This is a genomic window from Micromonospora okii (genome assembly GCF_020884795.1).
In the GTDB taxonomy this organism is placed as follows: Bacteria; Actinomycetota; Actinomycetes; order Mycobacteriales; family Micromonosporaceae; genus Micromonospora; species Micromonospora okii.
In genome coordinates this window covers 56158-111594 of record NZ_BBZF01000023.1, presented here as the reverse complement: position 1 = coordinate 111594, position 55437 = coordinate 56158, and the positions used below count along the sequence as shown (strand labels likewise).

Here is a 55437-nt window from a genome sequence, read left to right as displayed (position 1 = left end):
CGACAGGTGGGCGTACAGGGCGCTGCGCGCCCCCTTGGGCGGCCGGTCCCACACCCGGGCCGCCAACTCCTCCAACGGGACCGGCCTGCCGGCGTCGACCAGCAGGGCCGCCAATACGGCCCGCTGCTGCGCTGGACCGAGTTCCATGTGGCGGTCCTCCACGCTTGCCGTCATCGGTCCCAGCATTCTGATGTAGATGCTGCATTCCCCCCGCGCTGGCATGCGTTTCGACTGCTGCGGCCCGGCCTCGACCATTGTGGCCCGCCACACTTCCCACGGCAAGGGAATCTCGTAATGATCATTCCGAATGGGCTGTCACCTCTCGTCCGCCGCTGGAACAACGGCGACACGACTGTTTCAAGTCCACAATGTGGTCGGGAACGACGTGGGGTCAGGCCACGTCCGGGCGGACCGAGGCGAATCAGCCAACCGGCTTGAACCTGCTCACTGTCCCAGTCCTCGACGGCGGCTCTATGGTGCGGGGTCACGGAGGTCCTCATGCGATGATGTGTCGCGGGGTGGTGAGCCGGATGGTGCTGCTGGCTTCGCAGTGTTGGAGCTGCCGACACTATGTGTCGGGGTTGTTCGGTGCCGTTGGCCGTCCGCACTGTGCGGCGTTTCCGGAGGGCATCCCGCACGAGGTCATCCGCGGCTCGGTCGACCACCGCGAGCCGTACCCGGGCGACAACGGCATCCGGTGGGAGTCCAACGGCCGGCCGTGGCTGGACTTGCCGCCCGAACTACGCGACCTCCTCGGCCTGTAGCGGACAGATGTCGGGTCGCACCTGCCGCAGTCTCGCCCAGCGGCCAACAGCGAGATCACGTTATGCGGTGGGGCGGACGGGACTCGAACCCGTGACCGAGGGATTATGAGTCCCCTGCTCTAACCCGCTGAGCTACCGCCCCGCTACCGCGCCGGATCGTAACCCGTCCGGTCGATCACCGGCCAGCGCGAAACAGCGCCCCCGCTGGGCGGCAACCGGCCGCCCAGCACGATAGGCTACGCGAGGATAACAGCACGCAGCCGCCCCCGAAGCCCCTCAGCTTCCGGCCCCGCCCGGGGCGGGCCCCGGGGGAAAGGACGGCGTCAGCCAGCGCGGAGGCCAGGCGCGAGAAGCGCCCGCCGACGGGGCCGACGGGCGCGGGGTGGAGCCTGGCTCCCCCGTTTGGACTCGAACCAAAAACCTGCCGGTTAACAGCCGGCTGCTCTGCCAATTGAGCTACGGGGGACCGCTTGCGTCACCTGGCTTCGGATCTCTCCGGCGCCCGGCGACGGCACAAGAGTACAGGACTCCCCGGGGGTTTGGTCCAGCGGGTTGCCACCGCTTCCCCGTTCGATCCTGGGCACCGCGCGAAACGCCGTTAAGCGGACAATTCGCCATCCGGGCACAACCAGGCATGAGCGCAGAGCAGGATGGGTAGTTAGCTGCCGACAGAAGACGCAGGCGCGAAACGACTCGTCGCCCACGGGGTCCGCCCCGGGGAGGCGACGGCGCGTCAGGTACGAGAGGAGCCGCCATGCGCGGAAAGATCATGTTTCTTGGCGGGCTGGCTGCGGGATTCGTCCTGGGCGCCCGTGCGGGCCGGGAGAAGTACGAGGAGCTGGTCGTCCGGGGCCGCAAGGTGCTCGACCACCCGACCGTCCAGGAGGCGGCCGGGGTCGCGCAGACCCAGGCCAACCGCCTCTACAGCGAGGGCAAGGACAAGCTCAGCCAGTCGAAGCTGGGCGAGAAGCTCGGCACCAACGGCAGCGACAGCGGCAAGCGCGACCTGACCGACGCCGACAAGCCGTTCGCCGGCACGCCGGCCTCGGTCGGGGCGAAGACGGGCGGCACCGGCTCCACGGCGTCGACCGGCGCCACCCCGAGCACTGCCGCCCGCCCCAAGCCGTCCGGCACGGGGACCAACGGCAGCAGCACCGTCTGACGGACCATCCGCGCGGTCCCATTCGACCGCTCGGACAACGGGCCGGCCGCCTTCGGGCAGCCGGCCCGTTTCCCTTTTCCCGACCGCGACCGTCGGTCCCCCCGACCGGGCCGCATCCCGTTCTGCCCCCTACCTCTCCCGGTCGCTGGTCACGCCATCCGGGCGGTGCGGACGAAACGGTGACACGGACGAAACGGCGACACCGGACGACACGGCGACACGGCGACACGAGCAGCCCGGACGACACCGGCGACGCGGACCGCACAACGGCCCCGCCCCGCCTCGGGGGCCGAGACGGGGCGGGGGCAGGGCAGGCTGTCGGGAGGGCCGGTCGGCTCAGCGGCGCGCGGCGGCGTTGCGCTTCTTCTTCAGCTTGCGGTCGTCGCGCAGCTCGACGTACGGCTCGACGTCGGCCGGGTGCCCGGCGGAGATCGCCCGGCTGCGCTCCAGTTCGGCGTCGAACTCCGCGCCGAGCAGGATCGCGATGTTGGTCAGCCAGAGCCAGACCAGGAAGATGATCACGCCGGCCAGCGCCCCGTACGTCTTGTTGTACGAGCCGAAGTTGCTGACGTAGAAGGCGAACAGGCCGGAGATCAGCAGCCAGATCACCACGGCCAGCACTCCACCGGGGCTGACCCAGCGGAACCCGCCGTGGCGGGCGTTCGGCGAGGCCCAGTAGAGGATCGCGAACATCAGGCTGACCAGCACCAGCAGCACCGGCCACTTGGCGATGTTCCACACCGTGACGGCGGTCGAGCCGATCCCGATGGCGCTGCCCGCCTCCTCGGCGAGCTGCCCGGTGAACACGACGATCACCGCGCTGGCCAGCAGCAGCACGCCGACGAGGGCGGTCACCCCGACCCGGATCGGCAGGGTCTTCCAGATCGGCCGGCCCTCGGGCACGTCGTAGATGCTGTTGGAGGCCCGCATGAACGCGGCGATGTACCCGGAGGCGGACCAGAAGGCCGCGAGCAGACCGATGACGGCGGCCACGCTGGCCAGCCCGCCGGCGTTGGTGGCCTGGTCGATCGCGGCCGAGATGATCTGCCGGATGTTCCCCTCCGGCACCGCCTGGTTGACGGTGTCCCGGACCCCCTCGGTGGCGCTCGGGCCGAGCAGGCCGAGCAGCGAGATGAGCACGAGCACGCCGGGGAAGATCGACAGCACGCCGTAGTAGGTCAGGGCCGCCGCCCAGTCGGTCAGGCTGTCGTCCTGGAACTCCCGGACGGTGCGCTTCAGCGCCGCCTTCCAGCCCGTGCTCGACAGCTCGGTGGGGCTGTCCGGCCCCTCGTCCGGACCTACCGGGCGGTTGCGCGCCGGGCCGTGCCGCTCGCGCGCGGCGTCACCGGGCTCGCGGTCGCGACCGGCCGCCGCGCGGTCCGCGGCGCTGCGGCCGGCCGCCGAACCGTCGGCGGCGCGGCGGTCGACGGCGCCGCGATGGGCCGCGTCGGAGACGCCGTCTCGTGGTCGGGCCGCGGTCGCGGTGCGGGCGTCGTCACGGTCGCGCCCGGACCGGGCGGAAGTCTCGTCGGAGGCCACTGCCCCTCCCTCATGGTCGTGGTGTCCGCCAGGGACATGCCCAGGGAGGGTGGCGGCTAACCAGCAGCCGGTGCCGTCAGAGGTCGGCGGGGGCGGTGGCCGCGCGGGCGGCGGCGACCAGGCGGTCGGTCTCGGCGACCACCGGCGCGTCGTCGACCGGGGTGCCGGGGTCGTAGCGGACCGTCCAGGCGAGACCGTTCACGCCGGGCACCCGGCGGGCGGCGATCCGGGCGGCGCCGCCGGGCACCGGTTGGTGCTGGGTGTACGCGACCGAGCGGGTCACCCGCGCCCGCACCTGGTGCGGCAGCTCCCTCGGCTGGAGCAGCAGGTACGTCTCGGCGGGGCAGTCGGCCACCACCTCGTACCCGTCGCGCTCGGCGACCCGGTCGGCCGGGGTGACGGTCAGCTCCCGGCCCGACCAGACCGCCTTGAGCAGGTCGTGCCAGCCCAGCCGGTGGCCCCGCCCCGGCAGCCAGAGGCCGAGGTTGGTGGCGACCAGCACCCCGTCGCCCTCGCCGTTGCCGGCGGCGGCCCAGGCGAGCACGCGCTCGTCGTCGGCCAGCGGCGGGCGGGCCGCCGGGGGGAGCTTCGGCTTGCGGTCGAAGAGTCCCATCACAGCCCTCCCGCGGCCTGCTCGCGCAGCGCCCGTGCGTGCTGCTCCAGCGACAGCAGCTCCCCGAACAGCGCGAAGTACTCGTCCTTGTTGCTGACCGGGTTGATCCGCTGGACCTTCGACTTGAGGTCCCGGATCCGGCCGGTCACCGAGCCCCACTGCAACTGGGCCAGCAGCACCGAGACGTACCTCGGGTCGGGCTCGCCGTCGATGCGCAGCGGCTCCACGGCCAGCTCGCCGACCAGGGCCCGGGCGGCGAGGTCGTCGCACGCCTCGCGGACCGCCTCGACCCAGAGCACGCCCTGGGTGGCCGCGGCGGCCCCGCCGGCCGCCGCCATCGCCTCCCGCACCGCCGCGTGCACGGGGTGGCGGTACTCCGTCGCCTCGACGGCGTCGAACATCGGGCCGGCCAGCACCGGCTCCTGGAGGGCGAGCTTCAGCGCCTCCCGCTCCACCAGCGACTGCGGGCTGTCGGCGGCGGGGGCGGGCCGGGCGGCGCGGGCCGGCGCGCCGCCCGCCTGACCGGCGGGCTGGGCGTTGGCGGCGGCCAGCACGGCCCGCTGCACCGGCTCGATCTCCATGCCGAGGTCGCCGGCGAGCTTGCGGACGTACTCGGGACGCTTCTCCCGGTCCTTGATCTTCGCGACGAGGGGGGCGGCGCGGCGCATGGCCTCCACCCGGCCGTCGACGGTGTCGAGGTCGTACCGGCCGATCGCGTGGCGCAGCGCGAAGTCGACCAGCGGCTCGCGGCGGGCGACCAGGTCGCGGACCGCGAGATCGCCCTTCGCCAGGCGCAGGTCGCACGGGTCCATGTCGTCGGGGCCGACCGCGATGAAGGTACGCCCGACGAAGCGCTGGTCGTCCTCGAAGGCCCGCAGCGCGGCCTTCTGGCCGGCGGCGTCCCCGTCGAAGGTGAAGATGATCTCCCCGGCCCGTTCGTCGCTGTCGAACAGCACCCGGCGCAGCACCGAGATGTGGTCCGCGCCGAAGGCCGTGCCGCAGGTCGCCACCGCCGTCGGCACGCCCGCGAGGTGGCAGGCCATGACGTCGGTGTAGCCCTCGACGACGACCACCTTGCCCTGCTTGGCGATCTCCCGCTTGGCCTGGTCGATGCCGTAGAGGACGTGCGACTTCTTGTAGATCGGCGTCTCGGGGGTGTTCAGGTACTTCGGGCCGTCGTCGTCGTCGAAGAGCTTGCGGGCCCCGAAGCCGATCGGGTCGCCGGTGATGTCCCGGATCGGCCACATCAGCCGGCGACGGAACCGGTCGATGAGCGTGCCCGAGCGCGACGGCCGGGACAGCCCGGCGGTGACCAGCTCATCGTGGCTGAAGCCCTGCTGGCGCAGGTGCTTGGTGAGCAGGTCCCAGGCGTCCGGGGCGAAGCCGCAGCCGTACCGCTGCGCGGCGGTGCGGTCGAAGCCGCGCTGGGCGAGGAACTCCCGGGCCGGGCGGGCGCCGGCCGTGGTGAGCTGGGCCTGGTAGAACTCGACGGCGGCGGCGTGGGCGGCGACCAGGCGCTGCCGCTGCCCCTGCTGCGGGCGGGCGCGGGGGGCGGAGTGGTCGCCCTCGACGTACCGGAGCTGGAGGCCGGCGCGGGCGGCGAGCCGCTCGACGGACTCGACGAAGCTGAGGTGGTCGGCGTCCATCAGGAACTTGATCGCGTCGCCGCCGGCCCCGCAGCCGAAGCAGTACCAGACGTTGCGGGCGGGCGAGACGTTGAACGAGGGGCTCTTCTCGTCGTGGAACGGGCACAGCCCCTTGAGGTTGCCGCCGCCGGCCGACCGGAGGGTCACCGTCTCCGAGATGACCTCCGCGATCGAGGTGCGCTCCCGGACCAGCGCGATGTCCTCGTCCCGGATCCGCCCAGCCATGCGCCACCCCCCTCGGCCCTACATCCTGCCCTGCGGGCGACGACGATCCGGCGTCGGGGGGATGCCGGGCGGCGGCGATGCCACCTCGGGGGATGCCGGGCGGCGCGCGCGGCGGGTCAGCGGGGCCGGCGGCGCAGGTAGCGGGTGACCGGCGGGGCCTCCTCCTCGTACGACCGGGCGGCGCGCACGGCTGCGGCCAGCCCGTACCGGCGGCCCCCGCCGGCCTGGGGGCGGACGGCGGGGTCGCGGGACAGGTCGCGGAGCAGCGCCACGGCGAGACCCAGCAGCACCACCAGGAACGGCAGCGCGACCAGGATGGTGGCCTGTTGCAGCGCGTCGAGCCCACCGGCGAGCAGCAGCGCGGCGGCGACGGCGCCGACGAGCACGCCCCAGAGCACCACCAGCAGCCGGTGCGGTCGCAGCGCGCCCCGGGAGGTCAGCGAGCCGAGCACCAGCGACGCCGAGTCGGCGCTGGTGACGAAGTAGAGCGCGATCAGCACCATGGCGAGCACGCTGGTCACCGCCGCCAGGGGCAGCGCGTCCAGCAGCCCGAACAGCGCCTGCTCGGTGCCGGCGGTCACGTCGGCGACCAGGTCGCGGGTGCCGGTGGCCTGGGTGCGCAGCGCGGTGCCCCCCATGATGGCGAACCAGACCGCGCTGGCGCCGCTGGGCACGAGCAGGACGCCGGTGAGGAACTGCCGTACCGTACGCCCCCGGGAGATGCGCGCGATGAAGGTGCCGACGAACGGGGCCCAGGAGATCCACCACGCCCAGTAGAAGATCGTCCAGGCGCCCAGCCACGCCGGGTCGGTGAAGGCCCCGGTCCGGGTCGACATGACCACCAGGTTGCTCAGGTAGTCGCCGACGGCGGCGGGCAGCACCTCCAGCGTGTAGACCGTGGGGCCGAGCACGAAGACGAAGAGCATCAGCAGCACGGCGAGGCCCACGTTGATGGTGGAGAGCCACTTGACCCCCCGGTGCAGCCCGGAGAAGGCGGAGGCGACGAAGGCCAGGGTCAGCGCGCCGATCACGACCAGCTCCAGCGCCCGGGTGTCCGCGACCCCCGCCACCAGGTCGAGGCCGGCGGCGACCTGGAGCGCGCCGAGGCCGAGGCTGGTGGCGGTGCCGAACACCGTGGCGAAGACGGCCAGCAGGTCCACCGCCCGCCCGGCCGCCCCGTCGGCCCGCGCGCCTAACAGCGGGTGGAAGGCCGCCGAGATGCGGTTGTCCCGGCCCCGGCGGAACGTCGAGTACGCCAGCGCGAGCGCGGCGATCGCGTAGATCCCCCACGGGTGCAGGGTCCAGTGGAACAGCGTGTACCGCATGGCCGCCGAGCCGGCCGCGCCGGTCTGTGGCTCCAGCCCGCTGCCCGGGGGCGGGCTGGCGTAGTGCTGGATCGGTTCGGCCACCGCGAAGAAGACCAGGCCGATGCCCATGCCGGCGCTGAACATCATGGCGGTCCAGGCCAGGGTGCTGAACTCCGGCGTCTCGTCGTCGGCCCCGAGCCGGATCCGGCCGAACCGCGACAGCGCGAGCACCACGGCGAGCACCAGGAAGGCGTCCGCGCCGACCACGAAGAACCAGCCGAAGGTGTCGATCGTCCAGGCCAGGCCGGACTCGCCGAAGCGGGCCAGCGAGCCCCGGGCCAGCACCCCCCAGGCCACGACGGCGAGCACCCCGGCGACGCTCGCGCCGAGCAGCACCGGGTCGGGGCCGCGGCTCGCCCCGGGCACGTCCTGCTCCTGACCTGTCATGGGCACCTCCGCTGCCCATCCTGATCCGAGCCGGTGTCGGCCGGCGCGCGAATGGTCGATTCCGCGCCGACCGATGCGGTACGCGGCCCCCCGGGCTGCCTAACCCCCGGGCTGCCCGACCCCCGGCCGGCGCCGTCCCCGGGCTCGCGGCCCTCGGCCGGCGCGACCGCGCTCCGGGGTCGTCAGGCGACGGCGGGCGCCTCGTCCTGCTCGACCTGCCGGTTCCAGTCGGGCTTCGTGGAGCGCCAGCCCTCGTCGTCCATCCCCCGCCGCCAGTAGCCGGAGATCGACAGCCGCTCCCGGGGCACCCGGTGCTCGACGCGCAGCAGCCGACGCAGCTCACGGACGAAGGTCGCCTCGCCGTGCACGAAGGCGTGCACGTCGCCGGGCGGGAAGTCCAGCGCCCGCACCGCCGCCACCAGCGCCTCGCCGACCGGCCGGTCGCCCCGGTGCAGCCAGCTCAGCTCGACCGCGCCGGGACTGGTCAGCGGCTGCTCGTCGGCGGCGTCGGCCACCTCGACGAAGACCTTCGCCAACGCGCCGGCGGGCAGCCGCTCCAGGGCGGCGGCGATCGCGGGCAGCGCGCTCTCGTCGCCCACCAGCAGGTGCCAGTCGGCGTCGGGGCTCGGCGCGTACGCACCGCCGGGGCCGACGAAGCGCACCGGGTCGCCGGGGCGCAGCCGGGCCGCCCACGGGCCGCCGAGGCCCACCTCGCCGTGGTACACGATGTCGATGGTCAGCTCGCCGGCCGCCGGGTCCCAGGACCGCAGCGTGTACGCGCGCAGCCGGGGCCACTGCTCGGCGGGCAGGTCGCGCTTGATCGCCGCGAGGTCGACCGGCTCCGGGTAGGTCACCCCGGGCGGGGCGAGGACGAGCTTCACGTAGTGGTCGGTGTGCTCGCCCACCGGCAGGCCGACCAGCTCCTCGCCGCCGAGCACCAGCCGGATCAGGTGCGGGGTGGGCCGCTCGGTCCGCAGGACCCGGGCGGTGGTGACCTTCTTCGGGCGATCCGTCATGCGGCTTAGGCTAGCCTAACCCTGGGCGGCCCGGCGCTCGCCCAGCCCGCCCGCCTCGGCCGCCAGCATCTGGAAGGCCCTCGGCGCCGCGGCGGGCAGCTCCTGACAGTCCGGGTCGAGGCCGGCCTCCCCACCCCGGAGCCGCTCCAGCCGGTGCCGCCGGCCCGCGAGCCGCTCCAGGACGGTCCGGACGCTCCACTCCGGGCGGCTGGCCAGCCGCCCGCCCGCCATCCGCAACGCGCTCGGGAGGAGACCACAGGCGGCGGCGAGGTGGGCGGCGGCCTCCGGCTCCGCAGCTATCCGCGCCGGGCCCGCCGTCGCGGCGAGCAGGCTCAGCGCCTCGATCATCGAGGGCGGCTCCAGGTCGACCACCACCGCTCCGGCGAGGTCGGTCAGCCGTCGGCGACTGGTCACGAGCACCGCGCTGCCTCCCGTGCCCGGCACCAGCGGGCGCACCTGCGCGGTGTCGCCGGCGTTGTCGAGCAGCACCAGCACCCGCCGGTCGGCCAGCACGCTGCGGAGCAGGGCAGCGCACTCCGCCTCGCCCCGGGGCACCTGCCGGCCGTCGACCCCGAGCGCCCGCAGGAAGCCCGCCAACGCGTCGCGGGGCGGCACCGGGAGCGGGCCGAAACCCTGGAGGTCGACGTACAGCTGCCCGTCGGGGAACGAGGGCCGCAGCAGCTGGGCGGTGCGCAACGCCAGACTGCTCTTGCCCACCCCCGCGACGCCGAAGACGGCGCAGACCGTCACCGGCTCCGGCGCGGGCCGCGCCGGGTCGCGGCCGAGGAGTTGACGCAGCCGGTGGATCTGGTCGGCCCGCCCGGTGAAGTCGGCCGGGGGCGCCGGGGCCTGCCAGGGCCTCGCGTAGCCCTCCGGCGGCCGGGCGTCGACCGAGGTCACGGCCGCCGTCGGCCGCAGGACCGCCCGGTGGGCCCCGGCCAGCTCCGCGCCGGGATCGATCCCGAGCTCCTCGGCGAGCCGGCGGCGGATCCTCTCGTACGTCGTCAGCGCGGCTGCCTGCTGGCCCGCGCCGGCCAGGGCGACGACCAACCGGGCCTGCAGCGGTTCGTGCAACGGATGCCTGCCGGCCAGCTCCCGCAGTCGCGGCAGCGCCCGGTCGGGACGGCCCAGCCCTCCGGCCAGCCGGGCGTGCAGAATCGTGGCGGCGATCCGTTCTTCCTCGATCGCGGTCAGCGAGGGATCGCCCCGCAGCTCCGCCACGTCCGCCAACGGCGCGCCCGGCCACTGGCACAGCGCCTCTTCGAGGAGCGCGAACGCGGCCGCCGGCTCCTTGCCCGACGCCCGCGCCCGGCTGATCAGCTCCCGGCCGGTCAGCAGGTCGAGCTGCTCGGTCGCGAGGTTGAGCCGGTAGCCGCCGGCGACCAGGGTCAGGACCTCCGGACGGCGGCCCCGGCCCTGTCTGGTCTCCAGCACCCTGCGCAGCCGGCTGACGTAGGTCTGCACCAGGTTGACCGCGCTGTGCGGAGCCTCGTCGCCCCAGAGCACGTCCACCAGCTCGTCGCGGCTCACGCCCGTGTTCGGGGTGAGGGCGAGGCGGCCGAGCACCACCCGGTGCCGACCGACGCCGAGCGGGACGGCGTCGGCGCCACGGAACACCGCGAGGGGACCGAAGATCGCGAGCCGCAGTGGCCCGGGCGGGCCGGTCGGCCGGTCGGCGACCACAGGCCGGGCCTGCCGCACCGACTCGTGCAGGAGCGCGGCGTCCGCCGGCGGCAGCGCCAGCGCCGCGGCTAGGGCGCGCACCGAGCGCGGCAGGGGCCTGCGGCTGCGCCCCTGTTCCAGGTCACGGATCGCAGCGGCGCTGAGGCCGGCACCGGTGGCCAGCTCCTGCTGGGTCAGGCCCGCCCTTTCCCGGAGTTTTCGCAGTCGTGGGCCGAAGGCCCCTGACCCAGCCGTCGATTGATCGACCATCGTCATCACCCCCGTGATATGACGAGCGGAGTTTAGTACGGGCGCGATACGGGTGGGTGCCCTCCAGTGTGGAAACAGCGGCGTCCCGCAGGCTCCCTGATGTCCGACACGACAACCGAAGGAGTCTGGATGTACTCGTCCCCAAGATCGCGTCGCCTGCTGTCACGCCTCACGGCGACACTAGCCGCGGTGGCGCTCGGAGCCGCCGGTCTCGCGACCGTGGCGTCCGCCCCCGCCGCCGCCGCCGGCCCCCGACCGGCCTTCCAGCTCCCGTTCCCCTGCGGGGAGTCGTGGCGCCTCTCCACCTACGCCGGGCACGACGACTACGACGTCGACATGATCGCCACCAGCGGCACCACGGCGGGCCGCTCCATCCTCGCGTCGTACGCCGGCACGGTGACCTACGCCGGCTGGGACAACGGCGGTGGTTGGTACGTCAAGCTCAACCACGGTGGCGGGTGGGAGAGCCTCTACCTGCACATGCAGTCGGCGCCGGTGGTGTCGACGGGGCAGAGCGTGAAGCGGGGCCAGTTGCTCGGCAGGGTCGGCAGCACCGGCAACTCCAGCGGCCCGCACCTGCACCACGAGCAGCGGCGCGACGGCGCCAAGGTGGAGACCTGGTTCAACGGCGTGCCTTCCGGCATCACCACCGACGGCTACCCGTCCGGTGAGCCGCAGTCCCCTCCGGTGACGGTGGTGAGCGCCAACTGCGGGGACGCCGACGACCAGCGGCGCGGTAGCGTCACCGGTGACGCCTACGCGGACCTGCTCGTCACCAAGGCCGACGGCACGCTCTGGCTCTACGGCAACAACTTCGTCCGCGACGACGGCATGCCCTACAACGGCGGCAGCCGCCAGGTCGGCCACGGCTGGGGCGCCTTCACTCACGTCGTCCCCGCCGACGTGACCGGCGACGGCTTCACCGACCTGCTCGTCACCAAGGCCGACGGCACCCTCTGGCTCTACGGCAACAACATCGTCCGCGACGACGGCATGCCCTACAACGGCGGCAGCCGCCAGGTCGGCCACGGCTGGGGCGCGTACACCCGGATCCTCGCCGCCGACGTGACCGGCGACGGCTTCACCGACCTGCTCGCCCTCGACGCGGCCGGCAAGCTGTGGCTCTACGCCAACAACTTCGTCCGCGACGACGGCATGCCCTACAACGGGGGCCGACGCGAGGTCGGCCACGGCTGGGGCGCCTTCGAGAGCATCCTGCCCGCCGACGTGACCGGCGACGGCTTCACCGACCTGCTCGTCACCAAGGCCGACGGCACCCTCTGGCTCTACGGCAACAACTTCGTCCGCGACGACGGCATGCCCTACAACGGCGGCAGCCGCCAGGTCGGCCACGGCTGGGGCGCCTTCACTCACGTCGTCCCCGCCGACGTGACCGGCGACGGCTTCACCGACCTGCTCGTCACCAAGGCCGACGGCACCCTCTGGCTCTACGGCAACAACATCGTCCGCGACGACGGCATGCCCTACAACGGCGGCAGCCGCCAGGTCGGCCACGGCTGGGGCGCCTTCGAGAGCATCCTCGCCTGACACCCCGGCGCCGGCTGCTCGCGCAGCCGGCGCCGGCCCGTCGGCCCGGTCAGTCGGCGAGCAGCCGCTCGTGCCAGGCGACGGCGGCCGGGTCGGTGAGCGAGGCGACCTGGTCGATCACCACGCGCAGCCGGGCGGCGTCGTCGGGCGCGGCCCGCCACAGCGGGGCGAAGACCGGGTCCAGCGCGTCCGGCGCCCGGTGGGCCAGGGCGGAGACCAGCTCGGCGAGGATCTGCCGCTGCCGCTCGTACCGGCACCGGGAGCCGGGGCGGCGCATCACGTAGCGCAGCGCGATGCCCTTGAGCAGCGCGCACTCCGCCCGGATGCGGCGCGGCACCACCAGGTCGGCCGCGTACCGGCGCAGCGGGCCGGGGCCGCAGCTCTCCCGGGTGGCGGCCACCACGGTCGAGACGAACCGGCCGGTCAGCACGCTGGTGGTGGCCTTCAGCACGGCCTGGGCGCGGTGGCTGCCGTCGTACCCGGCGAGGGGGGCGAGCACCGGGTCGGCCAGCAGCTCCACCAGCACCTCGCCGAGGTCGGCCGGGGACTCCCCCGAGTAGGTGGCGGCCACGTCGGCGCAGAGCGCCGCCCGCTCGTCGGGGTCGGCCAGCAGCGGGCCGAGGGCAACGTACCCGCCGTGGATGCCGTCCTCGACGTCGTGCACCGAGTAGGCCACGTCGTCGGCCCAGTCCATCACCTGGGCCTCCAGGCAGCGCCGCCCGCCGGGCGGGGCGCCGTCGCGCAGCCAGTCGAAGACGGGCCGGTCGTCGGCGTACACGCCGAACTTGCCCCCCTCGGGCCGGCGCGGCCACGGGTACTTGGTGGCGGCGTCGAGCGAGGCCCGGGTGAGGTTGAGCCCGGCGGAGCCGCCGTCGGGGCCGATCACCTTGGCCTCCAGCCGGGTGAGCACCCGCAGCGTCTGCGCGTTGCCCTCGAAGCCGCCGCAGGCCGCGGCGAGCTGGTCCAGCGCGGCCTCGCCGTTGTGCCCGAACGGCGGGTGGCCGAGGTCGTGGGCCAGCCCGGCCGTGTCCACCACGTCGGGGTCGCAGCCCAGCCGCGCGCCCATCTCCCGGGCGATCTGCGCCACCTCCAGCGAGTGGGTCAGCCGGGTGCGCAGGAAGTCGTCGGTGCCGGCGGTGTGGACCTGGGTCTTCGCGGCGAGCCGGCGGAACGCCGCCGAGTGCAGCACCCGGGCCCGGTCCCGCTCGTACGCCGACCGCCCGGCTCCGGTGTCCTTGGCCGGCTCGTCGACCCGGCGCGCCGCGGCGGCCGAGTCGGCGTGGTCGCCCCGCCCGGCGTCGTCGGCCGGATCGGCGCGGTCGGTCGGGTAGGGACGGCCGTCCCGCCCGGCGTGGTCGGCCGGGTCGGCGCGGTGGCGGCCACCGGCGGCCCGCTGCTGGTCGCTCACCGCACCGGCCTATCCGCGCTGCCGCAGCACGCAGAACTCGTTGCCCTCCGGGTCGGCCAGCACCGCCCACCCGACGTCACCCTGGCCGACGTCGACGTGCCGGGCGCCCATGTCGACGAGCCGCTCGACCTCGGCCTCCTGGTCGGCCGGGCGCAGGTCGAGGTGCAGCCGGTTCTTGACCTGCTTGTCGTCGCCGACCGGCACGAAGACGATGCCCGGGAGCCGGTCGGGGGCCTGCCGGATCTCCACCTCGTCGGCCTGCTCGGTGACCACCTGGTAGCCCAGCGCCTCGGCCCACCATCGGGCGAGCCGCGCCGGGTCCCGCGCGTCGACGGTGAGACTTTCCCAGACGCTGGCCATGCGGTCCACCCTCCACCGGCGATACGACAGTTCCGCGCGAGCCTCAGGTTACGCCCGGCGGGGCGCGGCGGCGCGCCGGCAACGCCCCGCGCGGCGGTCGCGCAACAGCCGATCAGGCGAGAGTTGTCGACCGATCGCCGACGGTCACGGGGGTCGCGCGGCCCCGATGGCGACGGGTAGCGTTTCCGGAGCAGAAAGTTACCGAAGATCCGCAGACCTGGATCCGATCCGGGGACCGACTCGCTCGACGGGAAGTGACGCTCGTGGACGCCCACACGGTGCTGGGAACGGAATTGCGGGGGCTGCGCCAGCGCCGGCCCGAGGTCTCGGGCGGCGTGCTCGCCGGCACGGACGGCCTGCTCATCTCCAGCGACCTGCCGACGACCGACGCCACCCACCTGGCGGCCCTGGCGGCGGCCAGCTTCGGCCTCGGTCACCGGGTGGCCGACACGGTGCGCCACGGCGAGTTCCAGGAGTCGCTGGTGCGCACCAGCCGGGGCTGCGTGGTGACCTACCCGGCCGGCCGGCACGCCCTGCTGACCCTGGTCACCGCTGCCGGCGCCGACCTGGAGACCCTGCACCGGGAGGCCCGGGAGGTGGCCGACCGGACGGGCTCGGCCTTCGACCGGCAGCGCACGGTCGCCGCCCCCGGGCTGCTACCCGACCCGCACGCGCCGCTGGCCATGCGGACGCCGATGGCGACCCTGCCGGGGCGGGCCCCCAACGCGCCGCGCGCCACGAGCTGGCGGCGTCCGCCGATCTAGAGCCCGCCGGCCCCGGTGGGGATGCGTGCGGCTCACCCACCGGGGCCGGCGCCCCGCGCCGATCAGCGGCTGTCGGAGCCGGTGGTCTCCACGGCGGCGCGGCCCGCCTCCAGCCGGGCCACCGGCACGCGGAACGGCGAGCAGGAGACGTAGTCCAGCCCCACCTCGTGGAAGAAGTGGACGGACTCGGGGTCGCCGCCGTGCTCGCCGCAGACGCCGAGCTTCAGCCCGGGGCGGGCCGCCCGCCCCTCCTCGGTGGCGATCCGCACCAGCCGGCCCACGCCGTCGCGGTCGATCGACTCGAACGGCGAGATGCCGAAGATGCCCAGCTCCAGGTAGCGCCAGAAGAACGCGCCCTCGACGTCGTCGCGGGAGAAGCCCCAGCCCATCTGGGTCAGGTCGTTGGTGCCGAAGGAGAAGAACTGCGCCGCCTCGGCGATCTGCCCGGCGGTCAGCGCCGCCCGGGGCACCTCGATCATCGTGCCGATCAGCACCTCGACGCCGCTGTCCCCGACCACCTCGGCGATGATCTTCTCGGCCTCAGCGCGTACGGTCTCCAGCTCCTGGACGGCGCCGACCAGCGGGACCATGATCTCCGGTCGGGCCACCGCGCCGTCGCGGGTGACCCGGACGGCGGCCTCCGCGATCGCCCGGACCTGCATGGCGAACAGGCCCGGGATGACCAGGCCGAGCCGCACGCCGCGCAGGCCGAGCATCGGGTTCTCCTCGTGCATCCGCCGCACGGCGGCGAGCAGCGCCTCCTCCTTGGCCACGTCCTCGCCGCGCTCCTGGGCCACGGCGACGTTGACCGCGAGCTGCTCCAGCGGGGGCAGGAACTCGTGCAGCGGCGGGTCGATCAGCCGCACGGTCACCGGCAGCCCGTCCATCTCGCGGAAGATCTCCACGAAGTCGTCACGCTGCAGGGGCAGCAGCGCGGCCAGCGCGTCCTGCCGGTCGGTGTCGGTGCGGGCGAGGATCAGCCGCTCCACCAGCTCCCGCCGGTCGCCGAGGAACATGTGCTCGGTGCGGCACAGGCCAATGCCCTGCGCGCCGAAGCGCCGGGCCCGGGCGGCGTCCGCGCCGGTGTCGGCGTTCGCCCGGACGGCCAGCCGCCGCGCGGCGTCGGCGTGCGACATGATCCGGTGTACGGCCCGGACCAGCGCGTCGTCGGTGCGCTCCGGGTCGAGGCTGCCCTCGAAGTACTGCACCACCTCGGACGGGGTGACCGGCACCTCGCCCAGGTAGACCTTGCCGGTGGTGCCGTCGATGGAGACGACGTCGCCCTCGACCACGGTCTGCCCGGCGACGGTGAACCGCCGCTGAGGCACGTCCACCTCGATCTCGTCGGCCCCGGAGACGCAGGTCTTGCCCATCCCCCGGGCCACCACGGCGGCGTGGCTGGTCTTGCCGCCGCGCGAGGTGAGGATGCCCCGGGCGGCGATCATGCCGTTGAGGTCGTCCGGGTTGGTCTCCCGGCGCACCAGGATGACCGCCTCCCCCTCGGCGGCCAGCTCGACGGCGCGGGCGGAGGTGAAGACCACCTTGCCGGAGGCCGCGCCCGGCGACGCCCCGATACCCCGGGCCACCGGCTGGAACTCGTGGTCGAGCTGGAAGCGGGGGAACATGAGCTGGGCGAGCTGCGCGCCGTTGACCCGGTGCAGCGCCTCGTCCAGGTCGATCAGGCCCTCGTCGACGAGCTGCGCGGCGATGACGAACGCCGCCGCGGCGGTGCGCTTGCCGACCCGGGTCTGGAGCATCCAGAGCTTGCCGCGCTCGATGGTGAACTCGATGTCGCAGAGGTCCCGGTAGTGCTCCTCCAGCCGGGCCATGATGCCGAGCAGCTCGTCGTAGGACTTCTTGTCCAGCCGCTCCAGCTCCTGCAACGGCACGGTGTTGCGGATGCCGGCGACCACGTCCTCGCCCTGGGCGTTGGCCAGGTAGTCGCCGTAGATGCCCTGCGCGCCGCTGCCCGGGTCGCGGGTGAAGGCGACGCCGGTGCCGGAGTCCGGGCCGAGGTTGCCGAAGACCATCGAGACCACGTTGACGGCGGTGCCCAGCTCGGCCGGGATCCGCTCCTGGCGGCGGTAGAGCACCGCGCGCTCGGCGTTCCACGACTCGAACACGGCGCGGATCGCCAGGTCGAGCTGCTCGCGCGGGTCCTGCGGGAACTCCCGCCCGGTGTGCTTGGCGAAGATCCTCTTGTACGTGTCGACCAGCCCGCGCAGGTCGCCCGCGTCGAGGTCGAGGTCGTCGCGGGTGCCCTTGGCGCGCTTGGCCTCGTCGAGGGCGTGCTCGAACTCCTCGCCCGGCACCTCGCACACGGTCTTGCCGAACATCTGGATGAGTCGCCGGTAGGAGTCCCAGGCGAACCTGTCGCCACCGCCGGGGGCGGCCGGATCGGCGCCGCTCGCCTGCGCGCTCAGCCCTTCGACGCTGCGGTCGTTGAGGCCGACGTTGAGGACGGTCTCCATCATGCCCGGCATGGAGAACTTCGCCCCGGAGCGGACGGAGACCAGCAGCGGGTCGGCGGGGTCGCCGAGGCGCTTGCCCATCGTGCGTTCCAGCGCCGCCAGGTGCGCGGCGATCTGGTCGGCGAGCCCGGCGGGCTCCCGGCCGGTGGACAGGTACGCCTGGCACGCCTCCGTGGTGATCGTGAAGCCGGGGGGAACCGGCAGCCCGAGGTTCGTCATCTCGGCGAGGTTGGCCCCCTTGCCGCCGAGCAGGTCCTTGAGGTCCTTGTTGCCCTCGGCGAAGTCGTAGACGTACTTGCGATCCGTACCCTGCGCTGCCACCAGAGCCTCCCACGCGCGTCGGCATTGACACTTAACGAAGGTTCAGTTCTTCATTACCCCGGCGCTGACCTCCGGTAATCCCGGTTCAGCTTTGGTCGGTGGGCGAAGGTTAAGCGACCGCCGCGCCGACCGGGACCGTTCGGTGACAATTGGCACAGCAGTCACGACTGTCCGCGTTCGTACGGGTATCTGGGACCGCTTCCACGCGCAGGATCACGCACCCTTCTCCTCCTCGCACCCTTGACGGCGTCGCTGGTCTCGTCGAACCTTCCCCTTGCCAGATCCCCCGCGAATACACCCGGGAGCCGCCGCCGTGCCGCCCACCCCCTCCCCCCTGCCCGAGACCGGCGGCGAGCCGCCCGTCCCGACCGCCCGCCCCGCCGCCGAGGCGGCCGTCGCCGAGCGGGCCACCGCCGAAGCGACCGCCGCCGGGCCGGCCGCCCCCGGGCCGGCCAGCGCCGACGGCCGGCTCGCGCCGCCGTCCCCGGCCCGGCTGGGCGACGTGGTCCCCGCCCCGGAGCACGTCGCGCCCGACCCGGCGGCCGACTTCACGCTGCCCGCCGACGCGGCCGTGCGGGTCAGCCCCGACCCGGCCGCCCGGGACGTCGCCGAGCAGCTCGCCGCCCTGCTCCGGCCCGCCACCGGCTACCCGCTCCCGGTCGCCGACGCCCCGCTGCCGGGCGACGGCCTGGTCCTGCTGCTGGGCGGGCCCACCCGCACCGACGCCGACCCCGCGCCCGCCGCCGCGCTCGGCGCGGAGGGCTACCGGCTCGACGTGACCCCCGACGCGGTACGGATCACCGCCGCCACCCCGGCCGGCCTCCTGCACGGCGTGCAGACCCTCCGCCAGCTCCTGCCCCCGGCCGTCGAGAGCACCACCCCGGTCGACGGGCGCTGGGCGGTGCCCGGCGGGACGGTCGTCGACCGGCCCCGCTTCCCCTACCGGGGCGCGATGCTCGACGTGGCGCGGCACTTCTTCGGCGTCGCCGACGTGCTGCGGGTGATCGACCACCTCTCCCGGTACAAGCTCAACCACCTGCACCTGCACCTCACCGACGACCAGGGCTGGCGCATCGCCGTCGACTCCCGGCCCCGGCTGGCCACCGTGGGCGGGGCGACGCAGGTCGGCGGCGGCCCCGGCGGCTGGTACACGGCGTCCGACTACCGGCGCATCGTCTCCTACGCCGCCCGCCGGCACATCACGGTCGTGCCGGAGATCGACCTGCCCGGGCACACCAACGCGGTGCTGACCGCCCACCCGGAGCTCGCGCCGGGCGGGGTCGCGCCGCCGCCGTACACCGGCATCGAGGTCGGCTTCAGCTACCTCGACCCCGCCGACGAGCGCGTGTACGCCCTCGCGGCCGACGTGCTCGGCGAGGTGGCCGCGCTCACCCCCGGGCCGTGGCTGCACATCGGCGGCGACGAGGCGCTCAACCTGCCGGCCGACGCGTACGCCCGGTTCGTGGAGCGGGTACAGGAGATCGTCGCCGGCACCGGCAAGACGGTGGTCGGCTGGCACCAGATCGCCCCGGCCGCGCACCTCGACGGGCGCGTGCTGCAGTGGTGGGGCGCCCCGGCCGAAGACCCGGCGGTGGTCGCCGAGGCCGTCCGGCGCGGGGCCCGGCTGATCCTCTCCCCCGCCGACCGCGCCTACCTGGACATGCGGTACACCCCGGAGACCCCGATCGGGCACGACTGGGCGGGGATGATCGAGGTGGCGCGGGCGTACGACTGGGACCCGGGGGCGCACCTGGCCGGCGTGCCCGCCGACGCGGTGCTCGGCGTGGAGGCCCCGCTCTGGACCGAGTGGGTGACCTCGCTGGCCGAGGTCGAGTTCATGCTCTTCCCCCGGCTGCCCGCCCTCGCCGAGCTGGCCTGGTCACCCCGGCGTACCCACGACTGGGCCGACTTCCGCGAACGGCTCGCCGGGCACGGCCCCCGCTGGAGCGCCGCCGGCATCGGCTTCCACCCCTCCCCGGAGGTGCCCTGGCCGGCCGCGCGGGCCGGCGGCGAACGGCGGCCCGCGCGCCCGGTGCCCACCCAGCCCGACCCGGTCCGTTAGTGCCGTGCGCGGTCGCGCAGCACCGACGCGGTGTGCTCGTCGGCCGGGTAGAACGACTCGATGGACAACTCGGCCAGGGTGACGTCCAGGGGCGTGCCGAACGTCGCGATGGTGCCGAGGAAGACCAGCTCGCCGGACTCGTGGCGCAGCCGCAGCGGCACCACGATCTCGCCCGGGCCGGGCAGCTCGACCTCCGGTTCCGGGCTGTCGCACGGGTAGCCGCGCAGCTCCGCCTCCAGGGCGGCCAGCTCGGCGTCGCCGGTCAGCTCGACCTGCCGGCCGAGCGGCTCGGCGGCGACTCGGTGGTCGTCGGCTTCGACGTGGCGGTCTGCGACCCGGACGGCCGGGTGCGCGCCGTGCACGGTTTCCTGGACAAGGTGCCCACGGCGGCCTGACCCGGCCAGCGCACCCGGGCGGCAATGCTCGCCCCGCCCGGTGGCCCCGGCGACGTCCCGCCCGGCCGGTGCCCACCGGGCGGACGAGGCCGTTTCGTGAGCCTTGGGCGCGGCGTGGCGTGTGCGGCGGCCCGGGGCCGTTGTCCGGTATGCCCCTCGGGATCCCGTGGCCGGGGCCACCCCGGTGGCGGAATCGTGGGCCGGGCCGGGGCGTTGTACAGGGTCCACGGGTGAGCACCGCCCGCCCACGGGTGAGCACCATGCCCCAGGTCGGCGGCCGGCAGGCCCCCGGAATGGGCCCGGCCCCCGGATGGTTACACCCCCCCGGACGCCCGAGCAGGTCCCCCGCGATCGCCGGGGTCGTTCCCCTCGACATCCCCCTCGCGCGTGGCGTGCAAGCGCCGTGTGTCGTGTGTCCCCCGACCAGAGGAGTTCGTCACCATGCGTACCGATCTGATCCGCAAGAGCACCCTGACCGTCGCCGGCATCGCCGCCACCGCCGGCGGCATCGCCGGCCCCGCCATCGCCGCCCACGCCGCCCCCGCCGACAAGCCCCACACCGCCGCGGTCACCACCGACCGCAAGGGCCACGGCGAGCGCGAACTGAACGTGCGCTACGAGGCCCAGCCCAACTTCTACTACTGCGGCCCCGCCGCCGCCCGCAACGCCCTGAGCGTCGTCGGCAAGAACATCGACGTCGACGCCATGGCCAAGCAGATGGGCACCACCGAGGCCGGCACCAACAGCATCAACGACATCACCCCCGTCCTGCACAAGGAGACCGGCAAGAACTACCGCTCCGTCGAGATCAGCAACCCCGACGCCGACACCAAGCAGACCGACACCCTGCGCGCCGACATCGTCCGCACCGTCGACGACGGCCGCGCCGTGGTCGCCAACATCGCCGGCACCGCCACCGACACCGACGGCAACACCCACTCCTTCGAAGGCGGCCACTACATCAGCGTCGTCGGCTACCAAGACAACGGCAACACCGTCACCATCGCCGACTCCGCCGACCCCAACACCGCCTCCTACCGCATCACCGTCGACAACCTCGCCGACTGGATCGCCACCCGCGGCTACAGCACCTCCTGACCCACACGAACACCAAAGGGCCCGACCCCCACAAGGGGTCGGGCCCTTTTTCTTCGCGTCAGCCGCCGGAGTCGTCCAGTTCCGCGCCCTCGGGGACGGTGTCGTCGTCCCGGCTGGCCAGCCAGCCGTCGGGCAGGAAGACCTTGCCGGGCGAGTTGGTCCGGCCGCGCGGCTGGCCCAACGTCGCCACCGGGAACGGCTCGGTCGGGTCGAGCTTGCCGAGCAGGTCGTCGAGCTGGGCCAGGCTCTCGATCATGGCGAGGGAGCGGCGCAGCTCGCTGCCGACCGGGAAGCCCTTGAGGTACCAGGCGACGTGCTTGCGGAAGTCGGTGCAGCCGTCCCGCTCGCCCCGGGCCGGGTTCCGGGCCCCCGCCACGAACTGGTCGACCAGCAGCTCGGCGTGCCGGCGCATGGTCGACGCCACCTCGCCGAGGGTGGGCAGCCGCCGCTCCGTCCGGCCGTCGAACGCGGCCTCCAGGTCGGCGAAGAGCCACGGCCGGCCGAGGCACCCCCGCCCGACCACCACGCCGTCGACGCCCGTGTGCGCGACCATCCGCAGCGCGTCGTCGGCCTCCCAGATGTCGCCGTTGCCGAGCACCGGCACGTCGAGGGCCTGCTTGAGGGTGGCGATGGCGTCCCAGTCGGCGGTGCCCGAGTAGCGCTGCGCGGCCGTGCGCCCGTGCAGGGCGACCGCCGCCACCCCGGCGTCCTGGGCGGCGAGCCCCGCCTCGACGTACGTCAGGTGGTCGTCGTCGATGCCCTTGCGCATCTTCACCGTGACCGGCACCCCGGCGGGCGACGCGGCGGCCACGGCGGCCCTCACCAGCCGGGCGAAGAGCCGCCGCCGCCAGGGCAGGGCCGACCCGCCGCCCTTGCGGGTGACCTTCGGGACGGGGCAGCCGAAGTTCAGGTCGATGTGGTCGGCGAGGTCCTTCTCCACCACGATCCGCACGGCGGCGGCGGTGATCTCCGGGTCGGTGCCGTAGAGCTGGAGGCTGCGCGGCTTCTCGTCGTCGCCGAAGGCGATCATCCTCAGGGTCTTCGGGTTCCGCTCGACCAGCGCGACCGTGGTGATCATCTCGCAGACGTAGATGCCGCCGCCCTGCTCCCGGCAGAGCCGGCGGAACCCGACGTTGGTAATCCCGGCCATCGGCGCCAGCACCACCGGCGGCCACACCTCGTGCCGCCCGATGCGCAGCCCGCGCCCGCTCCCCGCCCCGACCCCACTCCCACTCACGCGCCCAAGTGTAAGGAAGGGCCCCTTCCTAACGCCTTTTGCATAGCAGGGGCCCCCTGTTAACACGGCACATATCACATCGGCGCGCTACGCGGGCGTCGTCTACAGGGCCCCTCGTCGTCCACAGGCCCCGGCGGCGGGCAGGCGCGGCGTCGTCGGCGCGCCCATGCTGCGAGCCATGACCGACCACCCACCCGAGCTGGACCGCACGGCGCAGCGCCAGCAGCAGATCGTCACCCGCAGCCAACTGCTGGCTGCCGGCTTCGACGACATGCACCTGTACCGACAGACCCGGCGGGGTCGCTGGCAGCGCGTCCTGCCGGCGACGTACGCGCTGTTCACCGGCACGCTGACCGACGAGCAGCGGCGCATCTCCGCCGCCCTCTACGCCGGCCCGCAGGCGCAGCTCACCGGCATCGCCGCCCTGATCTGGTACGGCTTCCGGTACAGCCCGCGCAGCGACGACGTACACCTGATCGTGCCGCACCACGCGCGACGCTCGTCGTCCGGTCACGCGGTCGTCGCCCGCGCCCTCGCGCTCGACGCGAAGGCCCGGCACACGGAGCTGTACGCGGTCTGCTCGCCTGCGCGGGCCGTGGTCGACGCGGCCCGCGACCTGCGCCACCTGCGCCCGGTCCGCGCGATCGTCGCCGAGGCCGTGCAGCGCGGCTTCGCCGACCTGCCCGCGCTCGACGAGGAGATCCGCCGGGCGCGGCGCAGCCGCACGGCGCTGGTCCGCAAGGCGTTCTCGGAGGTCGTCGACGGCACCCGGTCGGCGCCGGAGGCCGAGCTGCGGGAGTGCCTGGCCGGCAGCCGGCTGCTGCCGGAGATCCTGTGGAACCCACGCCTGCTGGCCGGCGACGGCGGAACGCTGCCCACCCCCGACGCCTACCTGGTCGACGCCGCGGTGGCGCTGGAGGTCGACTCGCAGGAATACCACTTCAGCCCCGGCGACTGGGCCCGGACGCTGGACCGGCACAACGAGCTGAGCCGGCACGGGGTGCTGATCCTGCACTTCACGCCGGCCCAGATCCGGCGGGACCCCGGCCGCATCCGCCGCGTCGTGGAGGACGCCTGCGAGTCGCGGCGCGGCGTCGGGGCCACCACCCGGGTACGCCCCGCCCCGCGCGCCGAACTCACCCCGCACCCCGAGCCCGCGCCGCACGCCGAGCCCACCCCGGGCCCCGAACCAGCCCGGCGCGCCGAGCCAGGCCCGAGCCCCGCACCAGCCCGGCGCGCCGAGCCCGCCGCGTGAGCCCGGGCCTCGGCGTGAGAAGGGGCACCTTCTCTACCGTATGCGTTAAGAAGGTGCCCTTCCTTACACCGTCAGCAGCCGGGGAGGCGCTCGATGAGGTAGCGCTCCACCTGGTCCAGGGAGATGCGCTCCTGGGCCATCGTGTCCCGGTTCCGCACCGTCACCGCGTTGTCGTCGAGGGTGTCGAAGTCGACCGTCACGCAGAACGGGGTGCCGATCTCGTCCTGGCGGCGGTACCGGCGGCCGATGGCCTGCGAGTCGTCGAACTCCACCACCCAGCGCTTGCGCAGGTCGGCGGCGAGCCCCTTGGCCTTCGGCGAGAGCGCCTCGTTGCGCGACAGCGGCAGCACGGCCACCTTCACCGGGGCCAGGCGCGGGTCGAAGCGCATGACCGTGCGCTTGTCCACCCCGCCCTTGGTGTTCGGCGCCTCGTCCTCGTCGTACGCCTCGAGCAGGAACGCCAGCACCGCGCGGGTGAGGCCGGCGGCCGGCTCGATCACGTACGGCATCCAGCGCTCGCCCTTGCCCTGGTCGAAGTACGACAGGTCGACGCCGGAGTGCTTGCTGTGCGTGGAAAGGTCGAAGTCGGTGCGGTTGGCGATGCCCTCCAGCTCGGCGAACTCGCTGCCGCCGAACTGGAAGCGGTACTCGATGTCGACGGTGCGCTTCGAGTAGTGGGAGAGCTTCTCCCTGGGGTGCTCGAAGAAGCGCAGGTTCCCCTCGGAGAGGCCGAGGTCGAGGTACCAGTTCCAGCGCTCGGAGAGCCAGTACTCGTGCCACTTCTCGTCGGTGCCCGGCTCGACGAAGAACTCCATCTCCATCTGCTCGAACTCGCGGGTGCGGAAGATGAAGTTGCCCGGGGTGATCTCGTTGCGGAACGACTTGCCGGTCTGCGCGATGCCGAACGGGGGCTTCTTGCGGGCGACCGTCTCGACGTTCTTGTAGTTGACGAAGATGCCCTGGGCCGTCTCCGGGCGCAGGTAGTGCATCCCCTCGTCGCTCTCGACCGGGCCGAGGTAGGTCTTCATCAGGCCGTTGAACATCTTCGGCTCGGTGAAGGTGCCCTTGTTGCCGCAGTTGGGGCAGTTCAGCTCGGTCAGCGAGGCCGGCGGCCTGCCGTGCTTGGCCTCGTACGCCTCCTCCAGGTGGTCGGCCCGGAACCGCTTGTGGCAGGACTGGCACTCGGTCAGCGGGTCGACGAAGGCGTCCAGGTGGCCGGAGGCCGCCCAGACGTCGCGGGCCAGGATCACGGCGGAGTCGAGGCCGACCACGTCGTCGCGCTGCTGGACCATGGTCTTCCACCACTGCCGGCGGACGTTCTCCTTCAGCTCCACGCCGAGCGGGCCGTAGTCCCACGCCGACCGGGTGCCCCCGTAGATCTCGCTGGAGGGGAAGACGAAGCCTCGGCGCTTGGCGAGGCTGACGACGGCGTCGATACGGTCGGCTGGCATGTTTCCTCCTACGCCGGCTGGCGGTCGGCGGGGGCAGATATGGATGTAACGGTCGGTGCGGGGTTCACGGTACGACCGCGGGGGCCCCGAGCCCAGCAGAATACCGGGGCGGGCGGGGGCCGCCCCGCCGAGCCTCGGCAGGCCGGGCCCGGGCCGGGGCGGGCCCGCCGGTCAGCTCACCCCGCAGACCTCCATCGCGCCGGTCTGCTCGTCGGGCTCCAGGGTGACCTCCTGGTCGGCCCGGCCGCCGCCGGTGAAGGTGACCGAGACCGGCACGGTGAGGTCGACGGGGTCGACCTCACCCACCCGGTACGAGTCGATACGCGGCTCGGCGGAGACCCGTCGGGCGAACTCCGCCCGGGACTCGCGCCGCTGGGCGTCGTCGCAGAGCGCGTCGTACGACTGCTCGTACTTCCGCTCGACCAGGCCCCGGTAGTAGTCGTCGGTCACCGAGCGGCCCTGCTCCTGGATCGCCTCCATGTTGCTGATCGCCAGGCCGACGACGGCGACCCCGCCCCCGCCGCAGCAGAGCAGCAGGGCCAGCGCGCCGACCCCGAGGCCGAGCCAGGTGCGGGCGCTGCGCCCCTCGGTGGGGGGTGCGGCGAACGGCGGGACCACCCCGGGGCCCGCCGGGGGCGCGGGCACCCCCGGCTCCGGGGGCGTCGGCGGCCCGCCGGGGGCCGGAGGGCCGGACGGCCCGGGCGCCACGGGGTACGGGGGTGGACCGGCCGGTCCGGGTGCGGTCATAGGTGCAGGGTAGTGCCCGCCGGCTCAGCGCAGCGGATCAGCGGCCCGATCGCTGGCGTTGACCGTGACGGGGCCGCCCGGGGCGGCGTCGGCCAGCGTCTCGTACGCGGAGGGCTCGTCGAGCGACTCGGCCAGCAGCGGCGTGGCGTGCACCTTGACGTCGAACCCGCCGAGCGCCCGCCGGTACGTCCCGACCGACTCCCACTCGGTGAGCAGGCACCAGTGGCGCGGGTCGTCCAGTGCCCTGAGCAGTTCCCCGCGCAGGTAGCCGGGGCGGGCGGCGAGCGCGGCGAGGGCGGCGTGCGCGCGTTCGGTGAAGGTGGGGGCGACGTCCTCGTCGACCACGAACCGATTGGTGACCAGCACCGGGTCCTCCTCGTAGAGTCTGAGGGATGCAGCGTACGCAGCGCCCCCTGCCGGCCCGGTTGGCGCGGGCGAACCCGACGACGGTCTTCCTGGTCGCGCTGGCGCTGGTGCTGGTGGGGCTGTTCGCCCCGGGCCCGGTCGGTGGCGTGCTGCTGCTGGCGCTGGCCGCCGCCCTGGTCGCGCTGCTGCTGACCACCTGGCCGGTGCAGCCCCCGGCGGGGCGGGTGGTCCGGTTGGTGCTGCTCACCCTGCTGGTCGCCGTGGCGCTGGCGAAGCTGCTCTGACCCGCGTGGAGCCCCGGCGGCCCGCCGAGGCGGCCTTCTAGCAGAACCACCGCTCACATGCAAGCATGCGTTTTTGACAATCAATTTCGTTGTCGCGGAGAGTGGGGGCATGACGTTCCGCCGCCCCACCGCGCGTGTCCTGGCCGCCGCGACCGCCCTGGCCGCCCTCGGCGCGGTCGCCGCGTGCGGGCAGGAGGGCACCGGCGCCGACCCGCAGCGGGTCGACGTGGCCGCCGCCTTCTACCCGCTCCAGTTCGTCACCGAGCGGGTGGGCGGCGACGCGGTGCGGGTGGTGAACCTGACCAAGCCCGGGGCCGAGCCGCACGACCTGGAGCTCACCCCGGGCCAGGTCGGCGAGGTGAGCCGGGCCGAGCTGATCGTCTACCTCAGCGGCTTCCAGCCGGCCGTGGACGAGGCCGTCGAGATCAACGGCGGCGACCGGGCCTTCGACGTGGCCTCGATCCAGCCGCTGCTGCCCGCGAGCGCCGGCGGGCACGAGCACGGGGGCGGCGAGGCGCACGGGGGCGAGGCCGGACACGCCGGGGGCAGGGACCGGCACCTGTGGCTCGACCCGACCCGGCTGGCGGGCGTCGCGGACCGGCTCGCCGGGCGGCTCGCCGAGGTCGACCCGGGGCGCTCCGCCGACTACACCGCCCGGGCGGGCACGCTGCGCGCCGACCTGGAACGGCTCGACCGCGACTTCGCCGAGGGGCTGCGGACCTGCCAGCGCCGGGAGATCGTGGTCAGCCACACCGCGTTCGGCTACCTCGCCGAGCGGTACCGGCTCGAACAGGTCGGCCTCACCGGCCTCGCCCCGGAGGACGAGCCGCCCCCGCGACGCCTCGCCGAGGTGGCCCGGGAGTCCCGCGAGCACGGGGCCACGACGATCTTCTTCGAGACCCTGGTCAGCCCGAAGGTCGCCGAGACCGTCGCCCGCGAGGTCGGGGCGCGCACCGCCGTGCTCGACCCGCTGGAGGGGCTCTCCGCCGACGACGGCGGGGACTACCTCTCGGTGATGCGCACCAACCTGGCGTCCCTGCGCACGGCGTTGGACTGCTCGTGAACGCGCCCGTCGTCACCGTCACCCACGCCGCCGTCGGCTACGACGGCCGCCCGGTGCTGCGCGACGTCTCCCTCACCGTCGACGCCGGCGAGGTGGTCGCCGTGCTCGGCGCGAACGGCTCCGGCAAGTCCACCCTGATCCGCGCGGTGCTCGGGCTGGTCCCGCTGCACGCCGGGTCGGTCTCGCTCTTCGGCGTCCCGCAGCGGCGGTTCCGGCGGTGGCACCGCGTCGGGTACGTCCCGCAGCGCCTCGGGGCCGGCGGCGGGGTGCCCGCCACGGTCCGCGAGGTGGTGGCCTCCGGTCGGCTGGCCCGCCGGGGCGTGCTGCGCCCGCCGGGCCGGGCCGACCGGGCGGCGGTCGACGCCGCGCTGGCGGCCGTCGGCCTGGCCGACCGGGCCGACGACCCGGTGGCCACTCTCTCCGGCGGCCAGCAGCAGCGCACCCTGATCGCCCGGGCCCTGGCCGGCGAACCGGAGCTGCTGGTCCTCGACGAGCCCACCGCCGGGGTCGACGCCGCCAGCCAGGAGGCGTTCGCCGGGGCGCTGCGCGGCTTCCTCGACGGCGGCGGGACGGTGCTGCTGGTGGCCCACGAGCTGGGGCCCCTGCGACCGCTGATCAGCCGGGCCGTGGTGGTGCACCACGGCGGGATCGCCCACGACGGCCCGGTCCCCGAGCCGGCCGGCCACCACGCCGAGCCCGACCACGACCACGTGCACCCGCACGGACCCGACGAGCCCGCAGGGCTGTGGAGCAGTTGAGCATGGAGCTTTTCCAGTACCCCTTCATGCAGCGCGCCCTGATCGCCGCGCTGGTCATCGGCCTGGCCGCCCCGGCGCTCGGCATCTACCTCGTGCAGCGTCGGCTGACGCTGATCGGCGACGGGATCGGGCACGTGGCGCTCACGGGCGTGGGCGCGGGGCTGCTGCTCAACCGGTCCCCGGTGCTGGTGGCGGTGGTCGTGGCGACGCTCGGCGCGGTCGCCATCGAGCTGGTCCGGGCGCGGGGACGCACCTCCGGGGACCTCGCGCTGGCGCTGCTGTTCTACGGGGGGATCGCCGGCGGGGTGATGCTGGTGGGGCTCTCGGACGCGACCAGCGCGAACCTCAACGCGTACCTCTTCGGGTCGTTGACCACGATCTCGCCGCGCGACCTGACCACCATCGTGGTGCTCGGCGTGGCGCTCCTGGTCACCATGCTGGCGCTGCGCCCGGCGCTGTTCGCCGTGTGCCACGACGAGGAGTACGCCCGGGTCGCCGGCCTGCCCGTGCGGGCGCTGAACCTGCTGCTGGCGGTCGGCACCGCGATCACCGTGACGATCGCCATGCGGGCGGTCGGGGTGCTGCTGATCAGCGCGCTGATGGTGGTGCCGGTGGCCACCGCCCAACAGGTCACCCGGGGCTTCCGCACCACGATGGCGGCGGCGATGGCCCTCGGGCTCTTCGCCGCCGGCTCCGGGGTGTGGGTGGCCGCCAACGCCGACACCGCCCCCGGCGCGTCGGTGGTGCTGCTGGCGATCGCCTCCTTCCTGGTCGTGGCGCTCGCCGCCGCCGGCCGGCGGGCGCTGCGCCGCCGCCGCGCCGAGGCCGCGACGCCGGCCCCGGAGCCGCACGAGGTGGTGCTCGGCTGAGGCCGCGCCCGTAACGGCAACGGAATTGGTTACCGTTACGGGGTGACCGGCGAATCAGGCTACGAGGGCTACGAGGGCGCGGGCGAGCTGCTGCGCGCCCTCTCGGCCCCCATCCGACTGGCGATCGTGAGCGAACTGGCGCAGGGTGAACGGTGCGTACACGAGCTGGTGGAGAAGCTCGGGGCCGCGCAGCCGCTGGTCTCGCAGCACCTGCGGGTGCTGCGCGGCGCCGGCGTCGTCCGTGGCTCCCGGCGGGGGCGCGAGATCGCGTACGAGCTGGTCGACGAGCACGTCGCGCACATCGTGGCCGACGCGGTCAGTCACGCCGGGGAGGCATCGTGACCGAGGGCGCCGCCGTCCGCAACACCCGGCAACGCTCGGCCGTGAGCGCGCTGCTGGCCGAGGTCGAGGGGTTCCACAGCGCCCAGGAGCTGCACGCCATGCTCCGCCAGCGCGGCGACCGGGTGGGGCTGACCACGGTCTACCGCACGCTGCAGGGGCTGGCCGACGCGGGCGAGGTCGACGTGATGCGCCCGCCCGGCGGCGAGCACCTCTACCGCCGGTGCAGCGAGGGGCACCACCACCACCTGGTGTGCCGGGCGTGCGGGCGCACCGTCGAGGTCGCCGGGCCGGCGGTGGAGACGTGGGCGGAGCGGGTGGCGGCGCAGCACGGCTACTCGGACGTCAGCCACACCCTGGAGATCTTCGGCACCTGCCCGGCCTGCGCCGGCTGAGCGCGCCCACGGGCCGGGGCGCTTCGCGTCCGGCTGAGCGCGCCCACGGGCCGGGGCGCCGTTCGCGCCGGCTGACGATTCCGACCCGTGCCTGCCGGTGGCGGGCGTGGCACGCTGTGCGGCGTGAAGATCTACGCCGATCGCTTCCCGACCGCCGTCCGCCAGCTCCTGACCGACCTGCTCGTCGTCGTCTGGGTGTACGCCGCGATCCGCTTCGCGCTCTGGGTGCACGACCTGGTGCGCAAGCTCTCCGTACCCGGGGAGAAGCTGGAGGGGGCCGGCGGCGGCCTGGCCGACAACCTGGCCGACGCGGGCGGCAAGGTCCGCCGGGTGCCCCTGGTCGGCGACGAGCTGACCGCCCCCTTCACGAAGGCCGCCGAGGCCGCCCGTGCCATGGCCGAGGCGGGCCGGGACCAGCAGGAGCTGGTCGGTCAGCTCGCCCTGGCGCTGGCCCTGGCGGTGCTGGTCTTCCCGCTCGGGTTGGTGCTGTTCGGCTGGCTGCCGCTGCGGCTGCGCTGGATGCGCCGGGCCGCCTCGGCGAAGGCGCTGGCCGCCGCGCCGGCGGGGCGGGACCTGCTGGCCCTGCGCGCGCTGGCGGGCCAGCCGATCGGGAGGCTGACCCGCATCGCGCCGGACGTGGCCGAGGCGTGGCGGCGGGGCGACGACGCCACGGTCGACGCGCTGGCCGAGCTGGAGCTGCGCGGGCTGGGGCTGCGGGCGCGCCGCTGAGCCACCTCCTGGTTAGGAAGGGCCCCCTGCTATGCAGAAAGCGTTAACAGGGGGCCCTTCCTTACGCCTTACTCAGTTCGGGATGTCGTCATCGTCGTCGATGTCGTCATCGCCCCAGTTGCGGCGCGCGAACGGCAGGAACATCCAGAAGGTCAGGAACCACAGGGCGGTGACCCCGGTGAGCACGAAGGCGATGCCCCGGTCCAGGACGAAGTCGGTGATCAGCAGGACCGCGCTGACCATCGCGACGAGCATGAACGCGAGCCCGCCCGTGGCCATCCGGTGGGCGAACCGGACCAGTTCCGGCTTGCGCCCCTGCCGGAACAGCGCCCGGTGGAACGCGACCGGAGAAATGATCATCGCGGTGGCGGCGGCGGCCGACAGCAGCGCGACGATGTAGACGTCCTTCTGGAACTCGGACGTCCGGGTGAAGCCGTTGCTGAACGGCAGCGTCAGCAGGAAGGCGAAGAGGATCTGCACGCCTGTCTGCGCGACCCGCAACTCCTGCAGCAGGTCGGCGAAGTTGCGCTGCCAGCGCTGCCTCTCGGTTTCCTTCGACACGCGCTACCTCCGGGGAAGACGATGCTGCCGGCGGAGGGGCCCGCCGGCAGCATCGCCTTTGCCCCACGGGGCGCGCGGCGAAACCGTCCGCACGCCACCGTCCAACGCGGTCAGGAGCCCCGGCGGATGCGGCCGGCGTACCGGGCCTCCAGGGCGTTGTTGTGCTCGTCGCCACCGGCGATGTTGGCCGACAGGTAGATCGGGGGCGTCTCCCCCGCCGCGAGCAGGCGGGCCACCACCTCGACCGTGATCTGCTGCGCCAGCAGGGCGGCGGTGATGGAGGAGACCGCGCCGACCGCGCCGCCGCCGGGCAGCGGCAGGGTCGCGTCGCCGTACGGGGCCCCGTTGTCCAGCACCACGTCGGCGAAGTCGGTCAGCTTCCGCCCGGACGGGTGGCGGGACGTCATCTGCGCCGAGTGCCGCGCCGAGGTGATCGCGACGAGGCCGTGGCCCCGCTCCTTCACCACGGAGGCGAACTCGACGACGGCCCCGTTGACGCCGGAGTTGGAGGCGACCACGAAGACGTCCGGCGGGCTGACCGGGGCCAGCTCGTAGAGGCGGTGCGCCACCGACGGGTCGCGCTCCAGCATCGGGCCCAGGACGTCGGCGGACGCCCCGCCGTACAGCACCAGGTCGCGCAGCGCGATCCGGTTGGTCGGCACGAGGCCACCGGCCCGGCCGGCGATCTCCATGGCGAGGGCCTCGGAGTGGCCGGTGCCGAACGCGTGGACCACCCCGTCGGCGCGCAACGCGTCGGCGATCAGGTCGGCCGCCCGGCCCACCGCCTCCCGCTGGCCGGCCGCCACCCGGCCGATCGTCTCCGTCACCACCGCGAGGTAGTCCTCGGCGCTCACCGTCATGCTTCCTCCGTCAGTCGGTTGAACCTGCTCGCCGGGGGCCTCCGCCACCGGCGGGTCACCGCCCGTCGCCCGTACGGGCCAGGATCGCCTCGGCCAGCGGGCCGGGTGCCGCGTCGGGGATCCAGTGCGAGACGCCGGCCAGCGTGACGAGGCGGTAGTCGCCGGTGACGTGGGCGGCGCACGCCTCGGCGGCGGCCCGGCCGATGGCGACGTCCCGGTCGCTCCAGACGAACGTGGTCGGCACCGGCACCGGCCCGACCGCCGCGAGGTCGGCCCGCGACATCGCCCGGTACCAGTTCAGGGCGGCCGTCAGCGCGCCGGGGGCGCGCATCGGGTCGGCGTACCGGGCGACCCGGGTGGCGTCGCCGACCCCGCCGAGCAGCTTGCGCAGGGCGGCGGCCCGCAGCGCCAGCAGCACCTTCTCTGCCTTGCCCGGCCTGCGGAACAGGGCGATGTACGACGAGCGGGCCTTCTGCTCGGTGTCGGTGGCCAGGGCGTGCGCCATGGCGGCGGGGTGCGGGACCGACACGGCGGTCAGGGTGCGCACCCGGTCCGGGTGGGCGGCGGCCAGCCCCCACGCCACGATCGCGCCCCAGTCGTGGCCGACCACGTGCGCGGCGGTCACGCCGAGCGCGTCGAGCAGGGCCGCCGCGTCGGCGACCAGCTCGGGGATCCGGTACGCCCCGACCGCCTCGGGCCGGGCCAGCGGGGAGTATCCGCGCTGGTCGGGCGCGTACGTGCGCAGCCCGGCGGCGTGCAGCGCGGGCGTCACCCCGTCCCACTCGCCCGCGTGCTGCGGGAAGCCGTGCAGCAGCAGCACCGTCTCGCCCTCGGCCGGCCCGCCGGCCCGCACCTCGAACGTCAGCCCTCGTGCCTCGACCTGCATGAGCGGCAGCCTACCCAGTGCGGAGACCGGCGGAGATCATCTTTGCCCGGCGATCTTCCCAGGTGCTAGCGTCGGCGACACAACTTCACATCCGACAGGGGAGCGCACAGCGCTGAGAGTGCGGGCACCGCCCGCAGACCCTCGAACCTGATCTGGGTAATGCCAGCGCAGGGAGTTCGGTCGACCTCCAGCCGCGCCGCCGTCCGGCTTGCCGGGCGCGGCGTGCGTCTTCTCCTGGTTCGCGCCTAGGACTGGGAGCCATCACATGAACCACACCGACAGCCAGCGATGGCGCACGATCGACATCGTCGTCGCCTCGGTGATCGCGGTCGCCTTCGGCGTCATCTTCTGGGCCTGGGGCATGGTCTGGAGCGCCACCGACGGGCTGTTCGCGTTCTTCCCGCCCGCGCAGACGCTCATCTACGGCGTCTGGCTGATGCCGGCCGTCGTGGGCGGCCTGGTGATCCGCAAGCCCGGCGCGGCCCTGTACTGCGAGACGGTCGCCGCCATCGTCTCCGCCCTGCTGGGCAGCCAGTGGGCCGGCACGGTGATCCCGCAGGGCCTGGTCCAGGGCCTCGGCGCGGAGCTGGCCTTCGCGGCGTTCCGGTACCGCTCGTTCCGGCTGCCCACCGCCGTGCTCGCGGGGGCGCTCACCGGCGTCGGGGCGGCCCTGTTCGACTTCTTCGTCTGGAACACCGAGTACGACCTGACGAGCTACCGCATCCCGTACGCCCTGCTCACCGTCGTCAGCGCGGCGGTCATCGCCGGCGCCGGGGGCTGGGCCCTCACCCGCGCCCTGGCCACCACGGGCGCCCTGGACCGCTTCCCCGCCGCCCAGAACCGCCCCCTGGTCTGACCCTCGGCGGGCGGAAGGGGGCTGGGCGTGGGTGGCGTGGTGGTGCGGGGCTTCGGGTGGCGGCACGCCGGGCGGCGGGCCTGGGCGGTGCGGGGGGTGGACCTGCGCGTCGAGGCCGGTGAGCGGGTGCTGCTGCTGGGGCCGTCGGGGGCGGGCAAGAGCACGCTGCTGGCCGCGCTGGCCGGGCTGCTGCCGCACGACTCCGGCGAGCAGGAGGGCACCGTCGAGGTCGACGGGGTCGACCCCCGCGACGACCGGGAACGGGTCGGGATCGTCTTCCAGGACCCGCAGACCCAGCTCGTGATGGCCCGCAGCGGCGACGACGTCGCGTTCGGCCTGGAGAACCGGGGCGTGCCGGCCGACGAGATCTGGCCCCGGGTGGACGAGGCGCTGCGCCGCGTCGGCTTCCCGTACCACCGGGACCGGCCCACCGCCGCCCTCTCCGGCGGCGAGCAGCAGCGACTCGCCCTGGCCGGGGCGCTCGCCCTGCGCCCGGGGCTGCTGCTGCTCGACGAGCCGACCGCCAACCTCGACCCCGCCGGGGCGGCGCTCGTCCGGCGGGCGGTGGTCGACGCGCTCGGCCGCGACACCACGCTGGTCCTGGTCGAGCACCGGGTCGCCGAGGCGCTGCCACTGGTCGACCGGGTGGTGGTGCTGGAGCCCGGCGGCGGGGTCCGCGCCGACGGGCCGCCGGAGGCGGTCTTCGCCGCGCACGGCGACGCGCTCGCCGCCGAGGGGGTCTGGGTGCCCGGCCGGACCGTGCCGCCCCGGCGGGCTGCCGGGCCGCCGGGCGAGACGCTGCTCACCGCCGACCGGGTCGCCCTGCCGCCCCGCCTCGCGGCGACCGATCTCGCGGTACGCGCCGGCGAGGCCCTCGCCGTGCTCGGCCCCAACGGGGCGGGCAAGTCCACCCTCGCGCTGCTGCTCGGCGGCCTGCTCCGGCCCGGGGGCGGTCGGGTGGCGGCCACCGGGGCGCTGGCCGGCAGGGACGCCGGCACTCCCCCGCACCGCTGGCGCGCGCCCGCCCTGGCCCGCCGGATCGGGTCGGTCTTCCAGTCCCCGGAGCACCAGTTCGTCACCGGCACCGTCTTCGACGAGTTGGCCCTGGGGCCGCGCCGCACGGGCCAGCCGGAGCCGGCGGTGCGCTCGACCGTGGACGCGCTGCTGGAGCGGCTGCGCCTCACGGCGCTGGCGCGCGCCAACCCGTACACCCTCTCGGGTGGGCAGGCGCGGCGGCTGAGCGTGGCGACGGCCCTGGCCACCGCGCCCCGGCTGCTGGTCTGCGACGAGCCCACCTTCGGCCAGGACCGGCGGACCTGGCTGGAGCTGGTCGACCTCTTCGCCGAGCTGCGCGACGCCGGGCACGGCGTCGTCACCGTCACCCACGACCCGGACTTCGTCGCGGCGCTGGCCGACCGGCGGGTCACCCTCACCCGCGAGGCGGTGGGGGCGGCGTGATCAACCTCGAACCGGTCGCCGCGCCCGGCGCTCCGCTGGCCCGACGCAACCCCGTGGCGAAGGTCGCCGCCGCGCTCGTCTTCTCGTTCGTCCTGCTCGCCACCCTGGACCCGGTGGCCCCGGCGATCGCCCTCGGCGTCGAGCTGGCCGTGCTGCCGCTGTTCGGCCTCCGGTACGGGGTGCTGGCCCGGCGGGCCGCCCCGCTGCTGCTCGGCGCCGTCGGCATCGTGGTGACCCTGGTCCTCTTCGCCGCCGACCGCTCCGGCCGGGTACTGGTCGAGGCGGGGCCGGTGCTGGTCACCAGCGGGGTGCTGGCGACCGCGCTCGGGCTGGCGCTGCGTATGTTGGCCGTCGCGCTGCCCGGCGTGATCGTCTTCGCCACCACCGACCCGACCGACCTGGCCGACGCGCTGATCCAGAACGCGAAGGCCCCGGCGCGGTTCGCGATCGGCGCGCTGGCGGCGTTCCGGCTGGTGCCGCTGCTCGGCCAGGAGTGGCAGATGATCAGCATGGCCCGGCGGGCGCGCGGGGTGGACGCCGGGCGCAACCCGGTGGCGAAGCTGCGGCTGTTCGTCTCGACCGCGTTCGCGCTGCTGGTCGGGGCCATCCGGCGGGGTGCCCGGCTGGCCGTGGCGATGGACGCCCGGGGCTTCGACGCGGGCACGCCGCGCACCGTCGCCCGACGGCAGCGGTTCGGCGCCGCCGACGCCGCGCTGATCGCCGGGGCGGCGGCGCTGGCCGGCGGGGCGCTGGCGGTCAGCGTCGCGCTCGGCACGTTCCGCCCGCTGATCGGCTGACCCTTTCTCCGCCGGCCCCGGTCGGCCCCGGTCGGCCCCGGTCGGCCCCGGTCGGCCTTCGGCAGGCCCGACGGGCCTGGGTGGGGTCGCCGGGTGGCGACCCCACCCGGGCCGGTCAGCTACGGCGGAAGGCGTAGCGGCGGGACTGCGCCGCGCGCGGGTTGCCCCGGCCGGTGAGCCGCGCGCCGCCGACCGGCGGGCCGGCCTTCGGCGGGAGCGGGGTCCGCGCCGCCTCCGGCACGACCGGAGGCACCGGCACCGACGCGGCCGGGAGCGCCGACAGGTCCGGGGCCGTCGGCAGGTCCGGGGCCGTCTTTGGTGTGACGTCGAGGGCCGGCGTCGCCGGGGTGGACGGGCGGGGCGACGCGGTACGGGGTTTGCGGGAGCTGCGCTTGGCTGGCAAGGGGGCCTCCTCGGGTACGGGTGCGGGCGGCACGACGAGCGGATGTGGGCGTCGGCTGTCGACGGTCGGCATACGCCGACGCGGAGCCGGGGCTGCCCCGGTGGGCCCGATCACGAGGGAACGCCGCGCGACGGCGGCGGGATGCGGACGCCCGGAGCGTGCGACCCGCGGCGACGGCGGCGGGTCGGGTTCCGTTGGAAGGGCGTCAGATGCGCATGGCACCACGGTAACGGCCCGTCCCGGGCGGCGCAGCCGATTTACTGGCACGATCGGCGACATGCTGGTCGCGTTCTCCATCACCCCGCTCGGCACCGGCGAGTCCGTCGGCGACCTGGTCGCCGAGGCGGTCCGGGTGGTCCGGGCGTCCGGGCTGCCGAACCGGACCGACGCCATGTTCACCACCGTCGAGGGCGAGTGGGACGAGGTGATGGCGGTGGTGAAGCAGGCCGTCGACGCCGTGTCCGCCCGCGCGCCCCGGGTGAGCGTCGTGCTGAAGGCCGACGTGCGCCCCGACGTCACCGACGGGCTCACCGCGAAGGTCGCGCGCGTCGAGGCCCGCCTCGCCGAAGGCTGACGGCATTCGGGCAGGGTGAGAGGGGAACCCTGCTATACCAAATGCGTTAACAGGGGGCCCTTCCTTACACGGGGGTAGACATGCAGGCGCAGATCGGCGTGACCGGGCTGGCGGTGATGGGCCGCAACCTCGCCCGGAACCTGGCCCGCAACGGGTTCACCGTGGCGGTGCACAACCGGTCCCCGGAGCGCACCCGCGCCCTGGTCGCCGAGCACGGCGACGAGGGCACCTTCGTGCCGTCGGAGTCCCTGGCGGACTTCGTCGCCTCGCTGGAGCGCCCCCGGGCCGTGATCGTGATGGTGAAGGCCGGCGCGCCCACCGACGCGGTGATCGACGAGCTGGTCCCGCTGCTGGAGGAGGGGGACATCGTCGTCGACTGCGGCAACGCCCACTTCGCCGACACCCGGCGGCGGGAGGAGGCGCTGCGCGGGCACGGGCTGCACTTCGTCGGCACCGGGGTCTCCGGCGGCGAGGAGGGCGCGCTGTGGGGGCCGAGCATCATGCCCGGCGGCTCCGCCGAGTCGTACGCGCGGCTGGGCCCGATGTTCGAGCGGATCGCCGCGAAGGTCGACGGCACCCCGTGCTGCCGGCACATCGGCCCGGACGGCGCGGGCCACTTCGTGAAGATGGTGCACAACGGCATCGAGTACGCCGACATGCAGCTCATCGCCGAGGCGTACGACCTGCTGCGGGCGGGGCTGTCGGCGAGCCCGGCGGAGATCGCGGAGATCTTCCGCGAGTGGAACACCGGCGAGCTGGAGTCGTTCCTCATCGAGATCACCGCCGAGGTCCTGGCGCACACCGACGCGGCGACCGGCGAGCCGTTCGTCGACGTCGTGCTCGACCAGGCCGAGCAGAAGGGCACCGGCCGCTGGACGGTGCAGAGCGCGCTGGACCTGGGCGTGCCGATCACCGGCATCGCCGAGGCCACGTTCGCCCGGTCGCTGTCCGGGCACGCCGGCCAGCGCGAGGCCGCCCGCCGGGTGTTCGGCGACGCCGGGGAGGAATGGCGGGTCGAGGACCGGGAGACGTTCGTCGAGGACGTGCGCCGCGCGCTGCTGTCCAGCAAGATCGTCGCGTACGCGCAGGGCTTCGACCAGATCCGGGCCGGCAGCCGGGAGTACGACTGGGGCATCGACCTGGGCGGCACGGCCACGATCTGGCGGGGCGGCTGCATCATCCGGGCGCGCTTCCTGGACCGGATCAGACAGGCGTACGACGCCGAGCCGGAGCTGCCGACGCTGCTGGTGGCGCCGTACTTCGCCGAGGCCGTCAGCGACGGCGTGCCGAGCTGGCGGCGGGTGGTGGCCGACGCGGCCCGCGCCGGGGTGCCGACACCGGCGTTCTCGTCGTCGCTGGCGTACTTCGACGCGCTGCGCGCGCGGCGGCTGCCCGCCGCGCTGATCCAGGGGCTGCGAGACAACTTCGGCGCGCACACCTACCGCCGGGTGGACCGGGAGGGCAGCTTCCACACGCTGTGGGCGGGCGACCGCTCCGAGGTGGAGGGCTGAGGCCCGGCGACGGCCGGGCGGCCCGCCGGTCGGGTTGACCCGGCAACGGTCGGGGCCGACGCCGGGAACGGTCGAGGTGGCCCCGGGAAGGGTCGAGGCAGCCCGGGAACGCGTCAGCGCCGCCCCCGCGACGGGGGCGGCGCTGACGGACGGCTCACCGGAACCGGCGGCCGGACGGGCTCACCAGAACCGGCGGCGCTTCGCCTTCTGCGGGCGCAGCATGTCCGCGCCCTTGGTGAGGAGCCGGCTGACGCCGGTGGGGCCGCGTCGGGCCTCCAGGGTGTGGCTGATCCGGCGCGCGCCGGCAGCGGCCAGCGGCACGGCGACCGCCATGACCGCCCACTGGGCGATCCGCTTCTGAATCATGTGGGTTCACCTCCGTGTCGTGGCTGTTGACGCAGGGGGTACCCAGCCGGGCGGGCCGGTAAGCCTGCCGGTCAGACCGACGGCCCGACCGAGGGCGACGGGGCGATCGGGTTGGGCAGCGCGCCGCCGAAGCGGCGGTCCCGCCGGGCGTACAGCTCGCAGGCGTACCACAGGTGGCGGCGGTCGAAGTCGGGCCAGAGGGTGTCCAGGAAGACCAGCTCCGCGTACGCGGTCTGCCAGAGCAGGAAGTTGGAGATCCGCTCCTCGCCGGACGGGCGGAGGAAGAGGTCCACCTCGGGGATCTCCGGGTGGTAGAGGTACTTCGCCACGGTCTTCTCGGTGATCCTGTCCGGGTCGAGCCGGCCGGCGGCCACGTCGCGGGCGATGGCGGCGGCGGCGTCGGCGATCTCCGCCTGCCCGCCGTAGTTGACGCAGAACTGGAGGGTCAGCGTCGAGTTGCCCCGGGACATCTCCTCAGCGGTCTGCAACTCGGAGATGACGCTCTTCCACAGCCGGCCCGCCCGGCCCGACCAGACCACCCGGACGCCCAGGTCGACGAGCTGGTCGCGGCGGCGGCGGATGACGTCCCGGTTGAAGCCCATCAGGAACCGGACCTCGTCCGGCGAGCGCCGCCAGTTCTCCGTGGAGAACGCGTACGCCGACAGGTAGGGGATGCCCAGCTCGATGGCGCCCTCGATGGTGTCGAAGAGGCTGTGCTCGCCCGCCTCGTGGCCCCTGGTGCGGGGCAGCCCGCGCTCCTTGGCCCAGCGGCCGTTGCCGTCCATCACCACGGCGACGTGCCTCGGCACCGCCTCGGCGGGCAGCGCCGGGGGCCGGGCACCGGACGGGTGCGGAGTCGGCGGCACCGGCTCGCGCCGGCCGGCCCTCATCGATCGGATCACTCGGCTCTCTCCCTGCTCACGTCCTGCGCCCCGCCGCCGGGGGCCGGGTTGCCCCGGTCGACCAGCGGCAGCGAGCGTAGCGCGCGCTCCAGGTGCCACTGGAGGTGCGCCGCGACCAGGCCGCTGCACTCCCGGCGTACCCCGGTGTCGGTGGCGTCGGCGAGCACCCAGTCGCCGGTGGTGAGCGCGGACATCAGCTCGACGGTGGCCGGGGCGGGGTGGGCCGCGCCGGGGGGCCGGCAGTCCGGGCAGACCGCTCCCCCGGCCGGCACGGAGAACGCGCGGTGCCGCCCCGGGGTGCCGCAGACCGCGCAGGCGGTCAGCGCGGGCGCCCACCCGGCGAGGGCCATCCCCCGCAGCAGGTACGCGTCGAGCACGAGCGTGGTGGCGTGCTCGCCCCGGGCGAGGGACTTCAGCGCGCCGAGGGTGAGCTGGAACAGCCGCAGCGACGGCTCCCGCTCGACGGGGGTGAGCCGCTCGGCCGTCTCGGCGATGGCGCTGGCCGCCGTGTAGCGCGGGTAGTCGCCGAGGAAGCGCTTGCCGTACAGGTCGATGCCCTCGACCTGGCTGACGCTGTGCAGCGAGCTGCCGGTGTTGCCCTTCGGGTCGCCGGCGAGCTGCACGTCGACGTGGCCGAACGGCTCCAGCCGGGCGCCGAACTTGCTGGTCGTGCGGCGGACGCCCCGGGCCACCGCGCGGAGCCGGCCGTGCCGGCGGGTCAGCAGGGTGATGATCCGGTCGGACTCGCCGAGCTTCTGCACACGCAGCACCACCGCGTCGTCGCGGTAGAGCTGTCGGCGGTACCCGGTCACCCGGCCATTCTCCTCAGGGTGCGAAATCAGGGTCGGTTCGGGGTGGCCGCCCGGCGATCCCGGATGCGCGCCGGGGCGGGTCATCCGTACCGTGCCCGGCATGGCTTCGCACCCCACCGCCGCGCCCCGCCGCGCCGCCGCACCACGGGCGACGCGGGTCGCCCTCGCCGTCGGCTCCGCCGCCGCCCTGGTCCTCGTCGCCGGGTGCGGCCCGCTGTCGATGCGCCGGCTCGACTTCGACACCACCGAGTCGGCGACCGTCGCCCGGATCATCGTGCGCCCGGGCGCGGGCGACGTCACGGTACGCGGCACCGGCCCGGCCGGTCAGGTGCGGGTCAAGCGGGTGCTGCGCTACCACGGCGATCAGCCCGACGCCCGGCACGAGCTGCTCGGCGACGAGCTGGTGCTGGACACGGAGTGCGGCGGGCGCTGCTCGGTGTCGTACGACGTCACCGTCCCGCCGGGCACGGCGGTGCGCGGCGAGGGCGGCTCGGGCAACGTCGACCTGGCCCTGGTCGGGGACGTGGACCTGCGGATCGGCTCCGGTGACGTGCAGGTGAGCCGGGTCACCGGGGCGGTCCGCGTGCAGACCAGCTCCGGCCAGGTGAAGGTGGACGACGTGCGCGGCCCCGCCACCCTGCGGGCCGCGTCCGGCGACATCACCGGGCGGGCCCTCGGCGGCCAGGTCGACGCCGAGGCCGACTCGGGCGACGTCAACGTGGAGCTCTCCGCCCCGGCGTCGGCGCGGGCGCACGCCCGCAGCGGGGACGTCGCGCTGGTCGTGCCCGCCGGCCGGTACCGGGTGCGTTCCACCAGCCGCTCGGGGGACACCGTCGTGAAGGTGCCCGACGACCCGGGCGCCCCGCTGCTGCTGGACGTGGGCGCGGAGAGCGGGAACGTGACGATCAGCGAACGCTGAGCCGGAGGGTGTGCTCCTCCGGCACCCGGGGCGCGGGCACGGGGGCCGCGCCGACGGGGGCCGGGTCGGGAGCCGCGCCGGCCCGGCCCGAGGCGGGCACCGCGTCGGCGGAGGTCGGGACGGGTCGGGCAACGGGTCCGCCCGTCGGGGCGTGTCGCGTGGCGGATCCGCCCGACGGGGCGGATCGGGTGGCGGGCCCGCCCGCCGGGGCGTGTCGGGTGGCGGGCCCGCCCGCCGGGGCGTGTCGGGTGGCGGGCCCGCCCGCCGGGGCAGGGCTCACCGGCGCGTTCGCGGCCGTGCGCCGCCGGCCGCCGGGCAGCAGCTCCGGCCGGCGGCGGGCGGCCACGTCCTCGACCCAGCCGACCAGCGCGGTGGCCACCCCGACCAGCGCGAAGACGAGGGCCACCCGGATCGCCAGGCCGACCGGATCCTGGTGGGACCAGCCGACGACGTCGACCAGCGGGGTGAGCGCCACCACGAACGGCATGTGCCAGAGGTAGACGGTGAGGGCCCGCCGGTTCAGCACGGTCACCGCCCGACCGAGCGGGGCGGCGCGGTCCACCCAGGCGGCGGTCGCCGGGGCCCGGCCGAGCGCCAGCAGGATGAACGCCGCCGACCAGAGCGCGTTGCCGAGGGGCATGTCGTTCAGGTCGTACCCGCGCGGGCCGGGGTGGGTGACGATCCAGGCCGCCCCGGCGGCGCCGACGACCAGAGCGACCGGGACCAGCACGCGGGTGGCCATGCGGCGCAGCAGGCCGTCGTGGTGGGCGAAGCCGAGCAGCCAGGCCCCGAAGTAGAGCCCGAACTCCCGCAGCACCGTCGGCGCGTTCGGCAACATGCCGGCCTGGATGGCGCCCAGCAGGGCGTACGGCGCGAGCAGGGTGGGCCACGGGGCTCGCCGGAACAGCCACAGAGCGACCGGCGAGGCGAAGACGAACCAGAGATAGTCGCGCAGGTACCAGATCGGGCTGAGCGCGAGCGCCCCCCAGTAGTTGGCCGGCGGGTCGGCCACCGGGAAAGCCCAGAGCAGCACCTCCGGCGTCAGCGCCAACCCGGTGAGCAGCATCGCCGGGACGAAGATCGCGGCCAGCACCCACACCGACGGCAGCAGGCGGCGCAGCCGACGCCCCACCGCCGCCGACCCGGACCTGTCCAGCGACGCGGCCATCAGCGACCCGGCCAAGGCGAACATCACCGACATGGCCGGGAAGACCAGGGTGAGGGTCGCCCATCCGGTCACGTGGTAGACCACGACCCGCACGGTGGCCAGGGCGCGGAGCAGGTCCAGATATCGGTTCCGCATCAGCCTGCTTCTATGTCAGGGGGCAGGGAGCAAACGATCCCTACCCTCCGTCAGAAAGCTGGCAAACACCCGCGCTCAAGGCGGAGAGGTGAAAAATGCCACCACCAGACGGCGATACCCGTCACAAAGGGTGATTATCGCCCTGCGGCTCGGCTCCCCGGTGCGGCGTCCAGAACGGGTCGCGGCCGATGAAGCCGAGCAGCCGCAGTCGCGCGTCGGCGTCGTCGGGGACGGCCACGCGCGGGCCGTACTGGCCGGAGGAGCGGATCATCTCCTCGGCCGGCTCCATCCCCGCCAGCAGCGCGGCGCAGAAATCCGGGTCGAGCCGGTCGTCCTGCCCGGTGGCGCGGGCCAGATCCCAGGTGTGCATGAACACGTCGGGGGTGTAGAACTGGTCGACCGCCCGGTCCAGCGGCAACTCGCCGATGTGCGGGTTGGTCAGCGACCGTCGCGCGGTCCCCGGATCGTCCAGCAGCGCCTGCACCCCGTTGCACTGCGTCCGCCAGGCGGCCACCGGTTCGTCGTCCACGCTCGGCCCGCCGGGCAGCCCGACGCCGGCCCCGGCGGCGAGGAACGGCGGGAACCACTCGACGAGGTGGCGCACCACGTCACGGGCCGTCCAGCCGGCCACCGGCGCGGGCACGTCCCAGGCTTCGACGGCGCGCACGCGCTCGGTGAACGTGGCGGCGACGCGACGGTGCCGCTCGGCGGGATTGAGGTCGGCCAGCGTCATCGACCAGCACTCCTTCAGTCATTGCAGGCGAGGATACGGCGGCGAGCGCGCCCACAGGTCGACTGTCGAGGGATACGCTCCGCGTGCGCAGGCAACAGTTGCCGGCGGCCAACCTTACGACCGGCGAGGCCGGTCACCCCCGCGTACGCCGGGAACACTCTCAGTCTCGTTGTCGACGGCCACCCTCGCGGTGGCGCTCCTGCGGGACCGTGGCGCGTCGTCGGCCGGCCGAGGCGTGTTCGTCAGAGATGCAGAAGGGCGGCCGTAGATCTTGGTACCAAACGGCCCCTATGGGGGCCGATTCATACCAAGATTCATGTTGCCGGGGGCTGCGGATGGGCGGGTGGTGGTCAGGTGGTCACCTCTCGCCTACGTGACCGTGCCGCTGCCGGGGTCACCCCGCGTGCGCGAGAAACACGGGCACCGAGATGGGCGCGCCCGGGGCGGATGAATCATCCCCGCGTGTGCGGGAAACAACGCAATCACCACGTGTGCCATCCGGGCCCATGAGGGATCACCCCCGCGCGTGCGCGGGGAACAGCCGGTCGCGGCAGGCGGCGCGTAGAGCGCCTGAGGATCACCCCCGCGTGCGCGGGGAACAGGCCGCGCGGAGCACCCCGCACACGGTGCAGGTGGGATCACCCCCGCGTGCGCGGGGAACAGCATCCGTCCGCAACGTTCACCCGCTCGACACACGGATCACCCCCGCGTGCGCGGGGAACAGTCCTTCGGGCACGGCGGGGCGTGGCCGGGGGGCGGATCACCCCCGCGTGCGCGGGGAACATACTTCTTGACCTGGGGCGCTAGAGATCCACAGTCACGTTCTTGTTCACTTCGCCGCGCAAGATCATCCCCGGGTGGCCACGCGGCGGTCAGCGGGACGGTGGGGCGGAGACGAAGGCGCGCCAGTCGGACGGGGCGAAAACGAGCACCGGCCCGGCGGCGTCCTTGCTGTCGCGTACCAGCACCCGGCCCGGCAGGTTGTCGGCCACCTCGACGCAGTCGCCGCCGTTCGCGCTCGACCGGGTCGACTTGCGCCAGCGCGGATCGGTCATCGCTCCTCCACCAGCTTCCTGATCAGCTCGCGCGACTGGGTGCGCGGCAGGGCCTCGGCCCGGACAGCCTCCCACGTCCGCTCCAGCGCGGCAACGTGCTCCGGGTCCAGCACCACCCGCCCCGCGAGCTGGTCGTCGAGGTAGCCCGCCGGCTCCGATTCGGGCAGGTTCGCCAGCGCGAAGGCACCGGACTGGCCGAGGTAGAACCCGGCCGTGGCGGGCACGACGTGGATCAGCACGCGGGGCCGCTCGCTCATGGCCAGCAGGTGCGCGATTTGTGGGCGTAGCACGTCGGCCGGCCCCCGGCGCAGCACCGTCTCGTCGATGACGAAGGTGGTCAGCGGGGGCGCGTCGCGGTCGAACACCAGCGCGGGACGCCCCAACCGCAGGTCCAGCGTCCGGGCCTGCTCCTCGGGCGAGGCCAGCCCGGTCGCCAGGATCGCCCGGGCGTACTCCTCGGTCTGTAGCAGTCCGGGGAGCACCAGCGGCTGGTACGAGCGCAGCGCGGTCGCCCGCGCCTCGTACTCCAGCCAGGGGATCAGCCACGACGGGGCGTGGTCGAGGCTGACCAGACGCAGCAACCCCTGGTAGAGCCGCCCCGTGTGGGCCACCTCGTCCACCCGCCGGCAGTAGTCCGCGCGGGGCGGCCGGTGCCCGGTCTCGACGGCCGAGACGTGCGAGTCCGAGAAGTGGATGGCCCGCGCGAACTCGACCTGGGTCATGCCCAACCGCTGCCGGATTGCGCGCAACTCGTGACTGAGGAACTGTGTGGGATTCATGCACGGAGCGTAGGAATCGCTGGTCGGAGCGGCAATCCTCGCCGCTCCTCCAGAAATCCCCAAACCGCCCCCGGGCGGTCAGAAGCCGAGCTTGCGGAGCTGCTTCGGGTCGCGCTGCCAGTCCTTCGCCACCCGGACATGCAGGTCCAGGTAGACCCGGGTGCCGAGCAGTTCCTCGATCTGCCGGCGGGCGGTGGTGCCGACCTCCTTGAGCCGGCTGCCACGGTGCCCGATGACGATCGCCTTCTGGCTGGGACGCTCCACGTACACGTCGGCGTAGATCTTCATGAGCTGACCCTCGGGGATCATCTCCTCCACCACCACGGCGATGGAGTGCGGCAGCTCGTCGCGGACGCCCTCCAGGGCCGCCTCCCGGATCATCTCGGCGACCAGCACCTGCTCCGGGTCGTCGGTGAGCATGTCGTCCGGGTAGAGCTGCGGCGACTCGGGGAGGTAGCCCGTCATCACGTCGACCAGGGTGTCGACCTGGTGGCCGGAGACGGCGCTGACCGGGACCACGGCGGCGAACTCGCCCAGCTCGCTGACCGCGAGCAACTGCTCGGCCAGCCGCTTCTTGTCGACCAGGTCGGTCTTGGTCACCACCGCGATCACGGTGGCCTTCAGCTCCGCCAGCTCGCCGGTGATGAACCGGTCGCCCCGGCCGACCGGCTCGTCCGCCGGGATGCACAGGCCGATCACGTCGACCTCGCTCCAGGTGGAGCGGACCAGGTCGTTGAGGCGCTCCCCGAGCAGCGTACGGGGGCGGTGCAGGCCCGGCGTGTCGACCAGGACGAGCTGCGATTCCGGCCGGTGCAGCACGGCCCGGATGATGTGCCGGGTGGTCTGCGGCTTGTTCGAGGTGATCGCGATCTTGGTGCCGACGATGGCGTTGGTCAGCGTCGACTTGCCGGCGTTCGGGCGGCCCACGAAGCAGGCGAAACCGGCACGGTACGGCTGCTGCCCCCCGACGTCGCTCACTCCACCACCGTGCCGAGGACCGTGCCGTCCGGGGCGGCCACGTGGATCGGCGCGTCGGCGGTGAGATCCCGGACGGCGGCGTGCCCCGCCCCGTCGAGGGTCGACGCCTCGGTCACCACCACGGCGGCCTCCACCCGGCTGGCCCCGGCCGCCACGGCGCTGGCCACGGCGAGCTGGAGCGCGGTGAGGGTCAGCGAGGGCAGCGACACGCTGGCGGCGGCGTACGTGCGGCCGTCCTGGTCGCGTACCGCCGCTCCCTCCACGGCGCCCACCCGGCCCCTGGCGCCTCTGGCCAGGACGACCAGCTTGCCGTCCTCCGCGCTCAGCTCGACCGGCGCGGACGGGGTGGGCAGGGCGGCGGGTGCGGCGGGTGACTCAGGCATCGGCGGGTTGCCTCTCCTCGGATCGGTGGGGGCCGCCCCGGTGCTCGGCGGGCTCGCCGCGCGTCGGGGTGGTGTCGGTCTGGTCGGTCGGCTCGACCCGGCTCACCAGCACGGTGTCGATCCGGTTGCGGCGGCCCGTGGTGCCCTCGGCGATCAACCGGAGCCCGGCCACCTCGGCCTCCGCGCCGGGGATCGGGACCCGGCCGAGGGCCTGGGCCAGCAGGCCGCCGACCGTCTCGACCTCGTCGCTGGGCAGCTCGACGTCGAACAGCTCGCCGAGGGTCTCGACGGGCAGCCGGGCGGTGACCCGCACCGTGCCGTCCTCGAGCCGCTCGACCGGCGGGCGTTCGACATCGTACTCGTCGGTGATCTCCCCGACGATCTCCTCCAGGATGTCCTCGATCGTGACCAGGCCGCCGGTGCCGCCGTACTCGTCCACGACGACGACCATGTGGTTGCGGGCCGCCTGCATCTCCGACAGCAGGTCGTCGACCGGCTTGGACTCGGGGACGAAGGTCGCCGGGCGCATCAGCTCGGCCACCGGCAGCCGGGCCGCGGCGGGATCGCCGCCCCGGGTACGCCGGATCAGGTCCTTCAGGTAGAGCACGCCGAGCACGTCGTCGACGCTCTCCCCGATCACGGGAATGCGGGAGAAGCCGGAGCGCAGGAAGAGGGCCAACGCCTGGGAGAGCGTCTTGCGCTCCTCGATCCACACCATCTCGGTGCGCGGCACCATCACCTCGCGGGCGATCGTGTCCCCGAGCGCGAAGACCGAGTGGATCATCTGCCGCTCGCCGTGCTCGACGACGCCGCGCTGCTCGGCCAGGTCGACCAGCTCGCGCAGCTCCACCTGGGTCGCGAACGGCCCCTCGCGGAAGCCCCGCCCCGGGGTGACCGCGTTGCCGATGAGGATCAGCAGCGAGGCGAGCGGGTTGAGCGCCCGCCCCAGCCAGCGCACCAGCGGGGCGACCGCCCGGCCGACCGCGTACGCGTGCTGCCGGCCGAGGGTGCGCGGGCCGACCCCGACGACGACGAAGCTCACCACCGTCATCGCGCCGGCGGTGATCAGCGCCGCCCGCCAGCCCGCCCCGAACGTGTCGACCGCGACCAGAGCGACCAGCGTGGTGGCGGTCAGCTCGGCCAGGAGCCGGAGCAGCAGCAGGAGGTTGAGGTGGCGTACCACGTCGCCGGCGACCGCCTGGAGGGTGCGCGCGCCCCGCGCGCCGTCGCGGGCCAGCTCGGCCGCGCGGGCCGGGGAGACCACGGTCAGCGCCGCCTCGGTCATCGCGATCAGGCCGGCGAGCACCACCAGCCCGGCCGCGAAGACGAGCAGTGTCAGGTCGGGCAGGCCGGCCGGGGCGACGGCCGCCAGCGGGGTGGGCATCACCGGGACCGGGTCGACCGCCAGCCGGCCAGCAGCCGGGCCTGGAGCTCGAACATCTCGCGCTCCTCCTCCGGCTCGGCGTGGTCGTAGCCGAGCAGGTGCAGCACCCCGTGCACGGTGAGCAGGTGCAGCTCGTCGGCGGCGGAGTGGCCGGCCGTGGCCGCCTGCTTGGCCGCCACCTCCGGGCAGAGCACGATGTCGCCGAGCAGGGCCGGCTCGCCGCCGGCCGCGCTGGCCTCACCCGGCCCGTGGTCGACGCTGCCCTCGTCCATGGGGAAGGCGAGCACGTCGGTCGGGCCGTCCCCGCCCATCCAGCGGTGGTTCAGCTCGGCCATGTAGTCGATGTCGACGAGCAGCACGGAGAGCTCGGCGAGGGGGTTGACCCCCATCTCGTCGAGGGCGTACCGGGCGACGGCGAGCACGGCGTCGGTGTCGACCTCGACACCGGACTCGTTGGCGATCTCGATGGACAACTCGGTTCCCTAGGTCTGTCGGCGCCGGCCGGCCTGCCCGCCCTGGGCGTTGCGCCCCGGCACGGCGTGCACGCCCTGCGCCTGCTGGTTCTCCCGCTCGGCGTCCCAGCGGGCGTACGCGTCGACGATCTCCCCGACCAGCCGGTGACGCACCACGTCGGAGCTGGAGAGCTGCGCGAAGTGCACGTCCTCGACGTTTTCCAGGATGTCCCGGACGACCCGCAGGCCGCTGGTCGTCCCACCGGGAAGGTCCACCTGGGTGACGTCACCGGTGACGACGATCTTGGAGCCGAAGCCGAGCCGGGTGAGGAACATCTTCATCTGCTCGGGCGTCGTGTTCTGCGCCTCGTCGAGGATGATGAACGCGTCGTTGAGGGTGTTGTGCGTGACCAGGAAGTCGTCGGTCACGTAGAGCGAGTCCTCCGCCGCGACCTGGATGCACATCGTCTCCTGCACCCCGGCGGGGAGGATCGAGTCGATGAAACGCATCGGCCTGCCACCACCGTGCTCGTCGTACAGCCGGCGCTTGCGCGACAGGCGGAACGGCGGAACACCGGCGGGAAGCCGGATCTCCACGACGTAGGCGTCGGCGCGGTAAGGAACCGGACGCCCGTTGGCCAGGCCGGGCTTGCGCCCCTCGGCCTCCCGCACCCGCCAGGTGGCCACCCCGCCGAGGGACTGGACCAGGTGCACGACGTCGTCCCGCAGCCGGGGGGAGGTCGTCGAGTACTGCACGCGGCAGCTACGCCCCGGCTGGGTGACCGGCCCACCGTCCGTGTCCAGCAGCCCCTGGAGCACGGCCAGTCGGACGTCGACGCTGTTGGTCCTGTAAGCCTCGGGCACGAACTTCGTGCCCGACGTGGCCCCCGCCAGGCCCAACTCGCGGATCGCGAGCGTCACCGGATTGGCGACGATCACCCCGCCCCGGTGACCGTCGACGTGCCGCAGGACGTAGTCGTAGTCACCCTTGCGGACCAGCTCGATGCCGGGGAGCGCCTGCTCCAGGGCGACGGCGAGCTCCGGGTCCGCCGTGCAGAAGGCCGGCGTCGTCCGCGTCGAGATCGCGCCGTCGCCGAGCAGCAGGCCGAGCGCGTACGGGTCGAGCGGGACGTCCTGCGGCTCCATCTGCACGGGCGCGACGACCGGCAGCTCGTACCGGCGGGTGTGGCCCCGCCACTCCTTGCCGATCATCTCGCGCGTCTCGATGGTGCGTCGACGCCCGCGCCGCTTGTCGTCCGGGGTGGCGACCGTCCAGAGGTGCTCGCCGCAGCAGACGGTGGACGCCCCGTCCTGGGTGGTGACCCGGTAGACCTGCCGGGGCCCCTGCGGGTAGATGCCGATCACCGGCGTCGGCGTGCCGTTCGAGCCGATGACCAGGTCACCGACCCGGAGCGACCCGAACGGCTTGAAGCCCTCCGGGGTGAGGACCCGCGCGTCGTACGGCTGCGCCCGGCCCCTCATGTATGCCAGCGGCGCGACCTCGATCGTGCCGGCCGCCATCAGCTTGGGGATGGTCTCCGGGTCGAGCATGTCGTGCAGCGCGTCGTAGAGCGGGCGCAGGTACGGGTCGATCTTCTCGTTGAGCGTGCCGGGCAGAAAGCCGAGCCGCTCCCCCGCCTCGACCGCCGGGCGGGTCAGGATGATCCGGTTGACCTGCTTGGCCTGGAGCGCCTGGACGGCCTTCGCCATCGCCAGGTAGGTCTTCCCCGTGCCGGCGGGGCCGATGCCGAAGACGATGGTGTGCGCGTCGATGGAGTCGACGTACTGCTTCTGCCCGAGGGTCTTGGGGCGGATGGTGCGGCCACGCCGGGACAGGATGTTGAGCGTGAGCACCTCGGCGGGCCGCTCGCTGCCGCCCTGCTCCAGCATGCCGACGGTACGCCGGACGGCGTCGGTGGTCAGGGTCTCGCCTTTCTGGATCAGTTCGAGCAGCTCACCGAAGAGTCGCTCGGCGACGGCGTTGTCCGCGGGAGCCCCGGTGATGGTGATCTCGTTGCCGCGGACGTGCACGTCGCTGGTGACCGAACGCTCGACGAGCCGCAGGATCTCGTCGCCCGCGCCCAGCAGGTTGACCATGATCTTGGAATCGGGGACGGTGATCCTGGTCTGCGCCTGGGGCGGGCCGGGAGGTGGGGTGCCGGTCATAGGTCGGGCCGAGGGGCCCTGCGCCACCTGCTCTCGCTCTCGGCCGGGCCTGGCGGGGCGCGGCGATCTGTCGTTATCCCCATCGTATCTTCTCCCGCGCGACGGCACCCCGCCCATTTCCCCGGCACCCGGCCGCCCCGCCAGCGCCGACCGCCCGGGTCAGCGCCGGAAGTCGTACCGGTCGAAGGTCTCCTGGGAGCGGGTGAACCGGTACGTCGCCCAATGCACCCGGACGACCGTTCCGTCCGCGTCGCGGGTCAGCCGCAGCAGCTCGCCGGCCTCCCGCCCCGAGACGGTGCGGAACACGTCCGGCCGGTCCGGCAGCGGGGCGAAGACCGCCGGGGGCTTCCCCGCCGGGTCGTCCGCGCTGCGGGCGCGCAGCGTGCCGTCGTGCCAGGTGAAGACGTACTCGAAGCCCTCGCCCCACCAGCGGCCCAGCAGCCCGCGCAGGTGCGCCGGGGCGGGCTGCCCCGGCCGCCAGGGCTCGACGTCGGCCGGGTCGTGCTCGACGGACGCGGCGAGCAGCCGGTGCGGCAGGTCCATCACCGCCACGCCGGTGCCGGACGAGCCGAGCACCGCCGCACCCATCGCCCCGGCGGTGCCGTCGCCGCCGCGCCGGCCGTAGACGGCCGCCAGGAAGCCGGGCATCGCCCCGTCGTGCCCGACGTGCACGACCCGCTCCCCCTGCGGGACCAGGATCAGCCCCAGGCCGAAGCCGGCGCCCCAGGACGTCTCGTCGGTGACGGTCAGCGGCCAGCGCATCTCGTCCAGGGTCGCCGGGGCGAGCACCGCGCCGGACGGGTCGAGCGCCGCCGGGTCGGCCAGGAACGCCGCCCAGCGGGCCATGTCGGCGGCGGTGCTCCAGAGCTGGGCGGCCGGGCCGACCGCGCCGAAGTCGGTCGGCGGCTCCGGGTGCGCCTCGTCGGAGTACGCGTCGACGAGGAACCCGGTCGCCGCCGCCGGCCCCGGCCGGTCGCTGGTGGCGGTCAGCCCGAGCGGGGCGAGCACCCGCTCGGCGAGCACCTCGGCCCAGGTGCCGCCGCGCAGCCGCGCGACGAGCTGGCCGAGCAGCGCCACGCCGAGGTTGGAGTAGTGGAAGCGGCGGGCCGGCGGCAGCACCCGCTCGGCGCGGGCCAGCTCGGCCAGCAGCGCGTCCGCGTCGGGGGCGGCCAGGGTGTCCCAGACGTCGCCGTGCGGCTCGCGTTGCAGGCCGGAGGTGTGCGACAGCAGCCGGCGCACGGTCAGCTCGCCGTGGGCCGGCACGTCGAGGTGCCGGCCGACTGGGTCGTCCAGGTCGAGCAGGCCGGCGTCGCGGCACTGGAGGACGAGCACCGCCGTGAAGGTCTTGGTGACGGAGCCGATCCGGAACAGCGTCTCGGGACCGAGGGCGGTGTCGTTGCCGGTGCCGCCCACCGCGCAGGTCCACAGCGGCCGGTCGGCCCGGTGCAGGGCGGCCGACACGGCCGGCACCCGCCCGTCGGCCTGCGCCCGCCGCACCATCCGCTCCAGGCGTGCCTCGATAGCAGTCACGACCGCAGTGTAAGGAAGGGCACCTTCTTAACGCTTTCGGTATAGGAAGGGGCCCTTCCCAACGCCGTCAGCGGCAGAGCATCGGGCCGAGCGGCGCGCCGCCGAGCAGGTGCGCGTGGACGTGGAAAACCTCCTGCCCACCGTACGTCCCGGTGTTGAACATCAGCCGGAAGCCGTCGCCGAGCAGCCCCTCGTCCTCGGCCACGGCGGCGGCGGTGGCCAGCAGCTCACCGGCCAGCGCCGGGTCGCCCTGGGCCAGCGTGGCCACGTCGGCGTAGTGCTCCTTCGGAATCACCAGCACGTGCACCGGGGCCTTCGGGTCGATGTCCCGGAACGCCAGGGTGGTGTCGGTCTCCCGGACGACGGTGGCCGGGATCTCCCCGGCGACGATGCGGCAGAACAGGCAGTCGGATCCCATCGGGGCATGGTAAGGCGTGCCGACCCGCTCGGGCATGATGGCGGCGTGACTTCTCGGGCGGTACTGGTGACGGGGGCCTCGCGCGGCATCGGGCGCGCGGTGGCGGCGAGGTTCGCGGCGGGCGGGGACCGGGTGGCGATCCACCACCGGGACTCGGCGGAGCTGGCCGAAGGGCTGCGCGCCGAGCTGCCGGGCGACGGGCACGTCGTGGTCCGCGCGGACCTGGCCGACCCCGACGCCGTACGGGCGATGGTCGACGACGCGGCGGCCCGCCTCGGCGGCCTGGACGTGCTGGTCAACAACGCCGGTGTGTACGGCGAGCGCGACGCCCCGCACCCGGTCTTCGGCGCCTCCTACGCCGACTGGCAGCGGCGCTGGCGGCAGGTGGTGGAGACCAACCTGACCGGGGCGGCCAACGTGACCTGGTGCGCCGCCCAGCACATGCGCGAGCGGGGCGGGCGGATCGTCAACGTCTCGTCGCGGGGCGCGTTCCGGGGCGAGCCGGCGCAGCCGGCCTACGGGGCGAGCAAGGCGGGGCTGAACGCGCTCGGCCAGTCCCTCGCGGTGGCCCTCGCCCCGTACGGCATCGCGGTGGCGACGGTGGCCCCCGGGTTCGTGCGGACCGACATGACCACGGAGTACCTGGCGGGCGAGGAGGGGGCGGCGATCCGCGCCCAGAGCCCGTTCGACCGGGTGGCCCGCCCGGACGAGATCGCGGCGGCGGTGCACTGGCTGGCCAGCCCGGAGGCGGAGTGGGCCTCGGGCACGATCGTCGACCTCAACGGCGCCAGCTACCTCCGCACCTGACCTACCCGCACCCCCGGGCAGCGCAGGCGATCAAGAGGTTTGTGTCGGAATCCGGCCCGGGCGCTGACGCAAACCTCTTGATCAACGAGAAGGGGGGCGGCTACCAGCGGGAGAGGCGGGCGGAGAGGGCCGACAGGGCCGCCACGCCGGCCGTGCTGGTGCGCAGGACGTTCGGGCCGAGGCGGACCGGGCGGGCGCCGGCCTCCGTGAACGTGGTGAGCTCCGCGTCGGCTATGCCGCCCTCCGGGCCGACCACCAGGACGATCTCGCCCGCGTCGGGCAGCGCGGCGGTGGTGAGCCGCTCGTCGGCCTCCTCGTGCAGGACGAACGCGGCGGCGGCCCCGGCGATCCGGCGGGCCACCGTCGCGGTGGACTCGTCGGGCGCGCCGGCCATCACGGGCAGCCACGCCCGGCGGGCCTGCTTCGCCGCCTCCCGGGCGGTCGCCGCCCACTTCTCCCGGGCCCGCACGCCCCGTTCGCCGCGCCACTGCGCCACCGAGCGGGACGCCGCCCACGGCACGATCTCGTCGACCCCGACCTCGGTCATCGCCTGCACGGCCAGCTCGCCCCGGTCGCCCTTGGCGATCCCCTGCACGACGACGAGCCGGGGGACGGCCGCGTCGACGTACCCCCGGGTGGTGACCCGCAGGTCGAGGGTGCCCTTGCCGACGGCCGTGACCACGGCGGTCACCGTGCCGCCCCGGCCGTCGCCGAGCACCAGCTCCTCGCCGACCCGTAGTCGCTGCACGGTGGCCGCGTGGTGGCCCTCCGGCCCGTCGAGGGTCAGCGAGTCGCCGGTCGGCAGGGTGTCGACCAGGAACAGGGGCGCGGACACGCTAGGCGTGCCCGTTGAAGGCGTCGCGCATCCGGGAGAAGAAGCCGCCCTGCTTGGACAGCTCGGCGACCTCCTCGCCCCGGGTCTTGGCGAAGTCCCGCAGCATCTTCTCCTGGTCGGCGTCGAGCTTGGTGGGGGTGCGCACGTCGAGGTGGACGTAGAGGTCGCCCCGGCCCGTGCCGCGCAGGTGCGGCACACCCCGGGCGCGCAGCCGCAGGGTGCTGCCCGGCTGGGTGCCGGCCTTGACGTCGACCGTCTCCTCGCTGTCGAGGGTCTTGATGGTCAACCGGGTGCCGAGCGCGGCGGCGGTCATCGGGACGGTGACCCGGCAGTGCAGGTCGTCGCCCTTGCGGGAGTAGACGTCGTGCGGGCGCTCGTGGATCTCCACGTAGAGGTCGCCGGCGGTGCCGCCGCCCGGCCCGACCTCGCCCTGCTGGGCCAGGCGGATACGCATGCCGTCCTCGACGCCGGCCGGGATCTTGACGGTCAACGAGCGGCGGGTGCGCACCCGCCCCTCGCCGGCGCAGGTCGGGCAGGGGTGCGGAATCGTGGTGCCGTGCCCCTGGCAGACCGTGCAGGGCCGGGCGGAGACCACCTGGCCGAGGAACGTGCGCTGCACCGACTGCACCTCGCCCCGGCCGCCGCACGCCTCGCAGGTGGCCAGGTGGGTGCCGGCGGCGGTGCCCGCGCCGGAGCAGGTGGTGCAGAGCACGGCGGTGTCGACCGTGATGGGCGCCTCGACGCCGAACGCGGTCTCGTGCAGGTCCAGCTCCAGCCGCAGGATCGCGTCCGCCCCGGGCCGGGTGCGCGGGCGCGGGCCCCGCGTGCCGCCCGCCGCGCCGCCGAAGAAGGCGTCCATGATGTCCTGGAAGCCGACGAACGGGCCGGCGCCGCCGGGCCCACCCGGACCGGCCCCGCCGCCGCCCGGGGCGAGCGGGTCGCCGCCCAGGTCGACGATCTGCCGTTTCCGGTCGTCCGAGAGGACCTCGTACGCGGCGTTGATGTCCTTGAACTTCTCCTGGGCCTCCGGGTCCGGATTCACGTCCGGGTGGAACTGCCGCGCCAGCTTGCGGTAGGCGCGCTTGATCTCGTCGTCGGAGGCTTCCCGGCTCACGCCGAGGATGCCGTAGTAGTCCCT

54 protein-coding genes, 2 tRNA genes, 4 pseudogenes and 1 riboswitch (2 of these 61 cut by a window edge) are annotated in these 55437 nt (G+C 74.3%); of the genes and pseudogenes, 21 read left to right on the top strand and 39 right to left on the bottom strand.

Annotated features, from left to right (window positions below; translation table 11 throughout):
* On the bottom strand, positions 1 to 147 hold the 5' portion of the coding sequence (locus LPU43_RS22545) for an AfsR/SARP family transcriptional regulator (RefSeq protein WP_229402491.1). Its footprint begins 2832 nt before the window's first position; 147 of the gene's 2979 nt are visible here — the first part of the coding sequence; it begins with the start codon at positions 145 to 147; its stop codon lies off the left edge, out of view.
* Between the two features lie 383 nt (positions 148 to 530).
* Here LPU43_RS22545 and LPU43_RS22540 point away from each other — a divergent pair, with 383 nt between their 5' ends.
* Complete coding sequence (locus LPU43_RS22540; RefSeq protein WP_229402490.1) at positions 531 to 764, top strand: hypothetical protein; 234 nt, start codon at positions 531 to 533, stop codon at positions 762 to 764.
* Between the two features lie 68 nt (positions 765 to 832).
* On the opposite strand, the gene LPU43_RS22535 is transcribed toward LPU43_RS22540, so the two are convergent.
* Together LPU43_RS22535 and LPU43_RS22530 are read right to left on the bottom strand one after the other, a co-directional pair.
* Positions 833 to 906: transfer RNA gene (locus tag LPU43_RS22535), tRNA-Ile, on the bottom strand.
* A 248-nt stretch (positions 907 to 1154) separates the two neighbouring features.
* Positions 1155 to 1230 (bottom strand) — tRNA-Asn (locus tag LPU43_RS22530).
* A gap of 288 nt (positions 1231 to 1518) precedes the next feature.
* Between LPU43_RS22530 and LPU43_RS22525 the strand changes: the two genes are divergently transcribed.
* A complete protein-coding gene (locus tag LPU43_RS22525) occupies positions 1519 to 1926 on the top strand; it encodes a hypothetical protein (RefSeq protein WP_229402489.1) in 408 nt (135 codons plus the stop codon).
* 336 nt (positions 1927 to 2262) lie between these two features.
* On the opposite strand, the gene LPU43_RS22520 is transcribed toward LPU43_RS22525, so the two are convergent.
* The 6 genes from LPU43_RS22520 to LPU43_RS22495 form a co-directional block, all read right to left on the bottom strand.
* Positions 2263 to 3465, bottom strand: coding sequence for a YihY/virulence factor BrkB family protein (locus LPU43_RS22520; protein WP_373321786.1), 1203 nt, complete (start codon positions 3463 to 3465; stop codon positions 2263 to 2265).
* Between the two features lie 76 nt (positions 3466 to 3541).
* Positions 3542 to 4078 carry a hypothetical protein gene (locus tag LPU43_RS22515; RefSeq protein ID WP_229402488.1) on the bottom strand — a complete coding sequence of 179 codons (537 nt, stop codon included), beginning with the start codon at positions 4076 to 4078 and terminating at the stop codon, positions 3542 to 3544.
* Positions 4078 to 5949, bottom strand: a complete 1872-nt coding sequence (gene dnaG / locus LPU43_RS22510; protein ID WP_229402487.1) for a DNA primase — start codon at positions 5947 to 5949, stop codon at positions 4078 to 4080. Before dnaG ends, LPU43_RS22515 begins: the two co-directional genes overlap by 1 nt.
* 116 nt (positions 5950 to 6065) lie before the next feature.
* Positions 6066 to 7703, bottom strand: coding sequence for a BCCT family transporter (locus LPU43_RS22505; RefSeq protein WP_229402486.1), 1638 nt, complete (start codon positions 7701 to 7703; stop codon positions 6066 to 6068).
* A 182-nt stretch (positions 7704 to 7885) separates the two neighbouring features.
* Positions 7886 to 8719: a siderophore-interacting protein gene (locus tag LPU43_RS22500; RefSeq protein ID WP_229402485.1), complete on the bottom strand. Its 834-nt coding sequence runs from the start codon at positions 8717 to 8719 to the stop codon at positions 7886 to 7888.
* Positions 8720 to 8734: 15 nt separating this feature from the next.
* Positions 8735 to 10651 (bottom strand): BTAD domain-containing putative transcriptional regulator, encoded by a 1917-nt coding sequence (locus LPU43_RS22495; protein ID WP_255686498.1) that lies wholly within the window; start codon positions 10649 to 10651, stop codon positions 8735 to 8737.
* A 129-nt stretch (positions 10652 to 10780) separates the two neighbouring features.
* On the opposite strand from LPU43_RS22495, the gene LPU43_RS22490 reads away from it, so the two are divergent.
* The gene (locus tag LPU43_RS22490; protein WP_444543574.1) at positions 10781 to 12199 is read left to right on the top strand and encodes a peptidoglycan DD-metalloendopeptidase family protein; all 1419 of its coding nucleotides are present in this window, start codon (positions 10781 to 10783) and stop codon (positions 12197 to 12199) included.
* 49 nt (positions 12200 to 12248) lie between these two features.
* Here the strand turns inward: LPU43_RS22490 and LPU43_RS22485 are convergent, their stop codons facing one another.
* Positions 12249 to 13607 (bottom strand): deoxyguanosinetriphosphate triphosphohydrolase, encoded by a 1359-nt coding sequence (locus tag LPU43_RS22485; RefSeq protein WP_229402482.1) that lies wholly within the window; start codon positions 13605 to 13607, stop codon positions 12249 to 12251.
* A gap of 9 nt (positions 13608 to 13616) precedes the next feature.
* A complete protein-coding gene (locus tag LPU43_RS22480) occupies positions 13617 to 13967 on the bottom strand; it encodes a VOC family protein (protein WP_229402481.1) in 351 nt (116 codons plus the stop codon).
* A 263-nt stretch (positions 13968 to 14230) separates the two neighbouring features.
* Here LPU43_RS22480 and LPU43_RS22475 point away from each other — a divergent pair, with 263 nt between their 5' ends.
* Positions 14231 to 14731 (top strand): roadblock/LC7 domain-containing protein, encoded by a 501-nt coding sequence (locus LPU43_RS22475; RefSeq protein ID WP_229402480.1) that lies wholly within the window; start codon positions 14231 to 14233, stop codon positions 14729 to 14731.
* A 62-nt stretch (positions 14732 to 14793) separates the two neighbouring features.
* Here the strand turns inward: LPU43_RS22475 and ppdK are convergent, their stop codons facing one another.
* A complete protein-coding gene (gene ppdK, locus LPU43_RS22470; protein ID WP_229402479.1) occupies positions 14794 to 17523 on the bottom strand; it encodes a pyruvate, phosphate dikinase in 2730 nt (909 codons plus the stop codon).
* A 292-nt stretch (positions 17524 to 17815) separates the two neighbouring features.
* Here ppdK and LPU43_RS22465 point away from each other — a divergent pair, with 292 nt between their 5' ends.
* The gene (locus tag LPU43_RS22465) at positions 17816 to 19585 is read left to right on the top strand and encodes a beta-N-acetylhexosaminidase (protein ID WP_373321796.1); all 1770 of its coding nucleotides are present in this window, start codon (positions 17816 to 17818) and stop codon (positions 19583 to 19585) included.
* On the opposite strand, the pseudogene LPU43_RS22460 reads toward LPU43_RS22465, so the two are convergent.
* Positions 19582 to 19869 (bottom strand): annotated as a pseudogene (locus LPU43_RS22460) (transcriptional regulator); the annotation flags it as partial. The gene LPU43_RS22465 and the pseudogene LPU43_RS22460 overlap by 4 nt on opposite strands.
* A 552-nt stretch (positions 19870 to 20421) precedes the next feature.
* On the opposite strand from LPU43_RS22460, the gene LPU43_RS22450 reads away from it, so the two are divergent.
* Positions 20422 to 21078, top strand: a complete 657-nt coding sequence (locus tag LPU43_RS22450) for a C39 family peptidase (RefSeq protein ID WP_229401659.1) — start codon at positions 20422 to 20424, stop codon at positions 21076 to 21078.
* 58 nt (positions 21079 to 21136) lie between these two features.
* Here LPU43_RS22450 and dusB read toward each other — a convergent pair whose 3' ends face one another.
* Complete coding sequence (dusB, locus tag LPU43_RS22445) at positions 21137 to 22315, bottom strand: tRNA dihydrouridine synthase DusB (RefSeq protein WP_373321784.1); 1179 nt, start codon at positions 22313 to 22315, stop codon at positions 21137 to 21139.
* Positions 22316 to 22493: 178 nt separating this feature from the next.
* On the opposite strand from dusB, the gene LPU43_RS22440 reads away from it, so the two are divergent.
* The gene (locus tag LPU43_RS22440) at positions 22494 to 23570 is read left to right on the top strand and encodes a type IV toxin-antitoxin system AbiEi family antitoxin domain-containing protein (RefSeq protein ID WP_229402615.1); all 1077 of its coding nucleotides are present in this window, start codon (positions 22494 to 22496) and stop codon (positions 23568 to 23570) included.
* A 71-nt stretch (positions 23571 to 23641) separates the two neighbouring features.
* Here LPU43_RS22440 and LPU43_RS22435 read toward each other — a convergent pair whose 3' ends face one another.
* From LPU43_RS22435 to LPU43_RS22425, 3 genes are all read right to left on the bottom strand, one after another.
* Entirely contained in the window at positions 23642 to 25021 is a 1380-nt protein-coding gene (locus LPU43_RS22435; RefSeq protein WP_229402477.1) for a glycine--tRNA ligase, read from the bottom strand.
* A gap of 171 nt (positions 25022 to 25192) precedes the next feature.
* Positions 25193 to 25666, bottom strand: coding sequence for a hypothetical protein (locus LPU43_RS22430; protein ID WP_229402606.1), 474 nt, complete (start codon positions 25664 to 25666; stop codon positions 25193 to 25195).
* A gap of 126 nt (positions 25667 to 25792) precedes the next feature.
* Positions 25793 to 26134, bottom strand: coding sequence for an antibiotic biosynthesis monooxygenase family protein (locus LPU43_RS22425; protein ID WP_229402476.1), 342 nt, complete (start codon positions 26132 to 26134; stop codon positions 25793 to 25795).
* Between the two features lie 26 nt (positions 26135 to 26160).
* On the opposite strand from LPU43_RS22425, the gene LPU43_RS22420 reads away from it, so the two are divergent.
* From LPU43_RS22420 to LPU43_RS22390, 7 genes are all read left to right on the top strand, one after another.
* Positions 26161 to 26418 carry a DUF6703 family protein gene (locus LPU43_RS22420; protein WP_229402475.1) on the top strand — a complete coding sequence of 86 codons (258 nt, stop codon included), beginning with the start codon at positions 26161 to 26163 and terminating at the stop codon, positions 26416 to 26418.
* Positions 26419 to 26527: 109 nt separating this feature from the next.
* Entirely contained in the window at positions 26528 to 27481 is a 954-nt protein-coding gene (locus tag LPU43_RS22415; RefSeq protein ID WP_229402474.1) for a metal ABC transporter substrate-binding protein, read from the top strand.
* The gene (locus LPU43_RS22410) at positions 27478 to 28239 is read left to right on the top strand and encodes a metal ABC transporter ATP-binding protein (protein ID WP_229402473.1); all 762 of its coding nucleotides are present in this window, start codon (positions 27478 to 27480) and stop codon (positions 28237 to 28239) included. Before LPU43_RS22415 ends, LPU43_RS22410 begins: the two co-directional genes overlap by 4 nt.
* A gap of 2 nt (positions 28240 to 28241) precedes the next feature.
* Positions 28242 to 29108 carry a metal ABC transporter permease gene (locus LPU43_RS22405; RefSeq protein WP_229402472.1) on the top strand — a complete coding sequence of 289 codons (867 nt, stop codon included), beginning with the start codon at positions 28242 to 28244 and terminating at the stop codon, positions 29106 to 29108.
* Positions 29109 to 29150: 42 nt separating this feature from the next.
* Positions 29151 to 29450 (top strand): ArsR/SmtB family transcription factor, encoded by a 300-nt coding sequence (locus tag LPU43_RS22400; protein WP_229402471.1) that lies wholly within the window; start codon positions 29151 to 29153, stop codon positions 29448 to 29450.
* Positions 29447 to 29842: a Fur family transcriptional regulator gene (locus LPU43_RS22395; RefSeq protein ID WP_373321783.1), complete on the top strand. Its 396-nt coding sequence runs from the start codon at positions 29447 to 29449 to the stop codon at positions 29840 to 29842. The genes LPU43_RS22400 and LPU43_RS22395 overlap by 4 nt, the downstream gene beginning before the upstream one ends.
* Positions 29843 to 29965: 123 nt before the next feature.
* Complete coding sequence (locus LPU43_RS22390) at positions 29966 to 30571, top strand: hypothetical protein (protein WP_229402470.1); 606 nt, start codon at positions 29966 to 29968, stop codon at positions 30569 to 30571.
* A 72-nt stretch (positions 30572 to 30643) separates the two neighbouring features.
* Here LPU43_RS22390 and LPU43_RS22385 read toward each other — a convergent pair whose 3' ends face one another.
* The 3 genes from LPU43_RS22385 to LPU43_RS22375 all read right to left on the bottom strand — a co-directional run bounded on the left by LPU43_RS22385 (position 30644) and on the right by LPU43_RS22375 (position 32878).
* Positions 30644 to 31132, bottom strand: a complete 489-nt coding sequence (locus tag LPU43_RS22385; protein ID WP_229402469.1) for a DUF6328 family protein — start codon at positions 31130 to 31132, stop codon at positions 30644 to 30646.
* 110 nt (positions 31133 to 31242) lie between these two features.
* Positions 31243 to 31992 (bottom strand): sugar isomerase domain-containing protein, encoded by a 750-nt coding sequence (locus LPU43_RS22380; protein WP_229402468.1) that lies wholly within the window; start codon positions 31990 to 31992, stop codon positions 31243 to 31245.
* A gap of 55 nt (positions 31993 to 32047) precedes the next feature.
* Positions 32048 to 32878 (bottom strand): alpha/beta fold hydrolase, encoded by an 831-nt coding sequence (locus tag LPU43_RS22375; RefSeq protein ID WP_229402467.1) that lies wholly within the window; start codon positions 32876 to 32878, stop codon positions 32048 to 32050.
* 86 nt (positions 32879 to 32964) lie between these two features.
* Positions 32965 to 33070, top strand: a riboswitch (TPP riboswitch).
* A gap of 73 nt (positions 33071 to 33143) precedes the next feature.
* Between LPU43_RS22375 and LPU43_RS22370 the strand changes: the two genes are divergently transcribed.
* Genes LPU43_RS22370 through LPU43_RS22360 form a run of 3 tightly spaced genes read left to right on the top strand, consistent with a single transcriptional unit; the run spans position 33144 to position 35989 of the window.
* Positions 33144 to 33734, top strand: a complete 591-nt coding sequence (locus LPU43_RS22370; RefSeq protein WP_229402466.1) for an ECF transporter S component — start codon at positions 33144 to 33146, stop codon at positions 33732 to 33734.
* 27 nt (positions 33735 to 33761) lie between these two features.
* Entirely contained in the window at positions 33762 to 35192 is a 1431-nt protein-coding gene (locus LPU43_RS22365) for an ABC transporter ATP-binding protein (RefSeq protein WP_229402465.1), read from the top strand.
* A complete protein-coding gene (locus LPU43_RS22360; protein WP_229402464.1) occupies positions 35189 to 35989 on the top strand; it encodes an energy-coupling factor transporter transmembrane component T family protein in 801 nt (266 codons plus the stop codon). The genes LPU43_RS22365 and LPU43_RS22360 overlap by 4 nt, the downstream gene beginning before the upstream one ends.
* A 115-nt stretch (positions 35990 to 36104) precedes the next feature.
* Here the strand turns inward: LPU43_RS22360 and LPU43_RS22355 are convergent, their stop codons facing one another.
* Positions 36105 to 36392, bottom strand: a complete 288-nt coding sequence (locus LPU43_RS22355) for a hypothetical protein (RefSeq protein ID WP_229402463.1) — start codon at positions 36390 to 36392, stop codon at positions 36105 to 36107.
* 277 nt (positions 36393 to 36669) lie between these two features.
* Here LPU43_RS22355 and LPU43_RS22350 point away from each other — a divergent pair, with 277 nt between their 5' ends.
* Both LPU43_RS22350 and gnd read left to right on the top strand, forming a co-directional pair.
* A complete protein-coding gene (locus LPU43_RS22350; protein ID WP_229402462.1) occupies positions 36670 to 36966 on the top strand; it encodes an MTH1187 family thiamine-binding protein in 297 nt (98 codons plus the stop codon).
* 80 nt (positions 36967 to 37046) lie between these two features.
* Positions 37047 to 38477, top strand: coding sequence for an NADP-dependent phosphogluconate dehydrogenase (gnd, locus tag LPU43_RS22345; RefSeq protein WP_229402461.1), 1431 nt, complete (start codon positions 37047 to 37049; stop codon positions 38475 to 38477).
* 180 nt (positions 38478 to 38657) lie between these two features.
* Here gnd and LPU43_RS22340 read toward each other — a convergent pair whose 3' ends face one another.
* The 3 genes from LPU43_RS22340 to recO form a co-directional block, all read right to left on the bottom strand.
* Complete coding sequence (locus LPU43_RS22340) at positions 38658 to 38843, bottom strand: hypothetical protein (protein ID WP_229402460.1); 186 nt, start codon at positions 38841 to 38843, stop codon at positions 38658 to 38660.
* Between the two features lie 71 nt (positions 38844 to 38914).
* Complete coding sequence (locus LPU43_RS22335) at positions 38915 to 39733, bottom strand: isoprenyl transferase (RefSeq protein WP_229402604.1); 819 nt, start codon at positions 39731 to 39733, stop codon at positions 38915 to 38917.
* 8 nt (positions 39734 to 39741) lie between these two features.
* Positions 39742 to 40557 carry a DNA repair protein RecO gene (recO, locus tag LPU43_RS22330; protein ID WP_229402459.1) on the bottom strand — a complete coding sequence of 272 codons (816 nt, stop codon included), beginning with the start codon at positions 40555 to 40557 and terminating at the stop codon, positions 39742 to 39744.
* Positions 40558 to 40657: 100 nt separating this feature from the next.
* On the opposite strand from recO, the gene LPU43_RS22325 reads away from it, so the two are divergent.
* Positions 40658 to 41476, top strand: a complete 819-nt coding sequence (locus LPU43_RS22325) for a DUF4097 family beta strand repeat-containing protein (protein WP_229402458.1) — start codon at positions 40658 to 40660, stop codon at positions 41474 to 41476.
* Here LPU43_RS22325 and LPU43_RS22320 read toward each other — a convergent pair.
* The 13 genes and pseudogenes from LPU43_RS22320 to LPU43_RS22260 form a co-directional block, all read right to left on the bottom strand.
* Positions 41463 to 42779 carry an acyltransferase family protein gene (locus LPU43_RS22320; protein WP_229402457.1) on the bottom strand — a complete coding sequence of 439 codons (1317 nt, stop codon included), beginning with the start codon at positions 42777 to 42779 and terminating at the stop codon, positions 41463 to 41465. The genes LPU43_RS22325 and LPU43_RS22320 overlap by 14 nt on opposite strands.
* A 121-nt stretch (positions 42780 to 42900) precedes the next feature.
* Complete coding sequence (locus LPU43_RS22315; RefSeq protein WP_229402456.1) at positions 42901 to 43512, bottom strand: TIGR03086 family metal-binding protein; 612 nt, start codon at positions 43510 to 43512, stop codon at positions 42901 to 42903.
* 872 nt (positions 43513 to 44384) lie between these two features.
* Entirely contained in the window at positions 44385 to 44567 is a 183-nt protein-coding gene (locus LPU43_RS22310; protein ID WP_229402455.1) for a DUF397 domain-containing protein, read from the bottom strand.
* Positions 44564 to 45346, bottom strand: a complete 783-nt coding sequence (locus LPU43_RS22305) for a helix-turn-helix domain-containing protein (protein ID WP_229402454.1) — start codon at positions 45344 to 45346, stop codon at positions 44564 to 44566. Before LPU43_RS22305 ends, LPU43_RS22310 begins: the two co-directional genes overlap by 4 nt.
* A 78-nt stretch (positions 45347 to 45424) precedes the next feature.
* Entirely contained in the window at positions 45425 to 46324 is a 900-nt protein-coding gene (era, locus tag LPU43_RS22300; RefSeq protein WP_229402453.1) for a GTPase Era, read from the bottom strand.
* Positions 46321 to 46707 carry a cytidine deaminase-like protein gene (locus tag LPU43_RS22295; RefSeq protein ID WP_229402452.1) on the bottom strand — a complete coding sequence of 129 codons (387 nt, stop codon included), beginning with the start codon at positions 46705 to 46707 and terminating at the stop codon, positions 46321 to 46323. Before LPU43_RS22295 ends, era begins: the two co-directional genes overlap by 4 nt.
* Positions 46700 to 48115 carry a hemolysin family protein gene (locus LPU43_RS22290; protein WP_229402603.1) on the bottom strand — a complete coding sequence of 472 codons (1416 nt, stop codon included), beginning with the start codon at positions 48113 to 48115 and terminating at the stop codon, positions 46700 to 46702. The genes LPU43_RS22295 and LPU43_RS22290 overlap by 8 nt, the downstream gene beginning before the upstream one ends.
* Positions 48091 to 48564, bottom strand: coding sequence for an rRNA maturation RNase YbeY (gene ybeY / locus LPU43_RS22285; RefSeq protein WP_229402451.1), 474 nt, complete (start codon positions 48562 to 48564; stop codon positions 48091 to 48093). The genes LPU43_RS22290 and ybeY overlap by 25 nt, the downstream gene beginning before the upstream one ends.
* Positions 48565 to 48573: 9 nt before the next feature.
* Positions 48574 to 48942 (bottom strand): annotated as a pseudogene (locus LPU43_RS22280) (PhoH family protein); the annotation flags it as partial.
* A 264-nt stretch (positions 48943 to 49206) separates the two neighbouring features.
* Positions 49207 to 49689: pseudogene (locus LPU43_RS22275) on the bottom strand (LAGLIDADG family homing endonuclease); the annotation flags it as partial.
* Positions 49690 to 49967: 278 nt separating this feature from the next.
* Positions 49968 to 50709: pseudogene (locus LPU43_RS22270) on the bottom strand (PhoH family protein); the annotation flags it as partial.
* Positions 50710 to 50868: 159 nt separating this feature from the next.
* Positions 50869 to 52209, bottom strand: a complete 1341-nt coding sequence (locus tag LPU43_RS22265) for a serine hydrolase domain-containing protein (protein WP_373321795.1) — start codon at positions 52207 to 52209, stop codon at positions 50869 to 50871.
* A gap of 97 nt (positions 52210 to 52306) precedes the next feature.
* Positions 52307 to 52657 carry a histidine triad nucleotide-binding protein gene (locus tag LPU43_RS22260; protein WP_229402449.1) on the bottom strand — a complete coding sequence of 117 codons (351 nt, stop codon included), beginning with the start codon at positions 52655 to 52657 and terminating at the stop codon, positions 52307 to 52309.
* Between the two features lie 45 nt (positions 52658 to 52702).
* Between LPU43_RS22260 and LPU43_RS22255 the strand changes: the two genes are divergently transcribed.
* A complete protein-coding gene (locus LPU43_RS22255) occupies positions 52703 to 53464 on the top strand; it encodes an SDR family NAD(P)-dependent oxidoreductase (RefSeq protein ID WP_229402448.1) in 762 nt (253 codons plus the stop codon).
* Positions 53465 to 53564: 100 nt separating this feature from the next.
* On the opposite strand, the gene LPU43_RS22250 is transcribed toward LPU43_RS22255, so the two are convergent.
* Together LPU43_RS22250 and dnaJ are read right to left on the bottom strand one after the other, a co-directional pair.
* On the bottom strand, positions 53565 to 54299 hold the full coding sequence (locus tag LPU43_RS22250) for a 16S rRNA (uracil(1498)-N(3))-methyltransferase (protein ID WP_229402447.1): 735 nt from the start codon (positions 54297 to 54299) through the stop codon (positions 53565 to 53567).
* A gap of 1 nt (position 54300) precedes the next feature.
* Positions 54301 to 55437 carry the 3' portion of a molecular chaperone DnaJ gene (gene dnaJ / locus LPU43_RS22245; RefSeq protein ID WP_229402602.1) on the bottom strand. 6 nt of this gene lie beyond the right edge of the window, so 1137 of the gene's 1143 nt are visible here — the last part of the coding sequence; the start codon falls outside the window, past its right edge; its stop codon occupies positions 54301 to 54303.

Coding starts and splice junctions, on each gene's coding strand:
- LPU43_RS22320 (WP_229402457.1), bottom strand. CDS start 42,779: ATGCGGAACCGATATCTGGACCTGCTCCGCGCCCTGGCCACCGTGCGG.
- LPU43_RS22325 (WP_229402458.1), top strand. CDS start 40,658: ATGGCTTCGCACCCCACCGCCGCGCCCCGCCGCGCCGCCGCACCACGG.
- LPU43_RS22440 (WP_229402615.1), top strand. CDS start 22,494: ATGACCGACCACCCACCCGAGCTGGACCGCACGGCGCAGCGCCAGCAG.
- LPU43_RS22435 (WP_229402477.1), bottom strand. CDS start 25,021: ATGCCAGCCGACCGTATCGACGCCGTCGTCAGCCTCGCCAAGCGCCGA.
- LPU43_RS22350 (WP_229402462.1), top strand. CDS start 36,670: ATGCTGGTCGCGTTCTCCATCACCCCGCTCGGCACCGGCGAGTCCGTC.
- LPU43_RS22540 (WP_229402490.1), top strand. CDS start 531: ATGGTGCTGCTGGCTTCGCAGTGTTGGAGCTGCCGACACTATGTGTCG.
- LPU43_RS22500 (WP_229402485.1), bottom strand. CDS start 8,719: ATGACGGATCGCCCGAAGAAGGTCACCACCGCCCGGGTCCTGCGGACC.
- LPU43_RS22375 (WP_229402467.1), bottom strand. CDS start 32,878: ATGCAGGTCGAGGCACGAGGGCTGACGTTCGAGGTGCGGGCCGGCGGG.
- LPU43_RS22505 (WP_229402486.1), bottom strand. CDS start 7,703: ATGACAGGTCAGGAGCAGGACGTGCCCGGGGCGAGCCGCGGCCCCGAC.
- LPU43_RS22380 (WP_229402468.1), bottom strand. CDS start 31,992: ATGACGGTGAGCGCCGAGGACTACCTCGCGGTGGTGACGGAGACGATC.
- LPU43_RS22490 (WP_444543574.1), top strand. CDS start 10,781: ATGTACTCGTCCCCAAGATCGCGTCGCCTGCTGTCACGCCTCACGGCG.
- dnaG (WP_229402487.1), bottom strand. CDS start 5,949: ATGGCTGGGCGGATCCGGGACGAGGACATCGCGCTGGTCCGGGAGCGC.
- LPU43_RS22415 (WP_229402474.1), top strand. CDS start 26,528: ATGACGTTCCGCCGCCCCACCGCGCGTGTCCTGGCCGCCGCGACCGCC.
- gnd (WP_229402461.1), top strand. CDS start 37,047: ATGCAGGCGCAGATCGGCGTGACCGGGCTGGCGGTGATGGGCCGCAAC.
- LPU43_RS22260 (WP_229402449.1), bottom strand. CDS start 52,657: ATGGGATCCGACTGCCTGTTCTGCCGCATCGTCGCCGGGGAGATCCCG.
- LPU43_RS22265 (WP_373321795.1), bottom strand. CDS start 52,209: ATGGTGCGGCGGGCGCAGGCCGACGGGCGGGTGCCGGCCGTGTCGGCC.
- LPU43_RS22370 (WP_229402466.1), top strand. CDS start 33,144: ATGAACCACACCGACAGCCAGCGATGGCGCACGATCGACATCGTCGTC.
- LPU43_RS22340 (WP_229402460.1), bottom strand. CDS start 38,843: ATGATTCAGAAGCGGATCGCCCAGTGGGCGGTCATGGCGGTCGCCGTG.
- LPU43_RS22525 (WP_229402489.1), top strand. CDS start 1,519: ATGCGCGGAAAGATCATGTTTCTTGGCGGGCTGGCTGCGGGATTCGTC.
- LPU43_RS22315 (WP_229402456.1), bottom strand. CDS start 43,512: ATGACGCTGGCCGACCTCAATCCCGCCGAGCGGCACCGTCGCGTCGCC.
- LPU43_RS22495 (WP_255686498.1), bottom strand. CDS start 10,651: ATGGTCGATCAATCGACGGCTGGGTCAGGGGCCTTCGGCCCACGACTG.
- LPU43_RS22305 (WP_229402454.1), bottom strand. CDS start 45,346: ATGAATCCCACACAGTTCCTCAGTCACGAGTTGCGCGCAATCCGGCAG.
- LPU43_RS22450 (WP_229401659.1), top strand. CDS start 20,422: ATGCGTACCGATCTGATCCGCAAGAGCACCCTGACCGTCGCCGGCATC.
- LPU43_RS22405 (WP_229402472.1), top strand. CDS start 28,242: ATGGAGCTTTTCCAGTACCCCTTCATGCAGCGCGCCCTGATCGCCGCG.
- LPU43_RS22295 (WP_229402452.1), bottom strand. CDS start 46,707: ATGCCTGAGTCACCCGCCGCACCCGCCGCCCTGCCCACCCCGTCCGCG.
- LPU43_RS22515 (WP_229402488.1), bottom strand. CDS start 4,078: ATGGGACTCTTCGACCGCAAGCCGAAGCTCCCCCCGGCGGCCCGCCCG.
- LPU43_RS22310 (WP_229402455.1), bottom strand. CDS start 44,567: ATGACCGATCCGCGCTGGCGCAAGTCGACCCGGTCGAGCGCGAACGGC.
- LPU43_RS22335 (WP_229402604.1), bottom strand. CDS start 39,733: ATGAGGGCCGGCCGGCGCGAGCCGGTGCCGCCGACTCCGCACCCGTCC.
- LPU43_RS22480 (WP_229402481.1), bottom strand. CDS start 13,967: ATGGCCAGCGTCTGGGAAAGTCTCACCGTCGACGCGCGGGACCCGGCG.
- LPU43_RS22420 (WP_229402475.1), top strand. CDS start 26,161: ATGCAGCGTACGCAGCGCCCCCTGCCGGCCCGGTTGGCGCGGGCGAAC.